Source organism: Thermus altitudinis, from assembly GCF_022760835.1.
Taxonomy (GTDB): Bacteria; Deinococcota; Deinococci; order Deinococcales; family Thermaceae; genus Thermus; species Thermus altitudinis.
The window spans coordinates 1-55,235 of the sequence record NZ_JAKTNQ010000011.1; the positions used below are offsets into that span (position 1 = coordinate 1).

Sequence of the window (55,235 nt, forward strand, 5' to 3'; positions counted from 1 at the left end):
GAGTGCGCTCCAAGTCCCTCCTTTGGGGCTTGGTAGGGTACAGGCGGTACTTGTAGGCCTTTCGGATCACCGTACTTCCATCCCATGGTAGCAGATCCGCCGCTTTGGGGCTCCTGCCTCAAATGAACCGCCGGCGGATGTGGGGGGTCCATGTTTTCCCGGTTTGCAAACCGGGGGATTATAGCCCCCCACACCCCCCCTTTTCTCTAACTCAGAGGGCCGTAGCCCCTCCGTCCACGGGGAGCACCACCCCGGTGATGTAGTCCGAGGCGGGGCTGGCCAGGAAGAGCACTGCCCCTCCCAGCTCCCCGGGCCTTCCGGAGCGGCCCAGGGGCAGGGTGGCCTTAAGGAGGGGCTCGGCCTTGGGCAGAACCTTCTCCGTCATACGGGTGGGGAAGAACCCCGGAGCTAAGGCGTTCACCCGTATACCGAAACGGCCCCACTTCACCGCTAGGTCCCGGGTAAGGGCGATGAGTCCGCCCTTGGAAGCGGAGTAGCCCACGGCATCCAGGACCTCGGAGTGCTCTCCCTTGAGCCCCGCCACGGAGGCGATGTGGACGATCTTGCCGTAGCCCCTTTCCCGCATGCGCTGGGCGGCAGCGCGGCTGGCTAGGAAGGCCCCCACCAGGTTGACCTCGAGGACCTCCCGCACCTTTTCCACAGGTATCTCCCAGGAGGGAGCGCCCCACGTGACCCCCGCGGCGTTGACCAGGATGGCGAGGGGCCCAAGCTCCTGTTCCACCTGGTCCACCACCTGAAGGAGCCGGCCTTCGTCCCGCACGTCCCCCTCCAGGTAGAGGGCCTCTCCAAGATGCCTTTTGGCTTCCTCAAAGAAGCTGGCCCTCCGGGCCAGGACCGCCACCTTGGCCCCAGCTTCTTTAAGGGCTAAAGCGGCCTCGAGGCCCAGCCCCCGGGATCCCCCCGTCACCAGGGCCACCTTACCGTCTAAGCGAAACTGCTCCAAGAACATCAAGGCTCCTCCTCTTTGCCCTGCGCCTCTTTGGGAGTGCGCTCGCTAAAGAGCCCCTTGTACCTTTCCCGGAGGGCCCGCTTGAGAAACTTTCCTGCGCTGGTTCGGGGGATCTCCTCCACGAAGACAAAGGCGTCTGGGAGTTGCCACTTGGCAAACCCTGCCTTTAGGAGGTGCTCCTTAAGGTCTTCCTCGCTGGGCTTTTCTCCCCTGGGCACCACCACGGCCAAGGGCCTCTCCTGCCACCTGGGATGGGGAATGGCCACCACTGCCGCCTCTTTCACCTGGGGGTGGCCCATGAGGGCGTTTTCCAGGTCCACGCTGGAGATCCACTCCCCGCCCGACTTGATAAGGTCCTTGAGCCGGTCCTTGATCTCCAGGTAACCCTCCTCGTCCCACACGGCGATATCCCCGGTGCGAAACCATCCGTCCGTGTTGAGGGCCTGGCGGCTAGCCTCCTCGTTTCGGTAGTACCCCCCGGTGATCCAGGGCCCCTTGAGCTGGACCTCCCCCATGGTTCTGCCATCTTTGGCCACCGGGCGGCCTTCCTCGTCGGCAACCCGAAGGCGCACAAGAGGGATGGGGAGGCCGGTTTTGGCCTTAAGGCGGATCCTCTCCTCCCAGGGTAGGCTTTCCAGGTGGCTTTTTATGAAGTTCTGCACCACCACCGGGGAGGTTTCCGTGAGGCCGTAGCCCTGCCGCACCTCTATACCCATGCGCTCAAAGCGCTCCACCAGGCTTCCCGGGGCGGCGCTTCCCCCCACCACCAGGCGCCTCAGGGTTTTGAGGCCTTGGCCGGTGCCTTCCAGGTATTCGGCCAGGGCCAGCCACACCGTGGGCACCCCGGCGGTGAAGGTCACCCCCTCCCCATCAAAGAGCTCCACTAAGGAGGCGGGATCCAGCCTGGGGCCCGGCAGAACCTGCTTGGCCCCCACCAGGGTGGCGGCATAGGGCAGGCACCAGGCGTTCACATGGAACATGGGCACCACGGGGAGCACCGTGTCCTTTTCTGAGAGGGCGGTGCCGTCCTCGAGGCTTGCCGCCAGGGTGTGAAGCACCAAGGCCCGGTGGCTGTAGACCACCCCTTTGGGAAGGCCGGTGGTCCCCGTGGTGTAGGCCATGCCGCAGGCGGCCCGCTCAGGTACCCGTACGGGGTCCACCTCCTCGCCCAACACCTCCTCGTAGGCCAGGTATCCCTCCGGTGCCTTTTCGTCCATCACCACGAGGTGGCGCACGGTGGAGAGCTCCGGGCGCAGGCGTTCCACCAAGGGGAGGAGCTGGGGGTCAAAGAGGAGGACCTTGTCCTCGGCATGGTTCAGGATATAGGCGATCTCCTTGAGGGAAAGGCGGGGGTTTGCCGTGTGAAGGACCGCTCCCATCCCGGGCACGGCAAAATAGGCCTCCAGGTGGCGGAAATGGTTAAAGCCCAAGGTGGCTACCCGGTCCCCCACTTGCACCCCCAGGTTCCTAAGACCTCCCATGAGCCTTTTGGCTCGGACAAAGAGGGAAGCGTAGGAGGTGCGGTGGACCTTGCTGGTGTGGAGCCGGGATACCACTTCCTTTTGGGGGAAAAGCTCTGCCGCCCTTTCCAAGAAATCCCACAGGTTTAGCTCCTCGTCCATCATGGTGCTCGGGAACATCTCCCCTCCTTTCGCTTCGCCACCAGGATATCCCTGGTAAGGCGTTCAGGCCACCCGGTAGAAGATCCCCTTCGCAAGGGCCACCTCGCTTTCCTCCAAGAGGACCTCGCCTGTGGCGTGGAAGAGCCTCCCTCCTGCGTGGACCACCCGGGCCTGGGCTTGGAGAAGCCCCTCCCGCACAGGTCTTAGATAGCTCACGCTCAGCTCTACGGTCACCACCTCCACCCCCAGGCTGCCCACAGCGTGGCCAAGGGCGGTGTCCGGAAGGGCGGCGAGGATCCCGTCGTGCACCACCCCCCTCCCTTGGAGGAACTCCCCCCGCACCGGTAGCCGTACCCTCGGCCTTGCCCGACTCGCTATACCTGGGGCTTTCTGCGGACCAGGGTGACAAACTCCCCCTCCTGCACCACCTCGCCCCGCTGGTTCAGGACCCGCACCCGTTGCACCACCACGCCCCGGTCGGGCTTGCTGGTTTTGTGCTTCTCCAGGATCTCGCTCTCCCCCCTCACCGTGTCCCCGATGAAGACCGGCTTTAAGAACTTGTAGCTCCGGATCTCCATCCAGGCGATGATGGTTCCCTCAAAATGCCCGCTTCGCTGCCTGAGGCCGGTGAGCAGGGAAAGGACCAGAAGCCCGTGGGCGATGCGCTGGCCGAAGGGGGTTTCCTTGGCGAACTCGGCATCGGTGTGGATGGGGTTGTAATCGCCAGAGATCCCGGCGAAGTTGACCACGTCGGCCTCGGTTACCGTGCGGGCTGGGGTGGTAAAGCGCTGGCCCACCTCAAAATCCTCAAAGTACATAGGCATCCCCGTCACCTCCTTTAACCTTCCCCGAAGCCCTTGATCCCGGTGAGGTGGGCTCCGATCACCAAGGTCTGTATCTCGCTGGTCCCCTCGTAAAGGGTGAGGATGCGGGCGTCCCGGTAAAGCCGGGCCACCTCGTACTCCTCAAAGAAGCCGTAGCCCCCGTGGATCTGGATGGCCCGGTAGGCCACGCGGTTGGCGGCCTCCGAGGCGAAGAGTTTGGCCATGCTGGCTTCGAGGGTATACCGCTCCCCCCTAAGCTTCTTGGCCACCGCCTGGTAGGTGAGCAGGCGACTGGCCTCGAGGTCCAGCTTCATCTGGGCCAGATGGGCCTGGATTAGCTGAAAACTGGCGATGGGTCGGCCGAACTGGTGCCTTTCCTTGGTGTAGCGCAGGGAAAGGTCCAGGGCCCTCTGCATGAGCCCCACCGCCCCGGCCGCCAAGGAAACCCGGCCGGTATCCAGCGTGGAAAGGGCGATCTTGAAGCCTTGGCCTTCCTCTCCCAGGACCCTATCCTTCGGAATGCGCACCTCCTCCAGAAAGACCATACCGGTGTCGGCGGCCCTCAAGCCCAACTTCCCCTTTAACGGCGTGGTCCGCACCCCGTCCGCCCGCTCCACCAGGAAGGCGGTGATGCCCCTGCTGCCTTTTTCCGGCTCCGTATTAGCGAAGATGAGGAAGACCTCGGCCACGTTGGCGTGGGAGATGAAGGTCTTCTGGCCCTGGAGGACGTAGTGGTCCCCGTCCCGGTAGGCCCGGGTGCGGAGGCTTCCCGCATCCGACCCCGCCTCGGGCTCCGTGAGGCCGTAGGCTCCGAGGATCTCCCCTTTGGCCAGCCGGGGGACGTACCGCCCTTTTTGCCCCTCCGTTCCGTAGGCGAGAAGGGGAGTGAGGACCAGGCTCTGCTGCACGGAAAGGATGGAACGCAAGGAGGCGTATCCCCCAAGCTCCTCCAGAAGGGCGATGTAGGCCCAGAAGTCCAGGCCAGCCCCTCCCAGGGCTTCGGGGGCAAAAACCCCCAGGAATCCCAGCTCCCCCATGCGCTTTACCAACGGCCAGGGAAAGGCTTCCTGGGCCTCGTATTCCGCCAAGGTAGGTCCTGCTTCTTCCAGGAAACGCCTGGCCAGTTGTCGGATTTCCTTGTGGTTAGGAATCTCCATTTTCTAACCCCCTGAGGAGGAGATGGAAGTAGAAGCGGGCCACCTCCTCCGCCCGCAAGGGCCCGCCTGGGCGGAACCAGCGGATCATCCAGTTGAGAAGGGAGAGGACCGCCCGCGCGGTCAAGGCCACGTCCAGCTGGCGGAAAACCCCGCTCTCCATGCCCCGCCTTAGAAGGGTGCGGAGGGTTTCCTCGTACCGGTCCCGCAGGGCGATGATGGGCGCTTGCTTTTCCGGGGAGAGGCTTTGCAGGCCCTGAAGCATGGTGACGAAGAAGGGGCGGTTTTCCTCAAAGAACCGAGCGTGGCCCTCCATGAAGCGGAGCAGGGCTTCGCGGGGATCAGGGACGGCCAAGGCCTTCTTCCCCTCCTCCAGGAGCCCCTCTAGGGCCTGGTGGCTGATCTCGTAGAGGACCTCCTCCTTGCTGGGGAAGTGGTGGTAAAGGGCGGCCTTGGAAAGGCCCAAGGCCTCGGCCAGGTCCTGAACGCTGGTGGCCTCGTACCCTTTTTCCGTGAAAAGGCGGGCAGCTTCTTCTAAGATGCGGTCGCGGGTAGCCATTCCCATATTTCACCGACCGGTCGGTAAGTCCACCGTACCCCCATGCACGGGAACTGTCAAGGCCCTAGAGGCCCCCTTTCCTCGAGTCCCGGTACCTTGGGACATCCTCACGAGGGTTTCCGCGAGGGCCGTCGGCCGGGTCTCTGCACCTGGCCAGCGCTTGGGAGTTCCACGCTTCCACCCACCCTTGCGGCTAGCGGGCCTGCACCCTTGTAGAGGCAGCATTAAAGTGGAAGAATGGAAAGAAAAGGAGGCGCTTATGAAGGTCACCCTTAGCGTGCTTAAGGCCGACATCGGCTCCATTGGGGGCCATACCCTTCCTAGCCGTAGGGTACTGGCCCAGGTGGAAGGAATGGTTCGGGAGGCGGTGGGCCGCTTGCTCTTGGACGCCCACGTGTTTCACATAGGGGACGACATCGTCCTCCTCCTATCCCACGCCCAAGGTCCACGAAACCCTGCTGTCCACGAGCTGGCGTGGAAAGCGTTTCGGGAAGGCACGCGGGTGGCCAAGGAGGAAGGCCTTTACGGGGCTGGGCAGGATCTCTTAAAGGACGCCTTTTCCGGGAACCTTCATGGCCTTGGGCCCCAGGTGGCGGAGATGGAGTTTGAGGAACGCCCTGCCGAGCCTTTTATGGTTCTGGCCGCCGACAAGACCGAGCCCGGGGCGTTCAATCTGCCCTTATATCTGGCCTTTGCCGATCCCATGTACTCCTCAGGCTTGTTGCTTTCCTCGGAGTTGCGCCCTGGCTTCCGCTTTCGCATCATGGACTTGGCCCAGACGGAAAGGGATAGCTATATCGTTCTTGACGCTCCCGAGAGGCTCTACGACATCGCCGCTCTGCTTCGGGATTCCCACCGGTTTGGGATAGAGTCCATTTGGTCCCGGCGCTATGGGGAAATCGCTGCGGTGGTGAGCACCACCCGCTTGCGCAACATCGCTGGGCGCTACGTGGGCAAGGACGATCCCGTGGCCATCCTCCGCACCCAGAGGATCTTCCCTGCCACGGAGGAGTTTGGCCCCCCCTTTGCCCTGGCCCCCTTCGTGGCCGGGGATACCCGGGGAAGCCACCACCTGCCCCTGATGCCGGTTAAGGCCAATACCCCTGCGTCCACCTTTTTCTGCGTACCCATGGTGTGCGGATTGGCTTTCTCCCTTAAGGAGGGACGGTTGTCTGAGCCGGTGGACCTCTTTGCGGACCCGGTTTGGGATGCGGTGCGGGCCAGGGTGGTGGCCAAGGCCCAGGAGATGCGCCGCCAAGGTTTTTATGGCCCCGCCATGCTTCCCATGGAGGAACTGGAATACACCGGGATTGCCGAGCGGCTTAAGGAGTTGGAGCGGGAGTTTTCCTAGGTCTTCGCCTCCTACCTGGGGTACGGGGTAGACTTGCCCGGGAGGAGCCATGGACCTCGCCTACTACCCTTATCCGTCCCGGCGGCACGTGGTCTTGGGCCGGCGGGGAGCGGTGGCCACCAGCCAACCTCTGGCGGCCTTGTCGGGGATGGAGATGCTTTTAAAGGGGGGGAACGCGGTGGATGCCGCTATCGCCATGGCGGCCGCCCTTACGGTGGTGGAGCCCACCAGCAACGGCATCGGGGGAGACCTTTTCGCCATGGTGTGGGATGGGAGGCTCCACGGCCTTAACGCCTCGGGGAGAAGCCCCCTGCGCCTTACCCCCGAGCGGATTCCCGAGGGGGGGATGCCGGAAAGGGGCTGGCTCCCGGTGACGGTGCCGGGGGCGGTCTCGGGATGGCGGGCCTTGCATGAGCGCTTTGGCAGGCTCCCTTTTCCTGAGGTCCTGGCTCCCGCCATCCGCTACGCGGAGGAGGGGTTCCCCGTGGGGCCAGAGACGGCCCGGGCTTGGCGGCGGGCGCAGGAAATCTACCTGTCCCTAAAGGGCCCGGAGTTCCAGGCCTTTCAGGAGGTGTTCTTTCCCGGAGGTCGGGCACCTGGGGCGGGAGAGGTGTGGGGAAGCCCCGGGCATGCCCAAACCCTAAGGGAGATCGGGGAGAGCTACGGGGAAAGCCTCTATCGCGGGAAGTTGGCGGAGGCCGTTGCCGGTTTCAGCGAGGCCACCGGGGGCCTCCTAAGCCTCGAGGACCTTGCGTCCCATGCTCCGGAATGGGTGGAGCCCCTTTCCTGGGAGTATCGGGGTTTTACCGTGCATGAGCTTCCCCCCAACGGCCAGGGGGTAGCGGCCCTCCTGGCTTTGGCCATCCTCGAGGGGTTTGACCTCAAGCCGGAGGATCCTTTCAGTTACCACGTCCAGGTTGAGGCCATGCGCCTAGCCCTAGCCGATGCCTTCCGCCACGTGGCCGACCCCCGGTTCCTGGAGTTGGACCCAAGGGCCATGCTTTCTCCTAGCTACGTGGCGCAAAGGCGCAGCCTCATCGGGGATAGGGCCTTGCCGCAGGTGCTGCCCGGGCTCAGGCCGGAGGGAACCGTGTACCTGGCGGCGGCGGATGGGGAGATCCTGGTTTCCCTGATCCAGTCTAACTACCAGGGGTTTGGGGCGGGTATCCTCGTTCCCAAGACGGGTGTGGCCTTGCAAAACCGGGGCTTGGGGTTTTCCTTAGAGGAGGACCACCCCAACCGGGTGGGGCCGGGGAAGCGTCCCTACCACACCATCATCCCGGGGTTCCTGACCCAGGAGGGGAAGCCCTTGGGCCCCTTTGGGGTCATGGGGGGGTATATGCAGCCCCAGGGGCATGTGCAGGTGGTGGTGGGCCTGGCGGATTTTCGCCTAAATCCGCAGGCGGCCTTGGACCGGCCGCGTTGGCAGGTGGTACCGAGCAGGGGAGGGGACCGGGTCCTGTTGGAGCTTGGCATCCCTCAGGCCACGGCCCTGTTCCTTAGGGATTTGGGACACAGGGTGGCGTATGAGGCGGAGCCGGGCGTTTTCGGTCGTGGCCAGGTGGTTCTGAAGGGGAACGGGGTGTTGCTGGGGGCTTCGGATCCTCGAGGGGAGGGCCTGGCGCTTGTGTGGTGAGTGCGGAGAGCGAAAGCACAAGCAGCTTTAATCGTGAACGTAAGCACAAGTAACTCCCCCAACCAAGACCCCACACCAGACCAACCCCCACAAGTCCCCCCTGACTTTCCCTTGACCAAGAGCCCCTACGCTGGTGCCATGAGGATCCTGGTGACCAACGACGACGGCATCTTCAGCCCCGGCCTTTGGGCCTTGGCCCAGGCGGCAAGCCGCTTTGGCGAGGTCTTCGTGGCCGCCCCGGATGTGGAGCAAAGCGGGGTAGGCCACGCCATCACCATCGCCCACCCGGTGCGGGCCTTTCCCCACCCGTCCCCCTTGCCCGGCCCCCACTTCCCCGCCTACCGGGTGCGGGGCACCCCCGCGGACTGCGTGGCCTTAGGCCTTCACCTTTTCGGCCCCGTGGACCTGGTCCTTTCGGGCATCAACCTGGGCAGCAACCTAGGGCACGAGATCTGGCACTCCGGCACTGTGGCCGCCGCCAAGCAGGGAAGGCTTTTTGGCCTCTCCGCGGCCGCCTTCAGCACCCCGGTGAACGGGGAGGGACCGGATTTTGCCCTGTTGGGGCCTTGGGTGGAGCGGGTCTTGGCCACCCTGCTACGGCTGGAGCGGCCCTTTTTGGTGAACGTGAACCTGCCCAAAGAGCCCAAGGGCTTTCTCTGGACCCGGCAGTCGGTGCGGTCCTATGAGGGGGTGGTGGTGGAGGGGGAAGACCCCATGGGCCGCTCCCTCTACTGGTTTGCCGCCCGGCCCCTGAAGGAGGCAGAGGAGGGGACGGACCGCTGGGCAGTGGAGCAAGGGTTCATCGCCGCTACCCCTCTTCGGCTGGACCTCACCGACGAGGCCAGGCTGCAGCCGGCTTTGGCCCATGATTAGCGTCCTCATTCCCACCAAAGGCCGCCCCCAGCTCCTCAAAGAGGCCCTGGCCTCCCTGAGGCGGCAGACCTTCCCCCATTACGAGGCCCTGGTGGTGGACGACGGGGAAGGGGAGGGCCTGGAAGTGGCGGCCTCCATGAACGACCTCCGCTTCCGCGCCTTCCCGAACCCGGGCCGGGGACAGGTGGAAGCCCGCTTGCAGGCCCTGGCCCAGGCTCGAGGGGAGGTGGTGCTCTTTCTGGATGACGACGACTTCTTCCTGGACCCCGCCTACCTCTACCGTGTGTGGCGCATCCTGTCCCGGGAAGAGGCCGTGGTCTACGGGGAAGGGGTTTTGTACCTGGGGGATGGGGAGATCCCCTTTGCCCCCGGGGAGATGGGGGACTGGATTCTCACGGACAACCGCATCCTGGCCTCGGGAACCGCCTTGCCCCGAAGGCTTCTTGGGGAACTCCGAGGCCTGGACCCCGACATGGGCGATTACTGGGACTGGGACCTGTGGCTGAGGGCCTACCGGAAGACCGTTCCCTTTCGCTACCTAAAGGGGCGAGGCCTAGGGATACGGGTTCACGGGGCAAACCAAAGCCACGGTAACCGGCAGGCGGAGCGCCGGATCTTCCTGGAGCGCCTCCGAGGCAAACACGGCCTTCCCCCCTTGGAGCTAAAGGACCACTTGTCCTTGGCCCTCGAGGCCCAGGCCCTGGGCCAAACCCGGTAGGGGGATGGCCTCTACCCCCCACCCGGCCCCAAGGGCCTCGGGGTGCGAGGCACGGGAAAAGGGCCCTACTCTCCGAGGAGGGCCTTCTGCAGGGCGGCCAGCCGCCTTTGCCTCTCTTCCCCTAAGGCCTCGGCCAAGCGGGTGGCCTCCCCATCCTGCGCCTCCAAGAGGTACTCCCGCAAGAGGGCCAGGAGCACCTCCAGATCCTGAACCTCTCCTAGCCTGTCCTGGAGCCTCTTTTCCTCCTTGGTGGGAAGCCCTAGAAACTCCTTGGCATAGCGGAGCCGCCTGAGGGCCTTGCGGTACGCGTGAAAGGCCTCGGGAGAGGGGTCCCGCGTAAGGAGTTCAAGCCGCTTCCGGAGGCCCTTTTCCAGGCGGGAAAGCCTTTGGAAAGCGGCCCTTTCCTGCAAAGGGGGCAGCGTGGCCAGGGCCCGCAATAGGGCCTCGGTCCACGGGGAGGCCAGCAGGTCCGGCAGCCGGCTTCTGGCTGCCGCCAACTCCCTTTCCAGGAAGCTTTGGAAGCCTTCGGGGAAAGGCCCCCTTCCCAAAACCACCTCCAGGTCCCGCACCCGCCCCGTCCCCCGCGCCAGGCGCCTCAGGTCATCCCGTAGCACCCTGTACCCTAGGAGGTCCAGATAGACCCTGAGCCTACGGGCCGCCACCCGTACCTGGTGCACCCCCTCGGGATCGGTGCCCGCAAGGGCCAGGGGGATGTGGGCCTTCAGGTGTTCCCTCCAGGCTTGGGCGTCTTTCACAGCCGGAAGACCTTGGGAGGAAAGAGGGCCTTAAGGGCCATGCCACCGGGGGCCGGCTCCCCCTCCAGCCAGGCCACGCCCCCCTTCTTTAGGACAAAGCGACCTCCCAGAACATCCCGGGCCGAGGCCCCGGCGAAGTCCCCCAGGAGAAGCCAGGCCAAGAGGGCAGAAAGGTAGGGTTCGTGCCCCACCAAGGCCACCCGGCCCTGGGGTGGGATCTCCGCAAGAAGGGCCTCCGAGGGGGAAACGCTCAGATAGGGGGTTACCCGGACCTCCCCTTCCAGGAGGTCCGCGAGCAGCTCCGCGGTTTCCAAAGCCCGCCGCTTAGGGCTGGTGAGGATGAGGTCCAGTTCCACCCCCAGCTCCTCGAGGCCCCGCACCACCTTGCGAAACCGCCGCACCCCTTTGGGGGTCAAGGGGCGCTGGTCATCCGCGGCCTCCTCGTCCAGGGGGGTGTCAGGGGAAATCCCCCCTATGGCTTCCTCCAGGGGCAGGGCAATGGCGTGGCGGACTAGGAAGAGTTCCATAGGCCCATTATGCAATGAACGGCAGGAAAGGGCTAGGGCGTACCCAAAAGGCTTAGGCAGAAGCCCCGGTTAGCGGCTAAGGAGCCGGTAAACCCCCACGGCCCCCAAAGCCCCCAGCACGGGAAAGAGGGCGGGCACCAGGAAGTAGGAGCTTCCCGCCCCCTCCACTCCCAGAATCCAGGCGAGAAGCCTTGGGGCCAGGTCCCGGGCGGGGTTTAGGGCGAAGCCCCCGGGGCCCCCCAGGCCGTAGCCCACCGCCGCCACCGTGAGGGCCAGCCAGAGGGCCACGATACGGCCATCCTTTCCCGCGGCCAGGATCACGCTCATAAGGGCAAAGGTGCCCAGGGTTTCCGCTACAGCTGGGCCCGTCCAAGCGTAAAGGGTTTCCGGCTCCGTGCGCAGAAAACCCGGCCCCGTGCTGAATACGTTGGGCATGCCCTGGGCCATGAGGCCTTCCCGGTAGGCCAAAAACGCCCCCCCGGCTCCGAGGAAGCCCCCAAGGCCTTGGGCCAGAAGGTAAAGGGGTACAAACCGCCACGGGAAAAACCCACCCGCGGCCAGGGCTAAGGTCACCGCTGGGTTCAGGTGGGCCCCGGAAAGGGGCCGGCTGGCCAAAACCCCCACCAGAACCGCGAGCCCCGAGCCCAAGGCCAAGGCATCGTACCCGATTGCCTCAAGCCGGGGCTTCAGCAGGGCATTGGCCGTGCTTCCCACCGTGAGAAGCACCAGGAGGGAGGTTCCTAGCACCTCTCCCCAAAAGGCCCTAGGGGCGATGGGCGTCATGGCGTCCCCCCCAAAGCCGCTTTTCCTCCGGGGTCAGGAGGAAGCTATTCCGGTCATCCCGGACCTGTAGCTTAAGCACCTTGAGCACCCGCCTTTTGGCCTCCTTATCCAGGACGGGGAAGAGAAGCTCATACCGCCTCTCAAAGTTCCTGGGCATGGCATCGGCGCTGGTGAGGTAGACGCGCCAGGCGCCATCGGCCCGGAAGGCGGCCACCCGGGCATGTTCCAGAAACCGCCCCACCAGGCTCTTGGCCCGGAAGGCGGGGTGGAGGAGGGTGAGGGTGCTGCGCACCAGGAGGTCCACCCGGGCTCCGGCCTCCGCGGCACGCACCAAGGCCTCCAACACCGCTGGGTCCGTGAGGTGGTTGAACTTTAGGAGGATCCGCCCCTTGGGATGGGCCTCCCGCCCTATCTCCTCCAGGAGGAGGTGGCGAATGGCCTCTCCCGTCTTGAGGAGGCCAAGCCCCAGGGGGGGCAGGGGCCCGCCTTCCCAGGGGAGGTCCCCGGGGTCACGGCCCGCGGGGAAGGCAGTGTGCAGGCTCTGGAAGAAGGCCCGCACCTCCTTTACCACGTCGGGCCTCGAGGTGAAGAGGGAGAAATCCGTGTACAGCCTGCCGTTTAGGGGGTTGTAGTTGCCGGTGCCCAGGTGGGCGTACCCCTTGCCCTCCGGGGTGAGGAGGAGAAGGGCCTTGGCGTGCACCTTGCGCTCCGGCAAAGGGAGGATCTCCACCCCGGCCCGGAGTAGGCGCAGGTACCAGTGAAGGTTCAGAAGTTCGTCAAAGCGGGCCCGCCCCTCGAGGAGCACATGAACCCTTTTCCCCGCCTTGGCGGCTTGGATCAGGGCCTCTGCCAGGGGGTTTTCCTCCCCAATGCGGTAAAGGGTAGCCCAGACCTCCGCCACCTTGGGGGAGAGGGCCTCCTGGGCAAAGCGCTCCACCGCCCGGTAATCCTCAAAGGGATGGTACAGGAGGAGGTCCTGGCGTTCTAAAAAGGCCAAGGGCTCCTTGAGGAAGCGGCGGGGGCGCTCGGGGCGTAGGGGAGGGAAGCGCCACCTTTCCGGACCCTCGGCCACCAGCCGCTCCACCAGGGCCAGGTTAAGGGGAGGGGGGAGGAGGAAGACCTCCTGGGGGCTCAGGTGCAAGGCCTCCCTCAGCCGGTCCAGCCAGGGATGGGGGAACTCCTCCTCGGCCACCAAAAGGGTGGCCATGCCTTCCTGCCGGCCCTCCAGGGACTGGGCCAGTTCGTCCCAGTCGGCCCGGGCCCGTTCGCTTTCCAAAAGCCTAAGGACCCGAAGCTCGTACAGAGGGCCCTCCTCCGGCAGGAAGAGGTCGCTGCGGGCCCGCATAAGGGCCCCCAGGCGGACATAGCGGCCCTCCAGGCCGGGGACGGGGAGAAGGCGGGGTAGGTCCTGGGGAAGGCGCACCAGGTAACGCTCTGAGGCGAAGTACAAGGCCCCATGGGTGGCCTCGGCCGCGGCCTCCCAGGGGATGAGGTCGGTGCGGGGGGCCACCACCTCCGCCAGGTAGACCCGGAAGTAACGCCAGTCCTCCTCGTCCAGGTCCTGCGGGTCCAGGACCTCGAGGTGGGGCGACGCTTCGGCGAGAAGGGCCAGGTAGCGTTCATGGGCCAGCCGGGCCTGGGCGTAGGCCTCCTGCAGGAGGTTCAAGTGGTCCGGGCTTCCCCGGGCCTCCAGAAAGGGCTTGGCGATGCGGGCGGCAAAGAACTCGTCCAGGTTCCTGTTCCATATGGCCAGGAAGCGCATGCGTTCCAGTAGGGGAAAATCCGGCCTTTCCGTTTGCCAAAGGACCCGACGGTTGAACTGGAGCCAGCTGGCCTCGGCTAAAAGGCGCATCCTCCTAACAGTAAGCCCTGGAATGGTCAGAGGAAGGTCAAATCCCTGGCCGTAGGCGCCCTTGGGTCCTCCTAGCACGCGGAAAGAGGCCGCCCCAAGGGGCGGCCGGAAAGAAGGAGGAGCCCAGGCTTCTAGGCCCAAACGTCCTCGGGATGGAGCATGCCCACGGGCCGGGCCTTGAGGATCTCCAAGGCCTCTTCCTCGCTCATCACCGGGTTCTGGTAGCGGATCCCCAGGGCCTCTCCCATGAGGCGGAAGACGTGGGTGTTGTCCAGTAGGCCCAGGTGGAGGAAGCGCAGGCCCTGGCCGTAGAGGGCCAGCACCACCGGGCTTGCCGTGTGCTGCCCCGAGGACCAGCCGATGTTGGGCCGGTCGGGCCTCGTGGCGTTCTTCTGCACCATGGCCCAGGAGAGGGTGTTGCTGGGCTGGATGCCGTAGCGCACCCCGTCGGGGCGGTAGGCCTTCTTGGCGATGGCCTCCACTACCATCTGAGCCTCGGCGTCCTCCAGGACCACCCCCTTCAGGGCCCGGTAGGCCTCCTTCACCTGGCCCGCATCGGGGTTATTGCCCAGGGCCCGGAGCATGTACTCAAAGCTGGCCTTCTGCCCCTCCAGGAGGTCCAGGCCCACGGAGCCCTCCAGGTAGCTCCGGCCCGCCCCGTAAAGCGCCCCCACCCCGGTGGCGTGGTCGGAGGCCAGGATGAGGAGGGTGTCGGGGTTCCGGTCCACGAAGGCGGTGAGGAGCTCCAGGGTCTCGTCGGCCGCCAGCACATCCCAGAGGGTGGCCGCGGGGTCGTTTAGGTGGTTGGCGTGGTCAATCCGGCCCGCCTCCACCTGGAGCACGAACCCGCTCTTGTAGGAGGCCAGCCGGGGCAAGGCCGCCTGGACCATCTCCTTGAGGCTTGGCACCTTCACCCCCTGGAAGCGGCGGTCCACCTCGTAGGGCACGTGGCTATCGGAGAAGACCCCTAGGAGCTTGCTGGCGTTGGTGCGGAGGAGCTCCTCCGGGGTGCGCACCACCCCGTACCCCGCCTGGGCAAAGGCGGCGTACAGGTCCTTCTTGTCCTTGCGCTTCTCGGGGTTGAAGAAGCGGTCCCCGCCCCCCAGGTACACCTCGGCCCCAAACTCCAGGTACTGCTCGGCAATCTTTTCCTCGGCATTCCGGTCGGGGTTGGAAACCACAAAGCTGGCCGGGGTGGCGTGGGTGACGGTGGGGGTCACCACCAGGCCCACCGCCTTGCCGGCCTCCTTGGCGGCAGCGAAGAAGGGCTTCAAGGGTGTTCCGTCCGCGTGCACCGCAAGGCCCCCGTTCACCGTCTTCACCCCGCAGGAGAAGGCGTTTCCGGCGGCGCTGGACTCGGTGACGTAGCTGGTGAGGCTGTAGGTGTTGATAAGGCCGTTGGGGTAGCGGGAAAGGAGCCGCTCCAGGGCCAAAACCCGGCCTTGGCGCCGGCGGGCGTAGGCCTGGGCGATGGCGTAATCCTCCCAGGAGAAGCCATCGTAAACGAAGACGATCAGGTTGCGGTACCTGCGGCCCAGGCCTGGGCTGTTCTGCGGGGCCCCTTGGGCCCCCGCCTTAGGCACCAGGGCCAAGGTTCCGGCCAGTACGCTTGCCTTTAAAAGGTCCCGGCGTTTCATCCCATCCACCTCCCATGGCTAACCGCCAGGACCTAGGGTAAGGGGTGGGTGTCATGGCCCGGTCAGGGCCTAGGGGGGCTCACCCTTCCCAAACCACCTCCAGGGGACGTCCGTACACCTTTTGGAAAAGCGGGGCCTGCTTCTCCGCCTCCACCCGCTCCACCCACGGCTCCGCGCTGGCCAGAAGCCGTAGCCGTACCTGGGGGCCCACCTCCACCCGGACCTCCCGCACCCTTTGGGCGCGGGTGCGGTCCAGCATCTCCGCCAGGCGCAGGATCACCGCCAGACGGGCCAGACGTTTGCCATCGCCGCGCCTGGCCAAAGGCCGGAAGGGGCCGAGGCTGGGGTCGCCCCGGCGGTGGTAGCGAACCATGAGGGCCAAAAGGGCCTGCTCCCGGTGCTCCATACCCAAGAGCGGCTCCGAGAGCACCAGGTAGGCCCCATGCTTGTGGTGGTCCGGGTACCCGATGTGCATCCCGATATCGTGGAGGAGGCAGGCGGCCTGCAAAAGCCTTTCCTCTTCCTCCCCGTACCCGTGAAGGGGAGCAAGCCCCGAGAAGAGGCTCGAGGCCAGGGCCCTCACGTGGTCCCGGTGCTCCAGGGCGAAGGGATACCGCCAAAAGAGGTTTTCCACGGCGAAGCGGGCGGGGTCCTCGAGGAGGTGGGGTTCGGGCAGCAAACGGGAGAAGAGCACCCCTTCCCGGATCCCCAGGCCGCTTATCCAAAGCCCCGAGGCCCGGGTGACCTTAAGGAGGGACCGCAGGAAGACCAGGCTTGCGGGAAGGGTCCGGGCCCGGTCGGGGGAAAGCTCCGCGGCCTCCATCCGCGCCTTCCCGCTAAGGGGCATGAGGGCCTCGTAGAGCTCCTCCACCCCTTCCTTGGGGAGAAAGTACCCGTGGACGAAGTCGAAGGGGTAGGCGTGCCGCTTTTGGTGGATCCGGGCCACGGCCCTGAGGTTCCCCCCTAGGCCCACCAAGGGCAGGCCCCGGGGGAGGGGAAGGGCCTCCAGGTAGTCCTCCACCTTGCGCGCCAGGGCCCTCACCTCCGCCCTCGAGGGCGGGTCCTGGGTGAGGAAGCCTTCGGTCAGGCGCAAGGCGCCCAAGGGCAAGGCCTTCCCCCAAAGGAACCGGCGCCCTTGCATGAGGGATATTTGGGCGCTACCCCCGCCCTGGTCCACCACCAGGGCGTCCCTTAGGGGCAGGCCGTTGGCCACGGCCAAAACCCCCAAGCGAGCCTCCTCTTCCCCCGCCAGGAGCTCGGGCCTTAGGCCAAGCCGTCTGGCCTCCTCCAGGATCAGCCCTCCGTTGGCGCTATCCCGGATGGCGCTGGTGGCCAGGGTGCGCACCTCCTCAGCCCCTGCCGCGCGGAGGAAATCGGCAAAGGCCCTAAGGGCCTTTACCCCCCGCTCCAAGGCCTCGGGCGTGAGCTGGCCCTTCGCCAGCCCTTCACCCAGGGCTACCGCCTCGCGGAGCTCGTCCACCCGGTGGTACCCGCGGCCCGGCTCGTAGGCGTAGACCACCAGCCGCAAGGTTCCCGAACCCAGGTCCAGCACCGCCAAGGAGCGAGCCAAGGTTCGCGGATGCGCCCAAGAGAGGATCCCCATCACGCCTTCCCCCATTCCGCCGGCTTCAGTTTAACCGCAGGGATGGGGTGCAGGTGCTAGGGGGGCAGGGTCCAGTTTGCGCCGCGCTTCCCTGCCCCCTTTTGGCTCCACATGCCGATGGGCGGGGCCCCAAGACCCCGCCCATCCCTCTCTAGCCCCTAGTAGGTACGCCAACTGCTTCGTCTCTCCCGGTAGATGCGCAGGCCACTTGGGACGCTGGCGTCCTCCACGATGACCAGGCCCTCCTCAAAGTTGGGGTCCAAGGTGGTGGTGAAGCTTACCCTCTCCGGGGGCCGGTCCGGGAGGCAGTGCCAGCTTACGTCCACGGAAAAGGGGGAGCCTAGGGTTCGGCCCTCGGGTCCGTTAAGGACGTACAGCGTCTTCTGGGGAAGGGGGTCGGGGTCGGGGATGCGCACGGTTTGCCCTGGGGGGAGCCGGAGGGGATCGCCACTCCGCTGAGCCACCACGATTTCCCAGGGCTTCTCCGCATGGTTGGTTACCGCCACCCCTTGGCAGACGCCCCTGGCCTCGTAGAGGACGGGTATGAACTCACCAATGACGCCAATGGCAATCCGGCACCCGCCAAGGGCGGGAAGGAGGGCTAGGAGAGACCAGGCCAAAATCCGCCACCTTGTTCCTTGCATCCGCATCACCTCCGGTACAGGCCGTAGACCCCCTTCCAGCTGGGGACCTTGGGTTATTGTATCGCTTCCATGCCGGGGCCCCTGGTCCCGGAGCCACCCTGCCCCCCTCCGCCTCCAGGAGGGGGTAGCGGTACCCCCCGCCGACACCGGCCCCGGGGGTAGGGGCACCCTTGCGCTCCCTGGGGGAGGGGGAGAGTGGTGCGCAGCTCGTGGGCCTCCAAGGGCTTGGGGTGCATTCGCCGGGCACCGTTATTTTCGTTCGCGAAAGGTACATTTCGCGCATGTGATATAATCGCCCCGTGGCGCAAGCCCTTATTTGGAAAACCCTAGGCATTAAACGGGCCGATAAGGCCCTACAAGGCCTGGCCCCCTATGCGGAATACCTCCTTTTGGAAAGGGGCTATTCCCCCCGGGGGGTGCGCCGGTACCTCCAGGATCTGGCCTTTTGGTTCCGCTTCCTCGAGGCGGAAAACCTGCCCCCGGGCCCCGAGGCGGTGCGGGCCCTGCTCCTAAAGGAACGCTGGGCCCCGAGGCGGGTGCAGGGGTTTTTGGCCGCCTTGCGCAGCTACTACCGCTACCTGTCCCAGGTGCGGGGCGAGGCGGTGTCGGACCCCACGGAGGGCATCGGCCGGCCCAAGGCCGGCCGCCGGCTTCCTTTACATCCAAGCCCTGAGGAACTGAAGCGTTTCCTCGAGGCCTTCCAAGGGGAAAAGGAAGCCCGGCTCCTAAGCCTTCTGGCCCGGTTCCTTTACGGCACCGGTCTGCGCATCTCTGAAGCCCTTTCCCTAAAGGGGCGCAACATCCTTCTGGAAGGCCGCCACCCCGTGGCCATCCGGGTGGTGGGCAAGGGCAACAAGGAAAGGCTCGTGCCCCTTTCCAAAACCGCCCGGGAGGTACTCCTGGAACTAGGCCCACCCCCGGGGAATGTGCCTCTTTTCACTTTCTCCCAGGGCCGGCACAAGGGCCGGGTGCCCTCGGCCCGGTACGTGGAGGCCAGGTTCCGCGAAGCGGCCCTGCGGGCGGGTCTGGACCCCAGGCGCTTCACCCCCCACAAGCTCCGCCACGCCTATGCCACCTTACTGGTGGAAAACGGCGTGGAGCTGGATGCGGTCAAGGACCTCCTGGGCCACGAGTCCATCGCCACCACCCAGATTTACCTGCACGCCTCTCGGGAACGGCTGAGGGAAGCCGCCTCGAGGCTCCCCGAGCTCTAGGCCCGGCCCAGGCCCAGACGGCCGCCAGCGGCGGGCTGGCCGGACGCCAGCCTTCATCCCGCAAAGGTGATGCGGGACACTTGTCCCTTTTGCCTGGGTGTGCTAACCTAACAAACGACCGTTCGCCATGGAACGACGCGAGCAAATCCTCACCGTAGCCGGCCACCTCTTCAGCCAGCGGGGTTACCACGCCACCAGCATGCGGGACCTGGCCAGGGAGCTGAACCTCCAGGGGGGAAGCCTCTACGCCCACATCGCCTCCAAGGAGGAGCTCCTCATAGAGGTGGTGCGCCGTGCGGCAGAGCGGTTTTTAGCGGTCCTGGATTCCCTGGAGGGCGATCCGGTGGCCAAGCTTAAGGGCTTGGTGCGCGGCCACCTGGAGGTCATCGCCCAGGAACTCCCCCGGGCCACGGTCTTCTTCCACGAGTGGAAGCACCTCTCCCCTCCCCTGTTGGAGGAGGCCAAGGCCCTGCGTCGGAAGTACGAGGAAGGCGTGCAAAGGATCATCCAGGAAGGGGTGGAGCAAGGGGTGTTCCGCGTGCCCAGCGTGCGCCTGGCCACCCTGTTTGCCCTTTCCGCCCTTAACTGGACCTACCAGTGGTACCGGCCCGAGGGGCCCCTATCCTTGGAGGAGCTTTCCCAAGCCTACGCCGCCCTCCTCCTGGGGGCTCTCGGTATGGACCAGGCAAAGGGAGGAGACCAGGATGGTGAAGCTTAGGATCGGTTATCCGGAGGATCCCGACTACGGGGAGCGGCTTGCGGAGTTTGAGGCCCGCATCGCCCGGGGGGAGAAGATTGAGCCCGGGGACTGGATGCCCGCGGAGTACCGGCGCCAGCTCATCCGCATGATCTCCCAGCACGCCCATAGCGAATGGGTGGGGATGCTTCCTGAAGGCGCCTGGATCCCCCGGGCTCCTTCCATCCGGCGGAAGCTCATCCTGCTGGCCAAGGTCCAGGACGAAGCCGGGCACGGCCAGTACCTCTACCACGCCGCGGAAACCCTGGGGATCACCCGGGAGGAGATGGTGGAGGCCCTCCTCTCCGGCAAGGCCAAGTACTCCAACATCTTCAACTACCCCACCCTGACCTGGGCGGACGTGGGCATCATCGGCTGGCTGGTGGACGGGATGGCCATCAAGAACCAGACCATGCTGGCCCAGTGCTCCTACGGGCCCTATTCCCGGGCCATGGTGCGCATCTGCGCCGAGGAAACCTTCCACCACAAGCAGGGCAAGGAGGCGGTTCTCCTCTACGCCAAGGGTTCCAGGAAGCAGCGCCAGATGGTCCAGGATGCCCTAAACCGCTGGTGGTGGCCCACCTTGATGATGGCCGGGCCCCACGACACCGACTCCCCCCACACGCCGCTTTTGCTGCGCTGGGGCATCAAGACCAAGACCAACGACCAGGTGCGCCAGGAGTTCTTGAACGAGCACGTGCCGGAGCTTTTGGAAGCGGGCCTGAGGATCCCCGATCCCCATCTGCGCTACGACGAGAAGACGGGGAACTGGATCCATGGGCCCATTCCCTGGGATGAGTTCTGGAAGGTCATCAACGGGGAGGGTCCTATGAACCGGCAGCGGCTCCTGGCCCGCAGGAGGGCCCACGAGGAAGGGCGTTGGGTGCGGGAGGCCCTCGAGGCCTACGCCCAGCGGCAGCTGGCCCAGGCGGCCGATTAGGAGGGGGGCATGTGGGGAACCGAGTGGCCCCGGTTTGAGGTGATCAAGCAGGACACCCAGCATAGCCCCCCGCAGATGGTGGGCTCGGTGCACGCCGCCGACCCCGAGCATGCCCTCTTGGTGGCCCGGCACGTTTTCGTGCGGCGCCCTGCGGCCTACGCCCTTTTTGTGGCCCCCGCTGAGGCCTTTTTCCACGTTTCCCAAGAGGGTCTAAAGGACCTGGCGCCCCGAAGGGAAGGCGGGCCCGAGGAGGCCTACTGGGTTTTCGCCAAGCGCAGCCACCGCCGGAGCATGGTCTACGGGGACCTGGTGGGCCGCTTCTTGGCCCAAGGACCGGAGGACGCAATCGCCCAAGCCCTCCTCCAGGCCCAAGGGGTGGCCTTCTGGGCGGTGCCGGAACGGCTGGTGGTGGGCACGGAGCCCACGGAGGAGGTGGTGGAGAGCTGGTTCGCCCCCGCCAAGGATAAGCGGTACCGTTTGCAAAGCTACTACGGTCTGATCACCGCCAAGGGGGTGGAGGATGCTTGACCCCTACCTCAAGGAAGCCCTGGTGGCCCGGCTTACCGCCTGGGCCGACGACGAGGTGGTCTTGGCCCAAAGGCTTTCCGAGTGGGTGGGGCATGCCCCCATCCTCGAGGAGGACATCGCCATCGCCAACCTGGCCCAGGACGAGCTGGGCCACGCCAAGGTCTGGCTGGAACTCCGGCAGGAGCTGGACGGCTCCGACCCTGACCACCTGGTGTTCTTCCGCGATCCCCTGGAGTACCAAAACGCCGTCTTGGTGGAGCTTCCCAAGGGGGACTGGGCCTTTACCATGGTGCGCCAGTACCTCTTTGACGCCTACGAGAACCTCTGGCTCAAAGAGGCCACCAAAAGCGCCTATCTTCCCTTGGCCGAGGCGGCAGGCCGCATCCTAAAGGAGGAGAAGTTCCACCTTAGCCACAGCTCCCTTTGGCTGGAAAGGTTAGGCCAGGGTACCGAGGAATCCCACCGCCGGGCACAGGAGGCCTTGGACACCCTCTTCCCCTATGTTCGCCAGCTCTTCCAACTCCTGCCCACGGACGAGGCCTTGGTGGAGGTGGGTGTCCTGCCAGACCTGCGCGCCTTGGAGGCCCCTTATCTAGAGGAGGTGGGGGCCAGGCTGGAGAGGGTAGGGCTCAGACCTCCTCAGGGTGGGTACGTGCCCAAAAGCCGTCAGGAGCATACGGAGTACCTTTGGTCCCTCCTGGCGGAGATGCAGTCCGTGGCCCGCTGGGACCCGGAGGCCAAGGCATGGTAGAGCGGTACTGGGAAGCCCTAAAGGGGGTTAAGGATCCGGAGATCCCCGTCCTCAACATCGTGGAGATGGGGATGGTTCTCTCCGTGGAGGCGGAAGGGGAAAGGGTTAGGGTCCGCTTCCGCCCCACCTTCTCCGGCTGCCCCGCCCTTAGGCTCATCCGCCAGGAGATGGAAAAGGCCCTGCGGGAAGCGGGGGCCCAGGAGGTGGAGGTGGTGGAGGCCAAAACCCCCTGGAGCACCGAGGACATGACCCAGGAGGCCAAGGCCAAGCTCCTGGGCTATGGGGTGGCTCCGCCCATGCCCCTATCCATGGCGGAGGCCAACCCCCCCTGCCCGCGGTGCGGGAGCCTGCAGGTGGAGCTGAAAAACCCCTTTGGAGCCACCTTGTGCAAGATGCTTTTCCAGTGTGCCGCTTGCGGGGAAGTGTTTGAAGCCTTTAAAACCGTCTGAGACCCAACGCCTCTGGACCCTTCCCTAAGGGCTCCGGAGGCCTTTTAGGAGGATGCCGGTGCCGGGAGAAAAGGTCAGAAGTTACCTCATGGGAGAGTGGCGGGTAGGCCAGGGGGAAGGGGTACCGGTGCGGGATGCCGCCACGGGGGAGGTGCTGGCCCATGTCACCGCCCAAGGGCTGCCCCTTAAGGAGGCGGTGGCCTGGGGGAGGGAAGTGGGAGGAAAGGCCCTCCTGGCCTTGGATTTCCCGGAAAGGGGAAGAAGGCTTCGCGCCTTGGCCCAGTACTTGGGCGAGCGGAAGGAGGAGCTCTACCGGCTTTACGCCACCACCGGGGGCACCAGGCGGGATGCCTGGTACGACGTGGATGGGGGGATCGGGGTCCTTTACGCCTATAGCTCCTTAGCCCGGAACCTCCCTGAAGGCCACTTCCTGCTGGAGGAAGACCCCATCCCCTTAAGCCGGGACCTTTCCTTCCAGGGGCGTCACCTTCTCGGGCCCAAGGGGGGGATCACCGTGCAGATCAACGCCTTCAACTTCCCCGTCTGGGGCCTTTTGGAGAAGTTTGCGCCGGCCTTCTTGGCCGGGGTGCCCACCCTGGCCAAGGCGGCCACCCCCACCGCCCACGTGGCCGAAGGGCTGGTGCGGCTCATGCTGGAGTCCGGGGTTTTGCCGGAAGGGAGCCTGCAGTTCCTGGCGGGAAGCCTGGGCGAGGCCCTGGACGCCCTGGGCCATCGGGATAGCGTTTACTTTACCGGCTCCAAGGCCACGGCCGACCTCCTTAGGCGCCACCCCGCCTTCCTTGAACGGGGGGTCCACCTCAATGCGGAAACCGACTCCTTAAACGCCGCCATCCTGGGGGAGGAGGCCGGAGAAGAGGAGCTGGCCAGGCTGGCTCAGGAGATCGCCCAGGAGCTTTCCATCAAGGCGGGGCAGCGGTGCACGGCCATCCGGCGGGTACTGGTACCGGAGGGGCGGCTGGAAGCCCTCCTCGAGGCCACCCACAGGCACCTGGAGGGCCTCAAGCTGGGCGACCCCAGGGAGGAGGGCGTGGACCTGGGCCCCTTAGCCTCCTTGGAGCAAAAGGCGGAGGTGGAAAAGGCGGTGGAGGCCCTGGTGCACGGGGGAGCCAGGGTGTACTGGCGGCACCCGGGAAGGCGGGATGGGGCCTTCTTTCCTCCAACCCTCCTCCTGGCGGAGGATCCCTGGGCGGAAACCCTCCACCAGGTGGAGCCCTTCGGACCCGTGGCCACCTTCTTCCCCTACCGGGACCGGGAAGAGGCCTTGCGCCTTGCCCGCATGGCGGGAGGCATGCTGGTGGCTACCGTGGCCACCCCGGACCTGGAGGAGGCCCGCTTTTACCTCCAAGGGCTAGCGGGAGAGGTGGGAAGGCTGCACATCCTAAACCGCAGGAACGCCCATGCCTCTACCGGCCATGGCTCCCCCTTGCCCCGCCTCCTCCATGGGGGGCCGGGGCGGGCCGGGGGTGGGGAGGAGCTAGGGGGGCTTCTGGCCGTGAAGCGCCATCTGGCCCGCCTGGCCCTGCAGGCCGATCCCCACACCCTCCAAGCCCTCACCGGGGAGTACGCCAAGGGGGCGGAGAGGCCCGCCCAGGTCCATCCTTTCCGCAAGTATTACGAGGAGCTGGAGATCGGGGAAACCCTCTGGACCCACCGCCGTACGATTACGGAGGCGGATATCGCCCTTTTCGCCCATCTTTCCTGGGACCACTTCTACGCCCACACCGACGAGCTGGCCGCTCAAAAAAGCCTCTTTGGCAAACGGGTGGCCCACGGGTACTTTGTGCTCTCGGCGGCCGCGGGGCTGTTCGTGGACCCGGCTCCGGGGCCGGTCCTGGCCAACTACGGCCTGGAGGACCTCCGCTTTACCGAGCCCGTGGGCATTGGCGACACCCTGCAGGCCCAGCTCACGGTGAAGGCCAAGCGGCCCAAGGACGAGAGGTCGGGGGTGGTGGAATGGGCGGTGGGGGTGGTGAACCAGGAGGGGAAAACCGTGGCCGCCTACACCATCCTCACCCTGGTGGCTCGAAAGCCCAGCGCGTTTTCGCCCGAGCCAGCCCCCTAGGGGCCATGGCCCAGGCGGACCGAACCCCTCAGCTGAGACGCCAAGGCCATGCTACGGTGGGGGGATAGCCGGGCACGAAGCGGCCTTTTGCCCCGTCTATGCCGCCTTGAACCTCCTCCAGGAGAAGTGGACCCCGCACATCGTCAGTGGACATGGGCCTGCTGGAAAGGGAGGTGGAATCCTTAGTGCCTCCCCGCACCCGCTACCGCCTCATCGAAGCCGGGCGGGAGCTGGAGGCGGTCATCACCGCCACCGGGGCTTGGGCCCGCGAGAACCCCCAGGCCCCCGTGGGCCAGGTTCCCCGCCCGGGGCCAGCCCGGAGTGGCTTTGGGCGGTGCCCTATTCCGCTTCCCCTGCCAGGTACTGGAGGTAGTTGGCCAGGCCCATCTGGTTCAGGAGTTCCCGCTGGGTCTCCAGCCAGTCCACGTGGCCTTCCTCGTCCTTGAGGATCTCCGCCACCATGTCCCGGGTACCGTTATCCCCCAGGCGCTGGGCCAGGTTCATGGTCTCGTTGTAGCCCTTCACCGCCTGGAGCTCCCCCTCGTAGTCCTTGAAGAGGATCTCCTCCACCGTCTTGCCGATCCTTATCTCCCCGATGCGGCTTACCTCCGGAAAGCCTTCCAGGAAAAGGATGCGCTCAATGTGCTTCTCCGCATGGCGCATCTCGGTGATGGCGTGGGCCTTGAGGTGCCGGGCCAGGGCCTTAAAGCCCCAGTTCTCCGCCATCTCCGCATGCACCATGTACTGCAAAATGGCCGCTAGTTCCTCGGAAAGCCTCTCCTGAAGGCTTTGGATCACATCCGGATGGCCTTTCATAGGGAACCTCCACGGGCATTATACCGCCACCGGAACCCGGCGAAGGTGAGGGCCTTTGGCCTCCAGGTGATAGGCCTCTGGCCCCTCCGTGGGGAAGTCCTCGCGGAAGTGGGCTCCGCGGCTTTCCTCCCGCGCTAGGGCCATCTCCAGGAGAAGCCGGGCCAGGAGGGCCAGGTTTCCCGCCTCCAAAGCTTGGCGCAGACGGGAGAACCCCCCTTGGGGACCCAGGATCGCCTCTTTGCGGGGAAGATCCCCCACCCAAGCCAAGGCCTGGGCCAGGTCCTTTCCCCGGCGCACCACCCCTGCCACCTGGCCCATCCGTTGGCGTAAGGTTTCCCCCTGGGTGGGGTCCAGGAGGTGGGCGGGAAGGGGCTCCGGTGCCTTAGGGGAGGCGAGGTCCTGTAGGGCGGCTTTGGCCGCCCTCTCCCCCATAACCAACCCCTCCAGAAGGCTGTTGGAGGCCAGGCGGTTGGCCCCGTGAAAGCCCGTGGAGGCCACCTCCCCGGCGGCATAAAGACCAGGAACCCCCGTGTAGCCTCGAAGGTCGGTTTTCACGCCCCCCATGGCGTAGTGGGCAGCCGGGGTCACGGGTAGGGGCTCCCTAAGGGGATCCAACCCCAGGGCCCGGGCCGCGGCCACCACCGTGGGAAAGCGTTCCTCCAGGTTGGGGATGGGCCTGAGGTCCAGGAAGACCCCGCCCGTCCTCTCCCCCTCCCGGTGCACCGCCCGGGCCACCACATCCCGGGGGGCTAGCTCGGCCAAGGGGTCGTACCGGGGCATGAACCGCTCCCCCTGGGCATTGATGAGGACCGCCCCTTCCCCCCGGCAGGCCTCGCTCACCAGGCTCCCATCGGGAAGGGCGGTGGGATGGAACTGGACGAACTCCAGGTCTCTTAGGGTGGCCCCCGCCTGGTAGGCCAGGGCCATCCCGTCCCCCGTGGCCCCTTGGGGGTTGGTGGTCACCGGGAAAAGCCGCCCCAGGCCTCCCGTGGCCAGAAGCACCGCCCCGGCCCGTACCACTTGGGGCCCCTCGGGTCCCAGGACCAAAGCCCCCGCCACCCTTTTCCCATCCCGGAGAAGGCTTACCGCCATGTACCCCTGAAGGACCGGGCTTCTAAGCCGCTCCAGGAGCCCTTGGAGGAGGAGGAGACCGCTTCGGTCCCCCCCCAGGTGCCGCACCCGGGCCCGGGAGTGTCCCCCTTCCCGGGTGGGCTCGGGGTGGAAGGGAAGCCCCAGGGAAAGAAGCCTTTCCAGGTGGCGAGGGGCTTCCTGCAGGATGGACCGGGCCACGGCCTCCTCCACCAGGCCCCGGCCTGCCCTCAAGGTATCCTCCAGGTGGGCCTCGAGGTCCGCCTCGTCCAGGGGAAAGGCCACCCCCCCTTGGGCCCAGGGGGTGGAGCCTGAGGGCAAGGGGTCTTTGCTGAGGAGGAGGACCTTAGCCCCCTGCGCCTCCGCCGCCAAAGCGGCGTAGACCCCCGCAATGCCCGCACCCAGGATGAGGAGATCGGCGCTAAGGGTTTCCATGGGCTTTTTCGTTCCTGGCCCTAGCCCACGGCCACCATGGCGGAAAGGGCCCGCCGGGCCTTTTCCGCCACCTCCTCGGGTACCCGGACCACGTGGCGCATCTCCTTTAGGGAGCGGTATACCTTCTCCAGGGTGATCTTTTTCATGTACTCGCAGACCGCATCCGGTTTCACGGGAATGAAGGCCTTGCCCGGGGCCTCCTTGGCCAGGCGGTGCAGGATCCCCACCTCGGTGGCCACCACGAACTCCTTGGCCTCGGCCCCCTTGGCGTAGCGTACCATGCCCTCGGTGGAGAGCATCTTGGCATCCGGCTTGAGGAAGAGGCAGCTGGAGCCGCAGCCGCACTCCGGGTGGATCATGAACTCCGCTCCCGGGTGCGCCTCCAGGAGGGCCTTTAGGTGCTCCTCCCGGATGCCCGCATGCACATGGCATTCCCCCGGGAAAAGGTCCAGGCTTCTACCCGTGACCCGGGCCACGTGGGCCCCCAGGAACATGTCGGGCACAAAGAAGATGGGCCGGTCCTTGGGAAGGCGGGCCACCACCTCCACGGCGTTGGCGCTGGTGACGCACACGTCCGCCAGGGCCTTCACCTCGGCCCTGGTGTTCACGTAGGCCACCACGATGCCCTCGGGATGGTCCTCTTTCCAGGCCAGGATGTCCTCGGGGCGGATGCTGTCCGCCAAGGAGCAACCCGCTTCCAGGTCGGGAAGGAGAACGGTCTTTTCCGGGTTCAGGATGGCGGCGGTTTCCGCCATGAAGTGAACCCCGGCGAAAACGATGACCTTGGCCGGGGTCCTCTGCGCCTCCCGGGCTAGGCCCAGGGAGTCCCCCACGAAATCCGCCACCTCCTGCACCTCCGGAAGCTGGTAGGAGTGGGCCAGAATGACCGCTTGCCGCTCCGCCTTGAGGCGGCGTACCTCTTCCTTGAGCTTCTCTGGTTCCATCTTCACCCGCTCGCTGGGCTAAAGCCCTGTTCCCCAAAACCCTCGTCAAAGGCCAAGGCCTTCCGCAAACCCCTTTCCCGCATGAAGAAGAAACTGGTCCAGTCCACCAGGCTCAGGTCCTTCCTTCGGGAGGCCAGGAGGGCGGTGAGGGCCATGTGGTGCAGCCCCCCACCCACAGGGACCGTCGGGATTACACCCAGAAGGTCGTGGCCATGGGCCCGTGCCGCCTCGAGGCCCAAACTCCCCTGCACCAGGGCCACGCTCTCCACCACATGGCCGCGGGTTACGGGGCGCTCCCGGGCCGCGAGAAGGTGGCGGAAGGCTTCGGCCGCCTCGAGGTGGTAGGCGTCATCCCGGTCCAGGAGGGCGTAAGGGGCGGAGGTATCAACGAAGACGGCCAAGGTGGTCCCCTTCCCGGGCCAGGTAACGGTCGTGCTCCTGGCTCACGTCCTTGTGGCCTGAGGCGAAGCGGCCCACCGCGGCCAGGGCCCGCTGGGCCCGCTCGGCAAAACCCCCGTTCTCCTTTTCCTGGAGGTAGGCTTCCACCGACCGCCGCACCAGCTCCGCCAGGGATACCCCTTCCTCCTGGGCCCAGGCCTTGAGGCGCTGGGCCTGTTCCTCCGGGAGTGGGACCTGGGTCCGCACCACGCCATCACCTTATTATACCCCCACATCATGGCTGCACCACCAGGAGGGAGAGGTCCAGGGCCTTGGCGGAGTGGGTGAGGGCCCCCACGCTCACGTAGTCCACCCCGGCCTCGGCCGCCTTCCGGGCCCTTTCGGGGGTCATGTTCCCACTGGCCTCCACGGGAACCCGCCCCCCCACCCGGCGCACCGCCTCCCGGATGGCCTCGGGGGAAAAGTTGTCCAGGAGGATCAGGTCCGCCCCCGCCTCCAAGGCCTCCTCTAGCTCCGCCAGGTTGGTCACCTCCACCTCCACCCTGAGGTAATGGGGGGCCTGGGCCCTGGCCCGCCTTACCGCTTCCCCCACGCCCCCCGCGGCCCGGATGTGGTTTTCCTTGATGAGGATGCCGTCAAACAGGCCAAAGCGGTGGTTCCGCCCTCCCCCTACCCGCACCGCGTACTTCTCCAGGGCCCTTAGGCCAGGGGTGGTCTTGCGGGTGTCCAGAACCTGGGTCCGGGTCCCCCTTAGGGCCTCCACGTAGGTTCGGGTGAGGGTGGCGATGCCCGAGAGGCGCTGAAGCAGGTTCAGCGCCAGCCTTTCCCCGGCCAGGATGCCCCTTAGGGGCCCCTCGAGGCGGGCCACCTCCTGGCCGGGCCTCACCCTGGCCCCCTCCTCCACCAGTGGCGTGAAGGCGATGCGGGCATCCACCAGGGCAAAGACCTCCCGGGCCACGGGAAGCCCGGCCACCACCCCCTCCTCCTTGGCCAGGATGGTTGCTTGGCCCCGGAGGTCCTCGGGGACCGTGAGGGCCGAGGTGAGGTCCCCGTGGCCGAGGTCCTCGAGGAGCCAAGCCCTGAGGGTTTCCAAAGGCACCATGGCCCCCATTGTAGGCAAGGCCAGGTACCCATGGGTACCTGGCCGGTCCCCTAACGGATTTTAGGGTAGCTGGATGCTACCGATACCACTTGGGGTGTACTGGTCGGTAGCGTGGACCAGAGAAATGTCCGTAGTAGCGCCAAAAGAAGCTGGGTCATTGCTATCCAAGTTGAGAACGTTGGCAGCGGAAAGGACGGCGGTTATGGAAATGTGTACCGTGCTACCAGAGGCAAATGGCGTATAGGTGAGTTGGGAGGAAAGGTCGGGAACGGTGTAGGTGGTAGCGTTGCCCAGCCATCCCTTGCTTAGAGTGACCTGGTAAATCAGGGTAGAGTCCTCAAGCTCTATTTGGTAGGCCTTGAGGCTGGGGTCAGCGTAACTGAGTCCGCTTACCGTGGGATGGGCTTGGCGGGTTACCGTGAGGCTGTTTGCTGGCCAAGGGTTCGGTAAGGCCAAGGTGATGGTCGAACCGCTAGAACCGCTAGCACCCTTAAAACGCTCCAGCACGTTGCTGCTGTCACCAGCCACGGCCATGACGACGTAGCGATCCCCGCTGCCAGACCCCGCTACCGGGCGGTAGGAGAAGTTGAGGGCTGAGGTCCCCGTTGTGCCACCCACAATTCCCCACCCCTTGTTGTCGGTGCTCAGATAAAAGACCCAAGCATCACCAAAGGTGGGGCTAAAGCCAGATGGAAGGTTTACAGAGACGTTAGCTGGGGCTAGGACGTCTGAAGCCGTGAACGTATAGGAACTCGAGCCCCCGCTGCTAATGTTTACGCTCCGCAAAACCTTCGCCGCCTTTGGGGGGAGGCTGAAAGACGAATCAACTACTACCACCAGCAGGTCTTGAGTTCCTGGTTGGGCGGTTAGGTTAACCAACGCCGTGTAGTTGCCTCCGGATACAGTGACGAGACCCGTTGATGATAAGCCTTGGCTGCTGACCACAACACGATCGCCACTCGCTATGCCCGGAACATTGGTGACATCCACGTTAAGGGTATAGTTTACCGTGCTCAGGCTGGGGGAGCTACAGGTAATTTTAGGGTTGGCCAGCTCAGCGTTGGTGGCCTGGATAACATGAACTTCGGGTGGGTTACCCGGGACAACGGGATTGCACCGCACGGCTACGCCATATTTGGTATTGCCACCAAGGCTGAAGGTATAGGTGTGCGTGCTACTAGGAGTGAACGCTGTCCAAGACCCACTTCCCACCTGGTATGCTGCCGCATACCCTACGTTCTGACTATCTATAACGGTGAGGGTGATGCTACCGGGAGGTGGGGGGGTGCCACCCCCGCACCCCACTAGCCCCAAAAGGGCCAGCACCGCAAAACCTAAAAGGCCGATGGTCCTCATGGTTTCTCCTTTCTGGAATCGCCTTTTGGGGGATTCCGCCAGCAGGATAGCCTAGAAGGTCTTAACGCACCCTGAACGGGGGATAACAAAACCCCGGGCAACCGCCCGGGGTGTTCCCATGGGTCGCTCAAGGGGCCTGGCTTAGGTCCAGCATCCCGGCCCCCACCGCCTGGGGTGGGTAGGGCAGGGGTTTTGCATAGTGCACAAGTTTCTGCTGCACCTGGGCTGGGGCCAAAGTGGGGTCGCTGTGGAGCCATAGGGCCATGGCCCCCGCTACCAAAGGGGTGGCGAAGGAGGTGCCGGTGCAGCTTCCCGTACCTCCACCGGGCAGAACGCAGTCAAGGTCCGTGCCCGGAGCGGCGAGGTCCACGTAGGCCCCTTGCGTGCTATAGGGGGCGGGCTGCCAGCCTGGAGAGCTGGGCGTGGCTTCCAAGGCCCCCACCGCCACCAGGCCCGGCAGGTCCAAGGCGGCGGGGTAGTGGGCGGGGCTACCCTGATTCCCCTGGTTACCGGCGGCAACGGCTACGGGGATTCCTTGGCTAAGAGCGGCTTGCAGGGCCAGCGTCAAGGCCTCCACCGGCGTATCCCCACCCAGGCTCAGGTTGAGCACCGTGGGCTCTTGGCGGTTTTCCACCACCCAGCACACCCCCTGCACCACCCGGCTGGCCCGGCAGACCCCGGCCTCGTCGCAGACCCGCACCGGCACGATGCCCGCACCGGGGGCTACCTCCTTCACTAGCCCCGCAACCCCTGTGCCGTGTCCGCCCGGGAAGGCGTCCTGGGGTGTGGGGTCGTCCTCCACGAAGTCGTAACCGGGAAGCTGGGGGATGACCGGGTCCACCCCCGTGTCCAAGACGGCCACCCTGACCCCCTCTCCTGTCCATCCCCGGCGGTGGGCTTGGTGGGCCCCCACCGCCTCGCGGCCCGAGATGCCCCCAAGGCTCCAGAGGCTTTCCGGGTCCGCCTTGTAGCTGGGGTCCAGGGCCTCGAGCTCCTCCAGGGCCTTCCCCAACTCCTTTCCGGTATACCCTAGCTCCGCCAAGGCAAAGCCGCAGCCGGCCAGATCGTCCCGGCGTAAAAGGGTAAAGCCCTCGGGAAGCCTAGGGGTTTGGCCTAAGGGTAGCCGGAGGAGGACCCGGCTAGGGTCCACCCGCCCCAGCACCCCAAGCTCCCCCCGGGCCTCCCGGCCTCCCGCCACCACCCGCACGGGCTTGGGCCCACCAGGCACCTCAGGAACCCGGAAGCGCACCCGGCTGGGCTCAGCCAGGGTTACCTGGGCCTCGGCCTCCCCCACCCACACCCGGGCCCCACTCCCCTGCATCCCCGAAAGCCGAGCCTCCACCTCCTCCCCCACCAGGGCCCGGCCTGGGAAAAGGGTAAGGCTTGGCCTTTGGGAAGAGCAGGCCCAAAGCAACAAGGGTAGCCAAATCCATAATCCGTGGCGCATCCTCCACCTCACCTTTGAGGAGGTTGAACCCCTCCAGCTCCAGAAGGCTTACCGGCATGCTACCGTGGGCGGCGCCCACGACCTCCCCTCAAAGCCTAGGCGGGGAGGGGTTAACGGACCCTGAACGGAACAACCCCCCTGGGGGAGGCCCAGGGGGGTGGGGAGGGGTTCAGTAGACGAAAAACCCCCCGGTGTACCGGTAGACGTAGAACCCCCCGGCATAGCGCTCCAGGGAAAGATTGTCCCCGGGGGTAGCGTAGACGAAGAAACCGCCGGCGTAGCGGTCCAAGGAGGCCCCCTCCTTGTCCCCTCCAGCCAAGGCAGAGACCCCAAACCCTAAGGCGAGAAGCGCTACCAACACCAACTTCCTCAGCATCCGCTTCACCTCCTTGGCCTAGGCGCTACCTAGCGCCAGCTTTCTTTTAGTGCGGGGTCCCTTAACGGCGGGTTAACGGCGGGTGAACGCCCCAGGGCCCCTTTAGGGAGAGGCCATCTCGGAAAGGCGCTTACGGTACCTTTCCGCCAGCACGGTGTAGCGGGCCTCCTCCAGGAGGGCTATGGCCTCCTTCAAGGTGGCGGGGTCCTCGCGGAGCTCGGCCAGGTTGGCCAGCACCGCCGCCGTGAGCACCCAGTCCCGTCCCTCCTTGGCCAGATGGAGGGCCTTAAGGTAGGCCGTCTCCGCCTCCTCCTTCCTACCTTGGCGGTGGTAAAGCGCCCCCAGGTTGTTCCAAGCCCGGCCCATGGCCTCCAAAACCCCGGCCTTTTCAGCTAAGGCCAAGGACTCCTGGTAGAGGGCTTCCGCCTCTTCTGGCTTCCCCCCGCGTTCCCGCATCACCCCCAGGTTGAGGAGTACCCGGGCCCGGAGGAGGGGGGTTTTCCCCGCGGCCTCCAAGGCCTCGGCGAAGACCCGTTCCGCTTGGGGGCTACCCAGCTCAAAAAGGGCCACCGCCCGGTTGTTGAGGGCATCCGCCTGCCGGGCCACCTCTCCTGCCGCCAGGAAGCGGACCGCCGCCCGGGCGAAGAGCTCAGCCGCTTCGGCGAAGCGGCCCTGGCTTAGGGCCAGTAGCCCCTCCAGGTTCAGGGCCTCCCCCTGGGCCCAGGGACTTCCCTGGCGGGCCAGCTCCGCCTCCTTCATGGCCTCCTCCACCTGGCCTAGCCGGAAGAGGATGCTAGCCCGCACCGCCGCCACTTCCCTCTGGAGGCCTGTTTCGCGCAGTGCCGCGCCCTCGAGGGCCTCGAGGGCCTCCCGGTACCGGCCAAGCCTCTCCAAAACCCTGGATTTCAGGAGGCGCACCTCGGGCTCCTCCGGCAAGGTTTGCAGGAGCTCTAGGCCGAGGCCTGGGTTTTCCGAAAGGAGAGAACGGATTCGTTGCCGGATGGCCCCACCGGCCCTTTTGCGGTCCGTTTCCCCCCAAAGGGGCCGGGCCAAGAGGTAAAGGGGCAAGGCTTCCTTGGGAGGCAGGTGGCGGGCCAGGGCCAGGGCGGCCTCCTGGGCCTCGAGGGGAAGGTGGGCGAAGGCGTTGGGGTCCAGGGCATCAGGCCGGGGAAGGCCTTCCAGGGCCAGGGCCCTTCCCCCTTCCCGGATAAGCCCTACTCCTCGGAGGATCTCCAGGGTATTCGCCGGGATGCCAAGGGCTTCCACGGCCTCTTTGGGGCAGAAGAGGAGGCCAAAGAAGGCCTTCCGTGCCTCCCTTTCCAAGGGTGCGGGTGGGTGGAATTCCTCCTCCTGCCCTTCCACCGCCCACCTGACCCCGGGAAGGGCCTGGGCTTCCTCCAACAGGGCCTTACCCCGTTCGGGAAGGGCCAGCAGGTAAAAGGCGCGGGCCTGCTGGGCAAAGGCCCGGTGCACCTCCAGGGCCACCCTTTCCCGGGTGGACCAGACCCATTCCTCCAGCTCCTCGCCCAAGGGCAGCTCCACGCCCTCCAAAAAGGTACCCCGGTAAAGGCGCCGCACCTCCCCTAGGCGCCCCTCGTTAAGGGCTAGGCGGAGGGCCTGAAGGTCGGTGGAAATCCGGGTCCTAAGCACCTCCCCTCCCTCCACCGCCCCCAGGGGCTTGAGCTGGGTAAGGGCCACGGAAAGGCTATTCAAGGGGTCCTGGGCCTCGGGCCAGAAGAGCTCGGCCAGGTGGCGCCGGGCCTTGGGGCCTTCCAGGGCCAGATAGGCCAAGAGAAGCAGGGGTTTGGGGCGGTGGAAGGGATGCCCTTCCAGCTCGAGGCCCCCCAGTACCCGGAGCATGCCCTCATGTTAAGCCCTGAGGGGCCCCCGGCGGCGTTTGTGAGATGGCGGCCTCCTCGGGGCAGGCCTGGGGGTCTAGGCTTAAGGCATGGCCAATCGCCTTCTAGGCTCCCAAAGCCCTTACCTCCTCCAGCACGCCGAGGACCCTGTGGACTGGTACCCCTTTGGGGAAGAGGCCTTCGCTGTAGCGCGAAGAGAGGGGAAGCCCCTTTTCCTCTCCGTGGGCTACAGCGCCTGCCACTGGTGCCATGTGATGCACCGGGAGTCCTTCCAAGATCCCCAGGTGGCGGAGATCCTGAACCGGCATTTTGTTCCTGTGAAGGTGGACCGGGAGGAGCGGCCCGACGTGGACACCGCCTACATGCGGGCCCTGGTGAGCCTCACCGGCCAAGGAGGCTGGCCCATGAGCCTCTTCCTCACCCCAGAGGGCAAACCCTTTTTCGGGGGCACCTACTTCCCCAAGGAGGACCGAGGGAGCCTGCCCGGCTTCAAGCGGGTCCTCCTGGCGGTGGCCGAAGCCTGGCAGGCAAGGCGCGTGGAGGTGGAAGGGGAAGCCGAGCGCCTTGCCCAAGCCCTATGGCGAAGCCTTACCCCCCCTCCTGGGCCGGTACCCAAGGAGGCGGAGGCCAAGGCCCTCCAGGCCCTAGGGTCCTCCTTTGACCCCGAATGGGGCGGATTTTTGCCGGCACCCAAGTTCCCCCAAGGAGCCCTCCTCCTCTACCTTGTACCCCTGGCCTGGCGGGGGGAGGAGGGGGCAAGGCGGATGGTGCGCAAAACCCTCGAGGGCATGGCTTTGGGTGGGGTGTACGACCAGGTGGGCGGCGGATTTCACCGCTACGCCGTGGACCGGCGCTGGTACCTGCCGCACTTTGAGAAGATGCTCTACGATAACGCCCTTCTGGCCCGGGTTTATCTGGGAGCCTACCGGGTTTTTGACGAGCCCCTCTTCCTGCGGGTAGCCCGGGAGACCCTGGACTGGATCCTGTCCATGCAGGACCGGGCTGGGGGGTTCTATACTGCCCTGGATGCGGAAAGCGAGGGGGAGGAAGGGCGTTACTACACCTGGAGCCTAGAGGAGCTGGAAGGGGCCTTGGGCGAGGATTACCCCTTGGCCCAGCGGTACTTTGCCTTGGCAAGCGCCTTTCCCATCACGGGTAAGGACGGGTCCCCTAGGTACGTCCTCACCGCCTGGGGCGAGGAGGAGGTGAAGGGCCTGCTGGGGGATGGCTTTGCCGCGTGGCGGGAGGGGGTTTTGGCCCGGCTTTTGGCCCTAAGGCGGCGCCGCATGCCCCCAGGCTTGGACGACAAGGTCCTGGCCGACTGGTCCAGCTTGGCGGTGCGGGCCCTGGCGGAAGGGGGAAGGCTTTTGGGGGATGACCGTTACCTGATGGCGGCGCGGAGGGGGGCTCACTTTCTCCTTACGGGTATGCACCGGGAGGGTCTTTTGCGGCACGTGTGGCGGGCGGGAAGCCTGGGGGAGGAGGCCTTCCTCCAGGACCAGAGCTTTGCCGCCCTGGCCCTGTTGGAGATCTATACCGCTAACGGGGAGTGGCCCTACCTGGAGCGGGCGAGGTACTTGGCGGAGGCGGCTTGGACCCACTTTCGGGAAGGTGGCCTTAAGGCCCAAACCCTCCTTCCCCTCCCCACCCGGGACGTGGAGGAAACCACCCTCCCCTCTGGGGCAAGCGCCCTGGCCGAGGCCCTTTGGCGGCTACACGCGGCCTTTGGCGGGGACTACCGGAGGCGGGCCCAGGCCCTTTTGGAGGAGGTGGCCCTGTGGTTGGAACGCTACCCCCAGGCCCTTCCCGGCTTCCTCTTGGTCCACCGCCTGCTTTTGGAGGGCACGGAGCTGGCCCTTCCCATCCCCTCGCCCCTTTTAGGGGTAGTGCGGGGGCTTTACCTGCCCCTTACCCAGCTGGTGAGCGGTCCACCTGAGGCCCTTCCCAGCCTGGCAGGGCGGGAACCAGGAAAGGCCTACCTGTGCCGTGAGGGAAGCTGCCGCTTGCCCGTGGAGAGTGTGGAGGCTTTGTGGGAAGAGCTTGGAGCGGTGTACGTGGGGAGGTAGGTTAGTGCGTAGTTTCACGATTTAGCATGCGCGTGAACGTTCTCTCATCAAAGGTATTGACCCCACCCCCCACTCCCCCTAAGCTATTACCGAACGGTCGGTAAGGAGGCCCCATGCCCGAAGCCTGGATCGTAGAAGCCCTGAGAACCCCCATCGGCAAGCACGGGGGCGCCCTGGCCACGGTGCGCCCCGATGACCTCCTGGCCCATGTCCTTTCCGCCCTCATGGAGCAAAGCGGGGTACCCAAGGAGGCCGTGGAGGACGTTTACGCCGGCTGCGCCAACCAGGCCGGAGAGGACAACCGCAACGTGGCCCGCATGGCCCTTCTCCTGGCAGGCTTTCCCGTGGAGGTGGCAGGCTGTACCGTGAACCGCCTCTGCGGCTCGGGCCTGGAGGCGGTGGCCCAGGCCGCCCGGGCCATCTGGGCCGGGGAGGGCCAGGTGTACGTGGGTGCCGGGGTGGAGTCCATGTCCCGGGCTCCCTTCGTGGTGCCCAAGGCGGAAAGGCCTTTCCCCACGGGCAACATGTTCATGTACGACACCACCTTGGGCTGGCGCCTGGTAAACCCCAGGATGCAGGCCCTCTACGGCACGGAGAGCATGGGGGAAACCGCCGAGAACTTGGCGGAGATGTACCGGATTCCCCGGGAGGAGCAGGACCGCTTCGCCCTGCTTTCCCACCAGAAGGCCATCCGGGCCTGGGATGAAGGGCGGTTTGCCCGGGAGGTGGTCCCCGTTCCGGTAAAGCGGGGCAAGGAAGAGGCTCTGGTGGAGGTGGACGAGGGCCCCAGGCGGGACACCTCCTTAGAGAAGCTGGCCCAGCTTAAGCCCGTTTTCCGCCAAGGGGGTACGGTAACCGCAGGGAACTCCAGCCCCCTAAACGACGGAGCGGCGGCGGTGCTTCTGGTTTCCGATGCCTACGCCAAAGCCCACGGCCTCAAGCCCCTGGCCCGGGTACGGAGCCTGGCCGTGGCTGGGGTACCCCCTAGGATCATGGGCATCGGTCCTGTTCCCGCTGCCAAGAAGGCGTTGGCGCGAGCCGGGCTTACCTTGAAGGACATCGGCCTTATTGAGCTGAACGAGGCGTTTGCCGCCCAGAGCCTGGCCGTCCTGCGGGAATGGGGCCTGGATATGGAGGATCCCCGCCTGAACCCCAACGGCGGGGCCATCGCCCTGGGCCATCCCCTAGGGGCCTCGGGGGCCCGGATCCTCACCACCTTGGTCCATGAGATGCAACGGAAAGGGGTCCAGTTCGGCCTGGCCACCATGTGCATAGGGGTGGGCCAGGGCATCGCCATGGTGGTGGAGGCGGGCTAAGGGGTCTTCCCCTCCCAGGGGAAGATTGGCACTTTGTATCTATCGTCACGATACAATCCGCTTGTGAACACCAGCTCAGCTCCCGGCCACACCTGACCCAAAAGCCAAAGGTCCTCCGCCGCCACCCGCGCCGGCTTGGCATATCCCCCTAGGCTTCCCTTGTCCGCCAAGAGCACCAAGGGCCGGCCCGAGGGAGGTACCTGGATGCCCCCCAAGGGCGTGGCCTCGGAAAGGCCTTCCCCGCCCGGGACCTCCGGGCCCTGAAGCTCCAGGCCCATGCGGTCCGCCCGGGCCACGCGAAAGGGGGCCGACAGCAGAGCCCCAAAGGCCTCCTCCGTAAACTGGGGTCCTGGCAGAAGGCGGAGGCGAAACACCCCCGGCAAAGGCCTCTGGCGGAAAGCCCAGCCGGGCCGCACCGCCCTCCTCTCCCTAAGCCCTAGGACATCCAAAGCCCTTAAAGGGCGGCCCACCCTTCCCCGAAGATCCGGGGAGGCAGAACCAAAGAAGGTGTGGACCTCTAGGCCCCCCGCCACCGCCAAATACGCCCTCACCCCCCGCCCCCAAGGCCGGAAGGAAAGGGTTTTCCCCCTTGGCCAAAGAAAGCTCCGCCCCGGCGGGATTTCTTCCCCATCCAAAAGGGCCACAAACCCATAGCCCGCAAACCCCACCACCAGGTCCTCCAAGGCGGTGAGCACCGGGCCCCGGTAGGCCATCTCCAGGAGGGGTGTTCCCGGAGGGTTTCCCACCAGCCGGTTGGCCAAAGCGGCGGAATAGGGGTCCAAAGGCCCCGAGCGGGCCAGGCCCAGATGCCCCGCCAGAAACCTTCCCCGGTCCACCACCAGGTCCATGAGGCCCGGTTCCTCCACCCGGAAGGCGGGAAGCCTGGGTTCCCCGGGAAGGAGCTCCAAGGGGGCAGGTTCCGGCGGTGTTGGCCCCGCCGCCTCCCTGAAGCGCACCCGGTCCCCCGGCCTCAGGAGGAAGGGCTCTTCCCGGTGGGGGTCGTAGACCGCCACCAAGGCGGTGCCCAAAAGATGCCATCCCCCGGGAGAAGGCAGGGGGTAGACGCCCGTCTGGGGCCCAGCCATGGCCACGCTGTGGGCGGGGACCCGGGGCCTGGGGTGGGAGCGCCGGGGTAGGCGCAAGGGCTCCAGTACGGGAGCCAAAAAGGGAAATCCGGGGGTGAAGCCCAGGGCATACACCCGGTACTGCGGCGCCTGGTGCAGGCGTTTAACCTCCTCCAGGGAAAGCCCCGTGCGCCCGGCCACCTGCAAAAGGTCTTCCCCGTCATAACGCACGGGAATATCCACCACCCGGCCCTCCTCCTCCCCCGTCACCTCCGTGTGGGAAGCCAAGCGGCGTAGAAGCCTTAGGAGCCTGGGACGGGTAAGCTTTTGGGCGTCAAACTCCAGGTACAGGGTGCCGTAAGCGGGGATGGCCTCCCAAAGCCCTTCCGGGGGAGCCTTAAGGAGAGCCTGGGCCAGGCCCTGGGCCAAGCGGTTGGCCTCCTCGGAAAGGCCCGCCCCAAAGGTCAGATAGAGGCCATCCACCCTTTCACTCTAACGAAGGCTCAGGCCCAAGGCGGCCCGAAAGCTCCCTATCGGGCAAGGCCAGGAGGGCCCCAAGGGAAAACCCTATAAAAGCGGCGCTAAAGAGGAATATCCGCCGCAGGGCCTCCACGATACCCTCCTTTAAGGCCCCCTTTAGCTTCTCCCGCACCGCCTCGAGGCGGGCTACCACCTGCAGGGGAACTTGGGTAAGGGCCTGCTCCTCAGCCTGCTTCAAGGAGGCCACCGCCTGGGCCACCGCACCCTCCTCTAACGCCTTCAGCTGGGAGAGAAGCCGAACCTTCCCAGCTGGGGAGGGGCGTTCCCCCAAAGCCCAGGCCAGCCCCTGGCCCCAAGGGAGGCGCAAAAGAGCCTCCTTAGCCACAGCGTCTCCGGCCCATGCCTTTTCCAGCAGGGAAAGGGTGCCCTGGGCAACCCCACCTGGCAGGAGGAGAGCCTTCACCTGCAAGGGCAAAGAGGTTTCCCCCAAAAGGGCTTGCCGCGCCGCTTCGTCCCCCCTTAGGGCCTTTTCCAGAAGGCCCTGCATCCGGGAAAACTGGGCGGGCAGACCACCGGGCACCAGGTTGCCTTTGAACTCCTCCGGCAGGAAAGGATCCTCCAGCAGGGCTTGGTAGGCCGCCTGATCCCCCCGCAGCGCCTTAACCAAGAGGTCCTCCAAACGGGCAAACTCCCGGTCTAGGTCCAGGGCCATCCCCTCCCCCGTCCGGACCATAGCCGGCGTGGAACCACCCCCAGGAAAGGCGCTTTGCAGGTTGGCGCTTAGGCTTTGTGCCAGAAGGGTCCCCAAAAAGGCGATCCCCATGGTGGAGCCAATCTGGCGCATGAACTGCACCATGCTGGTGCCGCTTCCCACGCGTTCCTTAGGCAGGTCGCTTTGGGCCACCACGTTCAGCACGCTCTGCGCCGGCCCCAGGCCAAGGCCCAGGAGGAAGAAAAGGGCTACCGCTAAGAGCAGGGGGGTTCCCACCGCCAGGACAAAGTGCAGGAGGAGGAAAAGGGTCAGCAGGAAGGTGGCGCTGGTTAGCAAAAGCACCTTGTACCGCCCAAACCGGGCCAATAGCTGCCCGGCCCCCAGGCTGCCCACCATGACCCCCAGGACCAGGGGCAACACCGTAACCCCGCTTTGGCTGGCGGAAACCCCCTTGACCACCTGAAGGTAGAGGGGCAAGAAGGCCACGGCTCCCAAGAAGGCCGGCCCGTAAAAGAAAGCGGCCACCGCCGATAGGCTAAACACCCGTCCCCGAAACACCCTTAGGTCAAAAAGCGGATAAGGAAGCCAAAGTTCGGCCCATACCCAAAGACCTAGGCCTAAAAGGGCCCCAGCAAAGAGCCCTAGGATGACGGGACTCCCCCAGGGATAGGTGCTCCCACCCCAGGAAAAGGCCAGCATCAGGGGCACGGTCCAAGCCACAAGGAGGAAGGCCCCGAGGAAATCAAAAGGTTCGCGGCGGCCGGGTTTCAGCCGGGGCATGTAACGCAATATGAACCCCAGGGCCACGGCCCCCACGGGCACGTTGATGTAAAAGACAAAGCGCCAGGAGAGATGGTCGGTGAGCAACCCGCCCAGCCAGGGTCCCACGGCCGAGGAAAGGCCAAAGAGGGCCCCAAAGGCCCCCGCCAGCTTGCCCCGCTCCCGCGGGGGGAAAAGGACGGCGATGGTGGTAAGGGCCAGGGCAAAAAGGGCCCCACCCCCCACTCCCTGGAGTCCCCGGAACAGGATGAGCTGGGCCATGTTCTGGGAAAGACCGGAGAGCACGGAACCCAGGAGGAAAATGAGTACCGCCCAAAGCAGGATGGCCTTGCGGGAAAAGAGCTCGGTAAGCCGGCCAAAGATGGGGGCGGAAACCGTGGAGGTCAAAAGATAGCTGGTGGTAACCCAGGCGTAGTACTCCGCCCCCTTAAGTTCCCCTACGATGCGGGGCATAGCCGTGGAAACGATGGTCTGGTCTAAAGCTGCCAGGAAAACCCCCAGCAGCACACCGATCATGGTAAAACGCACCTCTTGGGGTGTAGGGTTCATGACTCCTCCAACTTGCTCAATAAGCGGGCCAAGTGGTCCACTTCCTCCGGGCTAAGCCGGGCCAGGCGGCGCCTCAGGGCCGCTTCCATAAGCCTTTCTGCCTCCTCGAGGGCCACCTTCCCCTTTTCCGTCAGGCGGAAGGCGAAGCGGCGCAGGTCCTTGCTGTCCAAGGTGCGCTCCACAAAACCCCGCTCCTCTAACCGCCGGAGCATGTGGCTCACGGTGGGTGGGGGAAGCCCCATGTGCCGGGCCACATCCGAGGGATAGGGCAGCCCCTCCACCACCCGTAAAAGCCAGGCCTCGAGGCCCGAAAGCCCTAAGGCCACCAACCCCTCCTCCATCTCCTCCCGCACGGCCCGCTGAAACCGCCATATCCGCCCCATGAGGTCCCACACCATGGCCAAGATATTATTTCAGTTCAAACTATTTGATTGCAAGCTATCCCACCTTGACGCCCCCGCACCCCCGGGATTAGCCTGGGCCTCGGAGGACACCATGAGCCTGCTTTTTTACAGCCAAGGACAGGATCACTATAACCTTGACCCAGACCTAAAAGTAGTACTGGACACTTTCGCTCCCGGCCTACCCCAAGAAGCCCTGTCCACCTTCGGCAAGCTGGTGGGAGAGGAGGTCCTGGAGGTGGCCCACCACATCGATCAAGACGCCCCGCCCCGCCTAAAGATGCACGACCTGGATGGAAACCGCAGGGACCGGGCCCTCCTCTCCCCGGCGCAGAAGGCCCTTTTGGACAAGCTCCGCCCCATGATCCGCCCCGCCTACGAGGGCCAAGGCTGGCCCCTGCACTACGCCTTCGGCTACCTCTTGGCGGATGGGGGGCTCTACTGCATCCTCACCATTACCCATCAGGTGGCCTATGCGCTGCACAAGTACGCCCCAGAATGGGAGGCGGTGAAGCGGGAACTCCTTTACGGCCCGGCCTTCGGCGCCACCTGGATGACGGAGATCCAAGGGGGAAGCGACCTGGGAGCCAACCGCACCCTGGCCAAACGGGAGGGGGAAGCCTTCCGCCTTTACCAAGGGGACAAGTACTTCGCCTCCGGGGCCGGCCTGGCCGACTACGCCTTGGTGACCGCCAGGCCGGAAGGGGCTCCCCAAGGCCCCAAGGGGCTTGGCCTTTTCCTCCTGCCCCGTGAGGTGGAGGGGCGTCTCAACTTCACCGTGCGCCGCTTTAAGGAGAAGCTGGCCACCCGGGCCGTACCCTCGGGGGAGGTGGAGCTGGAGGGAAGCCTGGCCTACCCCATCGGGAGGCTGGAAGAGGGCATCTACTACACCCTGGAAACCCTCACCGTGGCCCGCCTGGCCAACGCCGCCGCCGCCATGGGGATCGCCAAGAAGGCCCACCTCGAGGCCCTCTTCCGGGTGAGAAGGCGCACCGCCTTTGGAAAAAGGCTTTTGGACCACGAGCTCATCCAACACGACCTTCTGGAGATGCGCCTTAGGCAGGTGGGGGGCACCGCCTTGGCCTTCCTGGCCATCCAGGCCTTTGACCGGGCCTGGGAGGAGAGGCCTCCCTATAGCCCCCGCTACCACCTGGCCCGCCTCCTCTCCCACCTGGCCAAGGGGCGCACCGCCGAACACGCCAGCGCCATCACCGCCCTCGCCATGGAGCTCTTTGGCAGCCTGGGCTTCCTGGAGGAGTATGGGGTAGCCCGCTGGCACCGGGAGGCCCTCATCACCCCCATCTGGGAAGGACCCGCCAACGTCCAGGCCTTGGACATGCTGGAAGCCATGGCCAAAAAGCGGGCCCATGAACCTCTTTTGGAAATGCTCCAGGATCATCCCCAGGCCCAAAGGTATGCGGAAAGGGCGCTGGCGAGGCTAAAGGAGGAAGGCCCCTGGCACGCCAAGGAGGCCCTAAGAGGGCTGGCCGACGCCGTAGCTGTCTACGCCTTGGCAAAGGTAGCCCACGAGCCCTTCCCTGAGCTTTCCCACCTTTACGCCCGGCGCTACCTGGAAGGGGAACCCCTACCCCTTAGCGCCCAAAGGCCCAGGCTTTACGACCCCTGGTGAAGCCTCTCGTATAGGGGCCCCAGGTCCTCGGGGCGGAAGCGGGCGGTGTAGCCCTTGGGGGGCAAGGGTTCCTGGTAGAAAAAGGCGGGAAGGCGGTCCTCTTCGTGGGTGAAGCCCGCCAGGTGGTTGAAGCGGTGCTCCAGGCGCAAAACCCCCTCCCCAAGCTCACGCCAAAAGCCGGGGGTGAGGCTTGTGCCCAAGGCGGCGTTGAGGCTTTCCACCACCAACTCCACCTGCCTGTTGGTGACGCTCCCCCCGAAGACACAAAGGCCCAAGGCATCGTTGGCGGCAGCATTCACCTGGGCCTGGTAGCTGGCCTCCAGGATCTCCGCCACCGGCATGGCCCGGGTTTCCAGGCGCGGGGCATTGCCCGCGGTGTGGTCCGCCCCCTGGGCGGTCACCATCATGGTGATGCCCGTGGCCTCCACCACCCTGGGGTCGTAGGCGCTGATGGCCTGGCGCTTGATAACGGGAACCCGCCCAAGCCCCAAGGCCTCCCCTACCCGGGCGGTGCCTTGGGCCAGGAAGCGGGCGGCCTCGCTCGGGGTATAGAGGGCCTTGAGCTTGGCCTCCATGAAGGCATAATCCCCCCAATCCGCCTCCCCCTTTTCCATGAAGAGGGCCAAGGTGGCCCCGGTTTCTATGGTGTCCACCCCCAGGTCGTTGGCCAAGCGGTTCAGGCGGGCCAGCTGGTCCGGGTCGGTGAGGCCGCAGTTGGTTCCCATAAGGCCGATGGTTTCGTACTCCAAAGGGGAAACCACCTCCTCCCTGTTCTCGTCCACGATGACGTTGGAGCACTGGATCACGCACCCGGGCATGCAGGCGTGGGTGGGCTTCCCACCCCGGGCCTTGTTGAGGGGGGCGATGTACTGGCCCCCCATGCGGAACTCCTCCGGAGGGGCAAGCTGCCCCTGGCGAAAGTTCCGCACGGGAAGTCCCCCGAAGGCATTCTGGAAGTCGGCCATCCCCATGGTGCCGATGGCGTTGTAGAACTTCATCACCAAGGGATCTTGGCGCAAGAGCTCCGCATAGCGGCGGATGGCCCCGGTGACCTTGGGCTTATCCCAGACCTCCGCCTTCCCCGGCACCTCCACCACGAGGGCTTTCACCCGCTTGGCTCCCATTACCGCCCCCACGCCACCCCGGGCCGCCAGGCGGGAGGGCCTCCCATCGGTATCGGAAAAGGCGATGCCGGAAAGGAGGCCCAGATACTCCCCCACCGGCCCTAGAAGGGCAAACGCGATCTTCCTGCCGTAAGCGGCAAAGAGCCTTGTGGCCGCCTGGAAGTTCCCGAGGCCGAGGAGCTCCCCCGCCGGGTCAAAAAAGACCTGCCCCTCCCGGGTGATGCGGAGGACCACCCAGTCGGGGCTTGTCCCCTCGAGGACCAGATGGGCAAGCTTCATCTGCCCTAGGGCGTAACCGAAGGTGCCGCCCCCGTTGGCCTCCTTGATGCCCAGAGTCAGGGGGCTACGGGTGCCCACGCTGGTGCGATTGGCGTTGGAAAACCCCGTGCCGGCCAGGGGGCCGATGGCGAAGACCAGGGGGTTCTCCGGGGAAAGGGGGTCCATGCGGTACGCCTCCCGCTCCATGAGGATCCTCCCCGTGCGAAAACGGCCCCCAAAGGCCACCTCCTCGGGGGGAACCTCCTGCCAACGAACCCGCCGTGAGGAAAGATCCACCCACAAAGACCGCCACATCACCCTAAAGCTTACCCCTCCCCCCGCCTTACCTCCAGACTCCTAAGCCGGTTTACCGCCGCCCCCAGTTCCAAGGGGCGCACCTCAGCCAGCTCAGGGGTCTCCTCGAGGCCAAAGAGATCCTCCCCCTCCGCCAAGGCCCTCTCCACGAGCCTGGCCATGGGGGTGCGGCCATCCGCCAGGCGCCATAACCGCTGCAACCAGGCCCCCAAGGCCCGCACCTGGGCGTTTTCAAAAAGGTCCAGGGCCGAGAGGTCCACCACCTCCTCCCCGTACACCAACTCCCTGAGACCCCGGCCCTTCACCCGGGCCTTCCGGCCTCTTCTGGGATCAAAGCTTTCGGGCAAGGGAGCCCGGGAAACCACGGCCAGGGGATACCGCGGCTCGCCAAAGGCCCGGCCCGTGGGATGGGCTTGGGCGATGGCTTTGGCCTCCTGGGTAACCTCCCTTGGGCGGTACTCCTCCAGGAGCAAAACGGTGTCTGCCAGGTCCAGGTAATCCCCCACCCCGCCCACCACCAGGACCAGGCTCACCCCCAGGGCCTTGAAATCCCCTATGCGATCCAAAAGCGGGGTCAGGGTTTCCCGCCGCACCAGGGCTTGCATGCGGGCATCCCGCACCAGGAGGTTGGTGGCGGAGGTATCCTCGTCCAGGAGTAGCACCTTGGCCCCCAGTTCCAAGGCCTCCAGGATGGCGGCGGCCAGACTGGTGGAACCCGAGGCATCCTCGGTGGTGAAGAAGGAGGTGTCCTGGCCCAGGGGCAGGTCGTGCACAAAGGGCCTCAGGTCCACCCCCACCACGCTCCGGCCATCCTCGGACTGGACCCGTTGCGCCCGGGCATGGGTCACCACCCACTCCCGCCCGTCCCCAGGGATGTGGGGATGGACCCCGTGGACCAGGGCCTCGAGGAGGGTGGTCTTTCCGTGGAAGCCTCCACCGGTGATGAGGGTAAGGCCCTCGGGAAGGCCCATCCCCAAGACCTCCCCCTTGTGGGGTACCCGGAAGGAAACCCGCAAGGAAGGCGGACTTTGGAAGGGCACCGCCCCCTTTAAGGGCCTTTGGCTCACCCCGCTCTCCCGGGGCAGGATGGCCCCCTCCCCCACAAAGGCCACCAGCCCCCTTTGGGGCAGGCGCTCCTGGATGTGGGCAAAATCCTCCGCCTGGTGGACATGGGCCAGGAGCTTCTCCACCTCCAGCTCCTCCAGAAACCCCCGAAGATGGTCCGCCAGGGCCCGAAAAAGCCTGGCCGCCTCCTTGCCCAGAATCCTCCGGCCCGAGGCCGGCAGACCCACCCGGAAGCGGAGGTAAAGGCCCTGTGGCGCAAGATGGGCCCCGGCCCGCCTTAGGACCTTGGGGCTTTCCACCTCCACAAAAACCCTACCCGAGTGGCCGCTACCCCCAAGGTGGGGTAGGTTCCGGAAACGGGCCTTGAGCGCCCGCAGCAGGAAGTCCTCCACCGCCACCCGCCCCACGGGGTGGGCGAAGACCCGAAGCCTCGCCGCGGCCTTGGCCGGATAGCGCACCTCCACCACGCTGGGAGAGGCAAAGGGATCGCCCTGCACGTGGACGAAGCGGAGGTCAAAACCGTCCCCCTGCCAAATGCCCTTTAGATCCTTGTAAAAAGGGTAAGGCCTCCCCTCCAAGGAGGCCAGAAAGGGGAAAAGCTCCTCCAGGCGCCGCACCCCTCTAGGCTACAGGACCTCCACCTCCACCCGCCTCAGAGCCCGGGAAAGCCGATCCACTCCCTCCAGGAACTCCTCCTCCTGGATGGTCAAAGGCGGGGCCACCACGAGAATGTTGTGCTTGGCCAGCACGTAAACCCCCTCGGCCAAAAGGGCCTTAAGCAGCGCCTGCATGGCGGGGCTAAGAGGGCCATGCCAAGGGGAAAGGGGTTCCTTGCTTTCCCTGTCCCTAACCAGCTCCAAAGCGTAGAAGGCCCCCAGGCCCCGCACGTCCCCCACCACGGGATGGCGCTCCTTCAAGGCCTCCAGGGCCTCCCGGAAAAAGGGCTCCAGGGCCAGCACCCGTTGGAAGATACCCTCCTCCAGGTAGGCCTCCACGGTGGCGAGCCCCACCGCCACCGTCAGGGGATGGCCCGAGTAGGTGTGCCCCGTGGGCACGGGGTTCTCGTCAAAGTGGCGGGCCAGGCCCTCCCGCAAAAGCACGCCTCCCAAAGGCACGTAGGCCGAGGTCACCCCCTTGGCGAAGGTGATGAGGTCCGGCACCACGCCCAAGCGCTGGGCGGCAAACGCAGCCCCCACGCGGCCAAAGCCGGTCATCACCTCGTCAAAGACCAACAGGATGCCATGCCGGTCACACAGGGCCCGCACCCCATCCAGGTAACCTTCCGGGTACACGATCACCCCGTTGGAGCCCACCACGGGCTCCAGGAAGATGGCCGCCACCCGCTTGGGGTCCTCGTGGAGGAGGACCCTCTCCAGGTGCTCCAGGGCCCGGGCGGCCTCCACCTGCGGGTCCTCCGTGTAAAAGGGGCTCCGGTAGGGATACGGGGCGAAGAAATGTACCACCCCAGGGGCGGTACCCGGCTCCGTTGGCCAGCGGCGGTTCTCCCCGGTGAGGCTGGCCGAGGCATGGGTGGCCCCGTGGAAGGAGCGGTAAGCGGCCAACACCTTGAACCGGCCTGTGAGGTGGCGCACGAACTTCAAGGCATCCTCGTTGGCCTCGGTGCCCGAGGGGGCAAAGAACACCCGGGCCCCTTCCGGCCAGGGGGAAAGGTCGGAAAGGAGTTTCGCGAGAAGGGCCCTTTTGTCGTGGAAGAGGCTTGGGGCCGCGTAGGCCAAGGTGGCCGCCTGCTCGGCGATGGCCCGCACCAGCCTAGGGTGGCCATGGCCCAGGTTCAGGGCCACAAGGCCACTGGAAAAGTCCAGGTAACGCCGCCCCTCCTGGTCGTAAAGCCAAACCCCCTCCCCCCGGACCACCACCGGCGGGTTCAGGGGGGCCTGGGCCACCCAAGGGGTAAGGACGTGCTTCTTGTGCAGGCTCCTGAAGTCCATGGTTTCCCGAGTATACCCCACTTTCCATAAGCCCCGCCCCAGCCTGAGGAGGCTTGTGGAAATAGCGATATTGCATTATCATTACTTACATGCGAGCGCTAACCCTTCTCCTCCTCCTGGGCCTTCCCCTGAACCCCGCCCTAGCCCAGCTCTCCATTGCGGCCACGACCCCCATCCTGGCGGACCTGGTGCGGCAGGTGGGGGGAAACCGGGTGAGCGTGGTGAGCGTGGTTCCCCCGGGTATGGACCCCCACACCTTTGAGCCCACCCCCAGCACCGCCAAGGCCTTGGCCAAAAGCCAGCTTCTCTTCGCCAATGGGCTTGGCCTCGAGGCCTTTCTCCCCAAGCTCCAGAACCTCCTCCCAAAAGGGGCCCGGCTGGTGAAGCTGGCGGAGGGGCAACCGGGCCTCATCTGTGCGGAAGAGGAACCCGAGGAGCACGAGGAGGACGGGCACGCCCATGGCCCTTGCAACCCCCATTTGTGGCTGGACCCCACCTATGCCCTGCGGTATGCGGAGCGTATGGCCCAGGAGCTGGCCCGGCTAGACCCCAAGGGGAAAGGGGTTTACCAGGCCAACCTGGCCCGTTTCCGCCAGGAGGTGGAGAGGCGGGATCAGGCCTTTAAGGCCTGTAACCTAAAAGGCCTCAAGGTGGTCACCCAACACGACGCCTTCGCCTACTTCGCCCGCCGCTACGGCCTCGAGGTGGTGGGAAGCCTCACCGCCACGGGGGCCCAGGAGGTGGGAAGCCAAAGCTTCCTGAGGCTCCTCAACCGGGCCCGTCAAAAAGGGGTAAAGCTGGTCCTGGCCGAGCCCCAGTTCCAGGGCACGGCCCTTAAGGCCTTGGCCGAGGCCTTGGGCGCCCGGATCGCCGTGCTCTACACCGACACCCTAGACCGCAAGGTGCCGCATTACCTAGCCCTGCTAGACCACAACCTGAAGGCCCTGTGCCCATAATGGAGGCATGGGGTTCAAGGAGGTTTTCGGCACCCTGCCCGAGGCCAGCGCCCAGGCCCCGGGCCGGGTGAACCTTTTGGGAGAGCACACCGACTACCAGGAAGGCTACGTCCTCCCCACCCCCCTTCCCTACTTCACCCAGGTGGAGGCGGCCAAGGCCGAGGGCCGGGTGGAGGCCTACAGCGAGGACCTGAGGGAACTGAGGACCCGCCCCTTGGGAAGCCCGGCCCAGGGGGACTTCCTGGACTACCTCCTCGGGGTGGTCTGGGCCTTGAGGAAGGCGGGGCACCAGGTGCCCGGGGCCCGGTTCTACATCCGCAGCCAGGTGCCCATCGGGGCTGGGCTTTCCAGCTCGGCGGCCTTGGAGGTGGCGGCCCTCAAGGCCCTGCGCCTCCTTTACCGGCTGCCCCTTTCCGACAAGGAGATCGCCGTTTTGGGCCAGCGGGCCGAGGTGGAGTATGTGGGGGTGCGCTGCGGCATCATGGACCAGATGGCGGCTAGCCTAGGGGAAGTGGGCAAGGCTCTTTTCCTAGATACCCGCACCCTGGACCACGAAAACCTGCCCCTGCCGCCGGGAGCGCGGGTGGTGGTTTTGGATCTGGGGCTTAAGCGGCGCCTGGCGGAGGCCAGCTACAACCAAAGGCGACAGGAGGCAGAAGAGGCCGCCCGGCGCCTGGGGGTGAGAAGCCTTAGGGATGTGGCCGACCTTTGCCTGGTGGAAAGCCTGCCCCCTCCTTTGGACAAGAGGGCCCGGCACATCGTAGCCGAAAACCTACGGGTGCTCCAAGGGGTAAAGGCCTTGCGCAAGGGGGACGCCAGGGCTTTTGGCGAGCTCATGGTGCAAAGCCATCGTTCCTTGGCGCAAAACTATGAGGTGAGTCTTCCCGAGCTGGATACCCTGGTGGAGACCGCCTTGGAGGCTGGGGCCTATGGGGCCAAGCTCACGGGGGCGGGTTTTGGCGGGGCGGTGGTGGCCCTAGTACCGGAAGCTCGCTTCGCCTCCCTTCAGGAGGTCCTTACGGCCCGTTTTCCCAGGCTTAGGATCCTGTAAAGCAGCCCCGCCCCCGCCCAAGGGATAAGCTAGAACCATGGACAAGCCGAGCCTCCTCCCCCTCCTGGACGCCCGCTTGCCCCTCACCGAGGAGGGGATTGCCGAAGCGGCCCGGCTGGCGGGCGTGCCCTTGGCCCAGGCCTGGGGGGTGGTGCGCTACTACCCCCGCTACCGGGGGCTTCCCCAAGGAAGGCTTCTGGTGGACGACCCCGTGGCCCGGGCCCGGGGGTTTGCCCGCCTCCTGGAAGGGGCGGATGGAACGCACCCTCCCTTGGGCCTCGAGGCCCTCTCCCCCATCCATGTGCGCATAGAGGGGAGGGAGCGGTATGTGGAATACCAGGGCCATCGGGTACCCTTTCGGGAGTTCCGCCTGCCCTTTCACCTGGGCCATGGGGAAAGGCTCCTTCCCCCTGAACCCATCCTGGACCTGGCGGCCTACGAGAGGATCGGGGGGCTACAAGCCTTGCGGAGCCTGCTTGGGGGTAGGCTTTCTCCCCACGACCTCATCCAGGCAGTGGAGGAGGCAGGGCTTTTGGGCCGGGGAGGGGCCGCCTTTCCCACCCACATCAAGATGCGGGCCGTGGCCCAGGGTGAAGCCCCCAAGTACCTGGTGGTGAACGCCGACGAATCGGAGCCCGGCAACTTTAAAGACCGCTTCCTCTTGGAACACCATCCCTTCTTGGTTCTGGAGGGGGCCCTTCTGGCCGCCCTGGCCACAGGGGCCAGCCGGATCTTCCTCTACGTGCGGGAGGAGTTTGAGGCCGCCATGCTGGGCCTGGAAAAGGCCGTGGCCGAACTGAAGGAAGCCGGTCTCCTCCCCGTGCCCACCGAGGTCTTCCGCAGCGGGGGCCTCTACATCTGCGGCGAGGAAACCGCCCTCCTGGAGTCCATGGAGGGGAAAAGGGCCGAACCCCGCCTAAAGCCCCCTTTCCCCGTGGAGAAGGGCCTATGGGGAAGGCCCACCCTGGTGCAGAACGTGGAAACCCTAGCCAGCCTTCCCGTGATCCTGAAGGAAGGCCCCAGGGCCTGGCGACAAAGGGAGCCCAAACTCTTCTCCATTAGCGGGGACGTGGCCAGGCCCGGGCTCTATGAGCTTCCCCTGGGAACGCCTTTAGGGGAAGCCCTAAGGCGGGCCGGGGCGGAGTTAGGGGAAATCCAAGCGGTACTCCTGGGCGGGGCCGCCGGGGTTTTCACCAAAGACCTGGCCTTTCCCCTACGCTATCGGGAAAGGCTTCCTCTGGGGGCTGGGGCCATGGTGGCCTTCGGGAAGGAAGTGGACCTATGGGAAGTCCTTTTGGGCCTGGCCCAGTTCTTCCGGGAGGAATCCTGCGGCAAGTGCTTCCCTTGCCCCTTGGGCACGGCGGTACAGGTGGAGATGGTGCGGCGGCGGGAACGGAGCAAGGCTTTGCTGCAAGACCTGGCCCAGACCTTAAAGGGAAGCCTTTGCGGCCTGGGCCAATCCGCCTACTGGGCCTACGCAAGCCTTTTGGAGGTGGAAGGTGCGGCTTAAGGTGAACGGACAACCCGTGGAGGCCCAGGAGGGAAGCCTCCTCTTGGATGTGGTAGACGTTCCCACCCTCTGCCACCATCCCCACACGGAAACCCAGGGCCTATGCCGGCTTTGCCTGGTGGAGGTGGACGGACGCCTTCTTCCCGCCTGCGCCACCCCTGCCCGAGAGGGCATGGAGGTATGGACGGATACCGATGCGCTTCGCACCCTTCGCAAGACCCTTTTGGAATGGCTTGCCCTCACCACGGACCTCAGCCTGGCCCCGGAGCTTCAAGACCTCCTCGCGTCCTATGGGGCCGACCCCGGGCGCTGGGGTGCCCTGACCGTAAGGAAGGGAAGTGCGCCCATCCGGGACAATCCCTTCTTCCTTAGAGACTACGCCAAGTGCGTGAACTGCCGCCGTTGTGTGGACGCCTGTGGGGATGGGATCATGGGGGTCTACGCCCTGACCCTGGAGAACCGGGGCCTCCTCGCCCACCCTACCACCCCCCTGGACCGGCCCCTTCCCGAGACCCCGTGCGTCTTCTGCGGCAACTGTGTTCAGGTATGCCCCACAGGGGCCCTAAGGCCCCTAGGCCTGGAGGTGTGAGATGCGCACCACCTGCCCCTATTGCGGCGTGGGTTGCCAGGTGGAACCCACGGTGAAGGAGGGCCGCATCGTCCAGGTGCTGGCTCCCGACATCCCCCCCAACCACGGGGCCCTCTGTGTGAAGGGCCGCTTCGGCCTGGACTTCCCCTTCTCGGAAAAGCGCCTTCTCTATCCCCTGGTGCGGGAAAGCCGTAGGGAGCCCTTCCGCCGAGTGAGCTGGGAGGAGGCCTTGGACTTTGTCGCCAGCCGCCTCCTAGCGGTGCTGAGGAGGCGGGGGCCGGAAGCCCTGGCGGTTTTCCCCTCCGCCAAGACCACCAACGAGGAGGTCTACCTGGCCCAGAAGCTGGCCCGGGTTCTCCTGGGCACCAACCACGTGGACCACTGCTCCCGTCTTTGCCACTCCTCCTCCACCGCCGCCCTTTCCCGCTCCCTGGGCGGGGCCAGCATGACCAATCCCATAGAGGACATCTGGAAAACGGATCTCTTCTTGGTGGTGGGCTCCAACACCACGGAAACCCACCCGGTGATCGGGGCCATGATCAAAAAAAGGGTCCGGCAAGGGGCCAGGCTCATCGTGGTGGACCCCCGGTACACGGGCATGGCCGAGGCCGCCACCCTCTGGCTAAGGCCCCATCCGGGCACGGATCTCTTCCTTTTCAACGCCATGGCCCGGTACATCCTGGAGGAAGGGCTCTGGGACCAAGGCTACGTGGAGGAGCGCACGGAGGGGTTTGCCGAGTGGCGGGCCTCCGTGGAGGGCTATACCCTCGAGGAGGCCGAGCGCATCACGGGGGTGAAAAGGGAGAACATCGCCCTCGCCGCCAGGCTCTACGCCACCACGGAAAGGGCTGGGGCCTATTGGGCCATGGGCCTCACCCAACACACCAAGGGCACGGCCACCGTCCAGGCCCTGGTGAACTTGGCCCTCCTCACCGGCAAGGTGGGCAAGGAGGGAGCCGGCCTGAACCCCTTAAGGGGCCAGAACAACGTGCAAGGGGCTGGGGACATGGGGGGGCTGCCCGACGTGTTCCCCGGGTATTTGAGGGTGGCAGACCAAGGGGCCCGAAGGCGCTTTGAGGGCCTCTGGGGGGTGGGGCTCAATCCCCAGCCCGGTCTGCGCATGACCGAGGTCTTCCAAGCCATCCCCCAGGTGGAGGCCATCTACCTGATCGGCGAGGACCCCGTGACCAGCGAGCCCTACCAGGATCACCTGAAGGCCAAGCTGGAAGCCCTACCCTTTCTCGTGGTCCAGGACATTCTGGAAAACGAAACCACCCCCTTCGCCCACGTGGTCCTACCCGCAGCCAGCTTCCTGGAAAAGGAGGGGACCTTTACCAACACCGACCGCCGGGTGCAACGGGTGCGGCAAATCCTGGAACCTCCCGGGGAGGCCAGGCCCGACTGGTGGATCATCCAGGAGCTGGGGAAGCGGCTGGCCCAGGCCCTGGGCCGGCCCTGGACCCTCTATTTAGGCCCGGAGGCCATCTGGGAAGAGGTGCGCCAAGCCATCCCTGAGATGCTAGGCGGGATCACCTATCCCCGCCTAGAAAGGGAAGGGGTCCGCTGGCCCTGTCCCGAGGAGGACCACCCTGGGGAGGCCGTGCTCTTTCAAGAGGGCTTCAACACCCCCTCGGGAAAGGCCCGCTTCATCCCCGTGGACTTCACTCCCCCGGCGGAGACCCCCTCACCGGAGTACCCCCTTGTCCTCTCCACTGGCCGGGTGCTTTATCACTGGCACGGGGGCACCCTAAGCCGCAATAGCCAGCTTAAGGAGGCCTACCCGGAGCTCAAGGTGGAGGTAAACCCCAAGGACGCGGAAAGGCTTGGCATCCAGGATGGGGAGATCATCCAGGTGGTGAGCCGCCGGGGCCGGATCCGGGCCCGGGCCTGGGTTACGGAGCGCACCCCCGAAGGGGTGGTCTATGCGCCCTTCCACTTCGCCGAGGCCCCCGCCAACCGCCTCACCTTAGACGCCCTGGACCCCATAAGCCGCATCCCCGAGTACAAGGTGAGCGCGGTGCGGGTGGAGAAACTGGACTAGCTTCTCTTCCTCCGCCGCAGGAGAGCCCAGCCCCTCAGGTTAGAGCGGTCCTACACCGTGGGGAAGGCGAAGCTCTCGTAACCCAGCTCCGCCACGGCAAACCAGCGGTACTGCTCATTCCTGAAGGCCCAGTAGGCGGCGTACACCTTGCGGTAGGTGGCGTCCTTGGCCGCCTGCTCCTCGTAGAGGGCTTGGGTTTCCTGGAGGGCCTTCTTCATAATCTCCAGGGGCCAGCGGCGCAAACGCACCCCCGCCTTGAGGAGGCGGGATAGGGCCGGCGGGTTTTGGGCATCGTACTTGGCCATCATGGTGAGGTTGACCTCGGCCGCCGCTACCTGGAAGGCCTCCTGGAACTCCTTGGGAAGCTTCTGCCACTCCTTTTGCGAAACCAGGAAGGAAAGCTGGGCGCTGGGCTCCCAGAAGGAGGGATAGTAGTAGTAGCGGGCCACCTTGTAAAAGCCCAGCTTCTCGTCGTCATAGGGCCCAGAAAACTCGGTGGCGTCTATGGTACCCCGTTCCAGGGCCGGGTAGATATCCCCAGCGGCCAAGGTCTGGGGAACCACCCCAAGGCGGCCCATCACCAGACCGCCCAGCCCCGGGATGCGCATGCGCAGGCCCTTGAGGTCCGCCAAGGTCCGGATCTCCTTGCGGAACCATCCCCCCATCTGGGCCCCGGTGTTCCCCCCGGGGAACTGGACCACCCCGAAATCCGCATACACGGAGCGGAGAAGCTCCAGGCCACCGCCATAGCGCATCCAGGCGTTGTGCTGCCGGTAGGTCATGCCAAAGGGTACGCCGCCATCAAAGGCCAGGGTGGGGTTCTTGCCCACATAGAAAGGGCCGTAGGTGTGCCCGGCCTCCACCGTGCCCTGCTGCACCGCATCCAGCACCTGGCCTCCGGGTACGATCTCCCCCGCCTGGTAGACGCGGATCTGGAAGCGGCCCTCGGTGAGCTCCGCCACCCGCTTGGCCAGGTCCTCAGCACCCCCATAGAGGGTGTCCAGGCTCTTGGGGTAGCTGGAAACCAAGCGCCAGCGCACCTGAGGCGCCGCCTGGGCAAAAGCCCTATAGGAGAGGCTAGCCGCCAGGCCCACCCCCACCTTCTTGAGGAACTGCCTCCGTTTCATGCCTCCCTCCTTTTCGCTGTATAAGTATACAGGAAGGTACAGGCTAACCCTCGCCTGCCCCTCCAGGCTCCCTTCCCAAAAGCCGCTCCACCTGCGCCAGAAGGGCCTGGGATTCAAAGGGTTTTCCCATGAAGGCTTGGGCCCCCGCTTCTAAGGCCCTTTGCCGGCTGGTCTCAGAAACACTTGCGGAAAGGGCCAGAATAGGCGTGGCAAGCCCCCG

Annotated in this window: 52 protein-coding genes (1 of these 52 running past the window's edge); 20 read left to right on the forward strand and 32 right to left on the reverse strand. The window is 65.7% G+C overall.

From position 1 onward, the window contains the following. From L0D16_RS12625 to L0D16_RS05500, 7 genes are all read right to left on the reverse strand, one after another. Positions 1–70: helix-turn-helix domain-containing protein (locus L0D16_RS12625; RefSeq protein ID WP_423247860.1), on the reverse strand; the 70-nt coding region annotated here is incomplete at its 3' end. Between the two features lie 141 nt (positions 71–211). Further along, entirely contained in the window at positions 212–970 is a 759-nt protein-coding gene (locus L0D16_RS05475) for an SDR family oxidoreductase (protein WP_243030524.1), read from the reverse strand. Further along, the gene (locus tag L0D16_RS05480) at positions 970–2,610 is read right to left on the reverse strand and encodes a long-chain fatty acid--CoA ligase (RefSeq protein ID WP_243030436.1); all 1,641 of its coding nucleotides are present in this window, start codon (positions 2,608–2,610) and stop codon (positions 970–972) included. The genes L0D16_RS05475 and L0D16_RS05480 overlap by 1 nt, the downstream gene beginning before the upstream one ends. A 45-nt stretch (positions 2,611–2,655) precedes the next feature. Then, positions 2,656–2,901: a PaaI family thioesterase gene (locus L0D16_RS05485; RefSeq protein ID WP_243030437.1), complete on the reverse strand. Its 246-nt coding sequence runs from the start codon at positions 2,899–2,901 to the stop codon at positions 2,656–2,658. Between the two features lie 65 nt (positions 2,902–2,966). After that, on the reverse strand, positions 2,967–3,416 hold the full coding sequence (locus L0D16_RS05490; RefSeq protein ID WP_243030438.1) for a MaoC/PaaZ C-terminal domain-containing protein: 450 nt from the start codon (positions 3,414–3,416) through the stop codon (positions 2,967–2,969). A 14-nt stretch (positions 3,417–3,430) separates the two neighbouring features. Beyond that, on the reverse strand, positions 3,431–4,573 hold the full coding sequence (locus L0D16_RS05495; protein ID WP_243030439.1) for an acyl-CoA dehydrogenase family protein: 1,143 nt from the start codon (positions 4,571–4,573) through the stop codon (positions 3,431–3,433). Continuing rightward, positions 4,560–5,135, reverse strand: coding sequence for a TetR/AcrR family transcriptional regulator (locus L0D16_RS05500; RefSeq protein ID WP_243030440.1), 576 nt, complete (start codon positions 5,133–5,135; stop codon positions 4,560–4,562). The genes L0D16_RS05495 and L0D16_RS05500 overlap by 14 nt, the downstream gene beginning before the upstream one ends. A gap of 253 nt (positions 5,136–5,388) precedes the next feature. On the opposite strand from L0D16_RS05500, the gene fbp reads away from it, so the two are divergent. The 4 genes from fbp to L0D16_RS05520 all read left to right on the forward strand — a co-directional run bounded on the left by fbp (position 5,389) and on the right by L0D16_RS05520 (position 9,707). Beyond that, positions 5,389–6,480, forward strand: coding sequence for a fructose-1,6-bisphosphate aldolase/phosphatase (gene fbp, locus L0D16_RS05505; RefSeq protein WP_243030441.1), 1,092 nt, complete (start codon positions 5,389–5,391; stop codon positions 6,478–6,480). A gap of 49 nt (positions 6,481–6,529) precedes the next feature. Then, positions 6,530–8,116 (forward strand): gamma-glutamyltransferase family protein, encoded by a 1,587-nt coding sequence (locus tag L0D16_RS05510; protein ID WP_243030442.1) that lies wholly within the window; start codon positions 6,530–6,532, stop codon positions 8,114–8,116. Positions 8,117–8,254: 138 nt separating this feature from the next. Continuing rightward, positions 8,255–8,989 carry a 5'/3'-nucleotidase SurE gene (gene surE, locus L0D16_RS05515; RefSeq protein WP_243030443.1) on the forward strand — a complete coding sequence of 245 codons (735 nt, stop codon included), beginning with the start codon at positions 8,255–8,257 and terminating at the stop codon, positions 8,987–8,989. Beyond that, positions 8,982–9,707: a glycosyltransferase family 2 protein gene (locus tag L0D16_RS05520; protein WP_243030444.1), complete on the forward strand. Its 726-nt coding sequence runs from the start codon at positions 8,982–8,984 to the stop codon at positions 9,705–9,707. Before surE ends, L0D16_RS05520 begins: the two co-directional genes overlap by 8 nt. 65 nt (positions 9,708–9,772) lie before the next feature. On the opposite strand, the gene L0D16_RS05525 is transcribed toward L0D16_RS05520, so the two are convergent. The 7 genes from L0D16_RS05525 to L0D16_RS05555 form a co-directional block, all read right to left on the reverse strand. Next, positions 9,773–10,462 (reverse strand): CHAD domain-containing protein, encoded by a 690-nt coding sequence (locus L0D16_RS05525; RefSeq protein ID WP_243030445.1) that lies wholly within the window; start codon positions 10,460–10,462, stop codon positions 9,773–9,775. After that, on the reverse strand, positions 10,459–10,989 hold the full coding sequence (locus L0D16_RS05530; RefSeq protein WP_243030447.1) for a SixA phosphatase family protein: 531 nt from the start codon (positions 10,987–10,989) through the stop codon (positions 10,459–10,461). Before L0D16_RS05530 ends, L0D16_RS05525 begins: the two co-directional genes overlap by 4 nt. Positions 10,990–11,058: 69 nt before the next feature. Beyond that, positions 11,059–11,772 carry an MIP/aquaporin family protein gene (locus tag L0D16_RS05535; protein ID WP_243030448.1) on the reverse strand — a complete coding sequence of 238 codons (714 nt, stop codon included), beginning with the start codon at positions 11,770–11,772 and terminating at the stop codon, positions 11,059–11,061. Continuing rightward, positions 11,753–13,624 (reverse strand): polyphosphate kinase, encoded by a 1,872-nt coding sequence (locus tag L0D16_RS05540; protein ID WP_243030450.1) that lies wholly within the window; start codon positions 13,622–13,624, stop codon positions 11,753–11,755. The genes L0D16_RS05535 and L0D16_RS05540 overlap by 20 nt, the downstream gene beginning before the upstream one ends. Before the next feature lie 131 nt (positions 13,625–13,755). Next, complete coding sequence (locus L0D16_RS05545) at positions 13,756–15,261, reverse strand: alkaline phosphatase (protein ID WP_243030451.1); 1,506 nt, start codon at positions 15,259–15,261, stop codon at positions 13,756–13,758. 79 nt (positions 15,262–15,340) lie between these two features. Continuing rightward, a complete protein-coding gene (locus L0D16_RS05550) occupies positions 15,341–16,879 on the reverse strand; it encodes a Ppx/GppA phosphatase family protein (RefSeq protein ID WP_243030453.1) in 1,539 nt (512 codons plus the stop codon). A gap of 143 nt (positions 16,880–17,022) precedes the next feature. After that, positions 17,023–17,508: a hypothetical protein gene (locus L0D16_RS05555; RefSeq protein ID WP_243030455.1), complete on the reverse strand. Its 486-nt coding sequence runs from the start codon at positions 17,506–17,508 to the stop codon at positions 17,023–17,025. A gap of 299 nt (positions 17,509–17,807) precedes the next feature. Between L0D16_RS05555 and L0D16_RS05560 the strand changes: the two genes are divergently transcribed. From L0D16_RS05560 to L0D16_RS12630, 8 genes are all read left to right on the forward strand, one after another. Further along, a complete protein-coding gene (locus L0D16_RS05560; protein ID WP_243030457.1) occupies positions 17,808–18,722 on the forward strand; it encodes a tyrosine-type recombinase/integrase in 915 nt (304 codons plus the stop codon). Positions 18,723–18,849: 127 nt separating this feature from the next. Next, entirely contained in the window at positions 18,850–19,440 is a 591-nt protein-coding gene (locus L0D16_RS05565) for a TetR/AcrR family transcriptional regulator (RefSeq protein ID WP_243030459.1), read from the forward strand. Continuing rightward, positions 19,427–20,398, forward strand: coding sequence for a 1,2-phenylacetyl-CoA epoxidase subunit PaaA (paaA, locus tag L0D16_RS05570; protein WP_243030461.1), 972 nt, complete (start codon positions 19,427–19,429; stop codon positions 20,396–20,398). Before L0D16_RS05565 ends, paaA begins: the two co-directional genes overlap by 14 nt. 9 nt (positions 20,399–20,407) lie before the next feature. Further along, a complete protein-coding gene (locus tag L0D16_RS05575; protein WP_243030462.1) occupies positions 20,408–20,926 on the forward strand; it encodes a phenylacetic acid degradation protein in 519 nt (172 codons plus the stop codon). Beyond that, entirely contained in the window at positions 20,919–21,677 is a 759-nt protein-coding gene (paaC, locus tag L0D16_RS05580; protein WP_243030463.1) for a 1,2-phenylacetyl-CoA epoxidase subunit PaaC, read from the forward strand. Before L0D16_RS05575 ends, paaC begins: the two co-directional genes overlap by 8 nt. Beyond that, positions 21,671–22,126 (forward strand): 1,2-phenylacetyl-CoA epoxidase subunit PaaD, encoded by a 456-nt coding sequence (gene paaD / locus L0D16_RS05585; protein ID WP_243030464.1) that lies wholly within the window; start codon positions 21,671–21,673, stop codon positions 22,124–22,126. Before paaC ends, paaD begins: the two co-directional genes overlap by 7 nt. 52 nt (positions 22,127–22,178) lie before the next feature. Beyond that, positions 22,179–24,209 (forward strand): phenylacetic acid degradation bifunctional protein PaaZ, encoded by a 2,031-nt coding sequence (gene paaZ / locus L0D16_RS05590; RefSeq protein WP_243030465.1) that lies wholly within the window; start codon positions 22,179–22,181, stop codon positions 24,207–24,209. A 152-nt stretch (positions 24,210–24,361) separates the two neighbouring features. Next, the gene (locus tag L0D16_RS12630; protein WP_423247859.1) at positions 24,362–24,655 is read left to right on the forward strand and encodes a winged helix-turn-helix transcriptional regulator; all 294 of its coding nucleotides are present in this window, start codon (positions 24,362–24,364) and stop codon (positions 24,653–24,655) included. Here L0D16_RS12630 and bfr read toward each other — a convergent pair. The 10 genes from bfr to L0D16_RS05645 all read right to left on the reverse strand — a co-directional run bounded on the left by bfr (position 24,549) and on the right by L0D16_RS05645 (position 34,033). Then, on the reverse strand, positions 24,549–25,025 hold the full coding sequence (bfr, locus tag L0D16_RS05600; RefSeq protein WP_243030466.1) for a bacterioferritin: 477 nt from the start codon (positions 25,023–25,025) through the stop codon (positions 24,549–24,551). The two genes, L0D16_RS12630 and bfr, sit on opposite strands and share 107 nt — an antisense overlap. An 18-nt stretch (positions 25,026–25,043) precedes the next feature. Beyond that, positions 25,044–26,549 (reverse strand): L-aspartate oxidase, encoded by a 1,506-nt coding sequence (nadB, locus tag L0D16_RS05605; RefSeq protein ID WP_243030468.1) that lies wholly within the window; start codon positions 26,547–26,549, stop codon positions 25,044–25,046. A 20-nt stretch (positions 26,550–26,569) separates the two neighbouring features. Further along, positions 26,570–27,493, reverse strand: coding sequence for a quinolinate synthase NadA (gene nadA / locus L0D16_RS05610; protein WP_243030469.1), 924 nt, complete (start codon positions 27,491–27,493; stop codon positions 26,570–26,572). Between the two features lie 2 nt (positions 27,494–27,495). Beyond that, positions 27,496–27,894, reverse strand: a complete 399-nt coding sequence (locus tag L0D16_RS05615; RefSeq protein WP_243030471.1) for a type II toxin-antitoxin system VapC family toxin — start codon at positions 27,892–27,894, stop codon at positions 27,496–27,498. After that, complete coding sequence (locus tag L0D16_RS05620; RefSeq protein WP_243030472.1) at positions 27,878–28,141, reverse strand: ribbon-helix-helix domain-containing protein; 264 nt, start codon at positions 28,139–28,141, stop codon at positions 27,878–27,880. Before L0D16_RS05620 ends, L0D16_RS05615 begins: the two co-directional genes overlap by 17 nt. 25 nt (positions 28,142–28,166) lie before the next feature. Beyond that, positions 28,167–28,994 carry a carboxylating nicotinate-nucleotide diphosphorylase gene (gene nadC, locus L0D16_RS05625; RefSeq protein ID WP_243030474.1) on the reverse strand — a complete coding sequence of 276 codons (828 nt, stop codon included), beginning with the start codon at positions 28,992–28,994 and terminating at the stop codon, positions 28,167–28,169. Positions 28,995–29,054: 60 nt separating this feature from the next. Further along, positions 29,055–29,984, reverse strand: coding sequence for a hypothetical protein (locus tag L0D16_RS05630; RefSeq protein ID WP_243030476.1), 930 nt, complete (start codon positions 29,982–29,984; stop codon positions 29,055–29,057). Positions 29,985–30,477: 493 nt separating this feature from the next. Continuing rightward, positions 30,478–31,797, reverse strand: coding sequence for a S8 family peptidase (locus tag L0D16_RS05635; RefSeq protein WP_243030478.1), 1,320 nt, complete (start codon positions 31,795–31,797; stop codon positions 30,478–30,480). Between the two features lie 169 nt (positions 31,798–31,966). Continuing rightward, positions 31,967–32,173, reverse strand: coding sequence for a hypothetical protein (locus L0D16_RS05640; RefSeq protein WP_243030479.1), 207 nt, complete (start codon positions 32,171–32,173; stop codon positions 31,967–31,969). 102 nt (positions 32,174–32,275) lie between these two features. After that, positions 32,276–34,033 (reverse strand): tetratricopeptide repeat protein, encoded by a 1,758-nt coding sequence (locus L0D16_RS05645; RefSeq protein WP_243030480.1) that lies wholly within the window; start codon positions 34,031–34,033, stop codon positions 32,276–32,278. A gap of 88 nt (positions 34,034–34,121) precedes the next feature. On the opposite strand from L0D16_RS05645, the gene L0D16_RS05650 reads away from it, so the two are divergent. After that, positions 34,122–36,098 (forward strand): thioredoxin domain-containing protein, encoded by a 1,977-nt coding sequence (locus L0D16_RS05650; protein ID WP_243030481.1) that lies wholly within the window; start codon positions 34,122–34,124, stop codon positions 36,096–36,098. A 113-nt stretch (positions 36,099–36,211) separates the two neighbouring features. Continuing rightward, complete coding sequence (locus L0D16_RS05655; protein WP_243030482.1) at positions 36,212–37,414, forward strand: thiolase family protein; 1,203 nt, start codon at positions 36,212–36,214, stop codon at positions 37,412–37,414. Here L0D16_RS05655 and pxpB read toward each other — a convergent pair. Genes pxpB through L0D16_RS05670 form a run of 3 tightly spaced genes read right to left on the reverse strand, consistent with a single transcriptional unit; the run spans position 37,411 to position 41,397 of the window. Beyond that, positions 37,411–38,961: a 5-oxoprolinase subunit PxpB gene (gene pxpB, locus L0D16_RS05660; protein WP_243030484.1), complete on the reverse strand. Its 1,551-nt coding sequence runs from the start codon at positions 38,959–38,961 to the stop codon at positions 37,411–37,413. The genes L0D16_RS05655 and pxpB overlap by 4 nt on opposite strands. A gap of 4 nt (positions 38,962–38,965) precedes the next feature. Continuing rightward, on the reverse strand, positions 38,966–40,999 hold the full coding sequence (locus tag L0D16_RS05665) for an MDR family MFS transporter (RefSeq protein WP_243030485.1): 2,034 nt from the start codon (positions 40,997–40,999) through the stop codon (positions 38,966–38,968). Beyond that, the gene (locus L0D16_RS05670; RefSeq protein ID WP_243030487.1) at positions 40,996–41,397 is read right to left on the reverse strand and encodes a MarR family winged helix-turn-helix transcriptional regulator; all 402 of its coding nucleotides are present in this window, start codon (positions 41,395–41,397) and stop codon (positions 40,996–40,998) included. Before L0D16_RS05670 ends, L0D16_RS05665 begins: the two co-directional genes overlap by 4 nt. Before the next feature lie 97 nt (positions 41,398–41,494). Between L0D16_RS05670 and L0D16_RS05675 the strand changes: the two genes are divergently transcribed. Next, on the forward strand, positions 41,495–43,030 hold the full coding sequence (locus tag L0D16_RS05675) for an acyl-CoA dehydrogenase family protein (RefSeq protein WP_243030488.1): 1,536 nt from the start codon (positions 41,495–41,497) through the stop codon (positions 43,028–43,030). Here L0D16_RS05675 and L0D16_RS05680 read toward each other — a convergent pair. Genes L0D16_RS05680 through L0D16_RS05690 form a run of 3 tightly spaced genes read right to left on the reverse strand, consistent with a single transcriptional unit; the run spans position 43,015 to position 47,741 of the window. Then, positions 43,015–44,727, reverse strand: a complete 1,713-nt coding sequence (locus L0D16_RS05680; RefSeq protein WP_243030490.1) for an aldehyde ferredoxin oxidoreductase C-terminal domain-containing protein — start codon at positions 44,725–44,727, stop codon at positions 43,015–43,017. The genes L0D16_RS05675 and L0D16_RS05680 overlap by 16 nt on opposite strands. An 11-nt stretch (positions 44,728–44,738) precedes the next feature. Next, positions 44,739–46,409: an ABC-ATPase domain-containing protein gene (locus L0D16_RS05685; RefSeq protein ID WP_243030492.1), complete on the reverse strand. Its 1,671-nt coding sequence runs from the start codon at positions 46,407–46,409 to the stop codon at positions 44,739–44,741. A gap of 9 nt (positions 46,410–46,418) precedes the next feature. Further along, entirely contained in the window at positions 46,419–47,741 is a 1,323-nt protein-coding gene (locus L0D16_RS05690) for an aminotransferase class III-fold pyridoxal phosphate-dependent enzyme (RefSeq protein ID WP_243030494.1), read from the reverse strand. An 89-nt stretch (positions 47,742–47,830) separates the two neighbouring features. On the opposite strand from L0D16_RS05690, the gene L0D16_RS05695 reads away from it, so the two are divergent. Genes L0D16_RS05695 through fdhF form a run of 5 tightly spaced genes read left to right on the forward strand, consistent with a single transcriptional unit; the run spans position 47,831 to position 53,888 of the window. Continuing rightward, positions 47,831–48,697: a metal ABC transporter substrate-binding protein gene (locus tag L0D16_RS05695; RefSeq protein WP_243030496.1), complete on the forward strand. Its 867-nt coding sequence runs from the start codon at positions 47,831–47,833 to the stop codon at positions 48,695–48,697. Between the two features lie 7 nt (positions 48,698–48,704). After that, positions 48,705–49,748, forward strand: a complete 1,044-nt coding sequence (galK, locus tag L0D16_RS05700) for a galactokinase (RefSeq protein ID WP_243030497.1) — start codon at positions 48,705–48,707, stop codon at positions 49,746–49,748. A 37-nt stretch (positions 49,749–49,785) separates the two neighbouring features. Next, positions 49,786–51,258, forward strand: a complete 1,473-nt coding sequence (locus L0D16_RS05705; protein WP_243030498.1) for an NADH-ubiquinone oxidoreductase-F iron-sulfur binding region domain-containing protein — start codon at positions 49,786–49,788, stop codon at positions 51,256–51,258. Further along, positions 51,248–51,847: a 2Fe-2S iron-sulfur cluster-binding protein gene (locus L0D16_RS05710; protein ID WP_243030499.1), complete on the forward strand. Its 600-nt coding sequence runs from the start codon at positions 51,248–51,250 to the stop codon at positions 51,845–51,847. The genes L0D16_RS05705 and L0D16_RS05710 overlap by 11 nt, the downstream gene beginning before the upstream one ends. Position 51,848: 1 nt before the next feature. Beyond that, positions 51,849–53,888, forward strand: a complete 2,040-nt coding sequence (fdhF, locus tag L0D16_RS05715; RefSeq protein WP_243030500.1) for a formate dehydrogenase subunit alpha — start codon at positions 51,849–51,851, stop codon at positions 53,886–53,888. A 50-nt stretch (positions 53,889–53,938) separates the two neighbouring features. Here the strand turns inward: fdhF and L0D16_RS05720 are convergent, their stop codons facing one another. Together L0D16_RS05720 and L0D16_RS05725 are read right to left on the reverse strand one after the other, a co-directional pair. Further along, positions 53,939–55,015, reverse strand: coding sequence for a TRAP transporter substrate-binding protein (locus L0D16_RS05720; RefSeq protein WP_243030502.1), 1,077 nt, complete (start codon positions 55,013–55,015; stop codon positions 53,939–53,941). Between the two features lie 43 nt (positions 55,016–55,058). After that, a protein-coding gene (locus tag L0D16_RS05725; protein ID WP_243030504.1) for a response regulator transcription factor crosses the window boundary here: on the reverse strand, positions 55,059–55,235 show its final stretch. The gene runs 204 nt beyond the window's last position; only the last 177 of its 381 coding nucleotides appear in the window; its start codon lies off the right edge, out of view — the gene reads right to left on this strand; its stop codon occupies positions 55,059–55,061.

Coding starts and splice junctions, on each gene's coding strand:
- L0D16_RS05475 (WP_243030524.1), bottom strand. CDS start 970: ATGTTCTTGGAGCAGTTTCGCTTAGACGGTAAGGTGGCCCTGGTGACG.
- L0D16_RS05480 (WP_243030436.1), bottom strand. CDS start 2,610: ATGTTCCCGAGCACCATGATGGACGAGGAGCTAAACCTGTGGGATTTC.
- L0D16_RS05490 (WP_243030438.1), bottom strand. CDS start 3,416: ATGCCTATGTACTTTGAGGATTTTGAGGTGGGCCAGCGCTTTACCACC.
- L0D16_RS05495 (WP_243030439.1), bottom strand. CDS start 4,573: ATGGAGATTCCTAACCACAAGGAAATCCGACAACTGGCCAGGCGTTTC.
- L0D16_RS05500 (WP_243030440.1), bottom strand. CDS start 5,135: ATGGGAATGGCTACCCGCGACCGCATCTTAGAAGAAGCTGCCCGCCTT.
- fbp (WP_243030441.1), top strand. CDS start 5,389: ATGAAGGTCACCCTTAGCGTGCTTAAGGCCGACATCGGCTCCATTGGG.
- L0D16_RS05510 (WP_243030442.1), top strand. CDS start 6,530: ATGGACCTCGCCTACTACCCTTATCCGTCCCGGCGGCACGTGGTCTTG.
- surE (WP_243030443.1), top strand. CDS start 8,255: ATGAGGATCCTGGTGACCAACGACGACGGCATCTTCAGCCCCGGCCTT.
- L0D16_RS05520 (WP_243030444.1), top strand. CDS start 8,982: ATGATTAGCGTCCTCATTCCCACCAAAGGCCGCCCCCAGCTCCTCAAA.
- L0D16_RS05530 (WP_243030447.1), bottom strand. CDS start 10,989: ATGGAACTCTTCCTAGTCCGCCACGCCATTGCCCTGCCCCTGGAGGAA.
- L0D16_RS05535 (WP_243030448.1), bottom strand. CDS start 11,772: ATGACGCCCATCGCCCCTAGGGCCTTTTGGGGAGAGGTGCTAGGAACC.
- L0D16_RS05540 (WP_243030450.1), bottom strand. CDS start 13,624: ATGCGCCTTTTAGCCGAGGCCAGCTGGCTCCAGTTCAACCGTCGGGTC.
- L0D16_RS05545 (WP_243030451.1), bottom strand. CDS start 15,261: ATGAAACGCCGGGACCTTTTAAAGGCAAGCGTACTGGCCGGAACCTTG.
- L0D16_RS05550 (WP_243030453.1), bottom strand. CDS start 16,879: ATGGGGGAAGGCGTGATGGGGATCCTCTCTTGGGCGCATCCGCGAACC.
- L0D16_RS05555 (WP_243030455.1), bottom strand. CDS start 17,508: ATGCAAGGAACAAGGTGGCGGATTTTGGCCTGGTCTCTCCTAGCCCTC.
- L0D16_RS05565 (WP_243030459.1), top strand. CDS start 18,850: ATGGAACGACGCGAGCAAATCCTCACCGTAGCCGGCCACCTCTTCAGC.
- paaA (WP_243030461.1), top strand. CDS start 19,427: ATGGTGAAGCTTAGGATCGGTTATCCGGAGGATCCCGACTACGGGGAG.
- L0D16_RS05575 (WP_243030462.1), top strand. CDS start 20,408: ATGTGGGGAACCGAGTGGCCCCGGTTTGAGGTGATCAAGCAGGACACC.
- paaC (WP_243030463.1), top strand. CDS start 20,919: ATGCTTGACCCCTACCTCAAGGAAGCCCTGGTGGCCCGGCTTACCGCC.
- paaD (WP_243030464.1), top strand. CDS start 21,671: ATGGTAGAGCGGTACTGGGAAGCCCTAAAGGGGGTTAAGGATCCGGAG.
- paaZ (WP_243030465.1), top strand. CDS start 22,179: ATGCCGGTGCCGGGAGAAAAGGTCAGAAGTTACCTCATGGGAGAGTGG.
- L0D16_RS12630 (WP_423247859.1), top strand. CDS start 24,362: ATGGGCCTGCTGGAAAGGGAGGTGGAATCCTTAGTGCCTCCCCGCACC.
- bfr (WP_243030466.1), bottom strand. CDS start 25,025: ATGAAAGGCCATCCGGATGTGATCCAAAGCCTTCAGGAGAGGCTTTCC.
- nadB (WP_243030468.1), bottom strand. CDS start 26,549: ATGGAAACCCTTAGCGCCGATCTCCTCATCCTGGGTGCGGGCATTGCG.
- nadA (WP_243030469.1), bottom strand. CDS start 27,493: ATGGAACCAGAGAAGCTCAAGGAAGAGGTACGCCGCCTCAAGGCGGAG.
- nadC (WP_243030474.1), bottom strand. CDS start 28,994: ATGGTGCCTTTGGAAACCCTCAGGGCTTGGCTCCTCGAGGACCTCGGC.
- L0D16_RS05635 (WP_243030478.1), bottom strand. CDS start 31,797: ATGCGCCACGGATTATGGATTTGGCTACCCTTGTTGCTTTGGGCCTGC.
- L0D16_RS05640 (WP_243030479.1), bottom strand. CDS start 32,173: ATGCTGAGGAAGTTGGTGTTGGTAGCGCTTCTCGCCTTAGGGTTTGGG.
- L0D16_RS05645 (WP_243030480.1), bottom strand. CDS start 34,033: ATGCTCCGGGTACTGGGGGGCCTCGAGCTGGAAGGGCATCCCTTCCAC.
- L0D16_RS05650 (WP_243030481.1), top strand. CDS start 34,122: ATGGCCAATCGCCTTCTAGGCTCCCAAAGCCCTTACCTCCTCCAGCAC.
- L0D16_RS05655 (WP_243030482.1), top strand. CDS start 36,212: ATGCCCGAAGCCTGGATCGTAGAAGCCCTGAGAACCCCCATCGGCAAG.
- L0D16_RS05665 (WP_243030485.1), bottom strand. CDS start 40,999: ATGAACCCTACACCCCAAGAGGTGCGTTTTACCATGATCGGTGTGCTG.
- L0D16_RS05670 (WP_243030487.1), bottom strand. CDS start 41,397: ATGGTGTGGGACCTCATGGGGCGGATATGGCGGTTTCAGCGGGCCGTG.
- L0D16_RS05675 (WP_243030488.1), top strand. CDS start 41,495: ATGAGCCTGCTTTTTTACAGCCAAGGACAGGATCACTATAACCTTGAC.
- L0D16_RS05680 (WP_243030490.1), bottom strand. CDS start 44,727: ATGTGGCGGTCTTTGTGGGTGGATCTTTCCTCACGGCGGGTTCGTTGG.
- L0D16_RS05690 (WP_243030494.1), bottom strand. CDS start 47,741: ATGGACTTCAGGAGCCTGCACAAGAAGCACGTCCTTACCCCTTGGGTG.
- L0D16_RS05695 (WP_243030496.1), top strand. CDS start 47,831: ATGCGAGCGCTAACCCTTCTCCTCCTCCTGGGCCTTCCCCTGAACCCC.
- galK (WP_243030497.1), top strand. CDS start 48,705: ATGGGGTTCAAGGAGGTTTTCGGCACCCTGCCCGAGGCCAGCGCCCAG.
- L0D16_RS05705 (WP_243030498.1), top strand. CDS start 49,786: ATGGACAAGCCGAGCCTCCTCCCCCTCCTGGACGCCCGCTTGCCCCTC.
- fdhF (WP_243030500.1), top strand. CDS start 51,849: ATGCGCACCACCTGCCCCTATTGCGGCGTGGGTTGCCAGGTGGAACCC.
- L0D16_RS05720 (WP_243030502.1), bottom strand. CDS start 55,015: ATGAAACGGAGGCAGTTCCTCAAGAAGGTGGGGGTGGGCCTGGCGGCT.